The 57671-nt window shown below is 64.1% G+C and carries 46 protein-coding genes and 1 pseudogene (1 of these 47 running past the window's edge); 24 read left to right on the top strand and 23 right to left on the bottom strand.

Going from position 1 to position 57671, the window contains the following annotated elements; genetic code table 11:
- The 10 genes from WA950_RS14710 to WA950_RS14665 all read left to right on the top strand — a co-directional run.
- Positions 1-31, top strand: partial view of a sugar phosphate isomerase/epimerase family protein gene (locus WA950_RS14710; protein WP_424552459.1) — the final stretch only. 884 nt of this gene lie to the left of the window's left edge; 31 of the gene's 915 nt are visible here — the last part of the coding sequence; the start codon falls outside the window, past its left edge; its stop codon occupies positions 29-31.
- 85 nt (positions 32-116) lie between these two features.
- A complete protein-coding gene (locus tag WA950_RS14705; RefSeq protein ID WP_424552458.1) occupies positions 117-1295 on the top strand; it encodes an aldose 1-epimerase family protein in 1179 nt (392 codons plus the stop codon).
- Positions 1296-1300: 5 nt separating this feature from the next.
- Complete coding sequence (locus WA950_RS14700; protein ID WP_424552457.1) at positions 1301-2089, top strand: SDR family NAD(P)-dependent oxidoreductase; 789 nt, start codon at positions 1301-1303, stop codon at positions 2087-2089.
- Positions 2090-2117: 28 nt separating this feature from the next.
- A complete protein-coding gene (locus tag WA950_RS14695) occupies positions 2118-3311 on the top strand; it encodes a CaiB/BaiF CoA transferase family protein (protein ID WP_424552456.1) in 1194 nt (397 codons plus the stop codon).
- Between the two features lie 2 nt (positions 3312-3313).
- On the top strand, positions 3314-4465 hold the full coding sequence (locus WA950_RS14690) for an extracellular solute-binding protein (protein ID WP_424552455.1): 1152 nt from the start codon (positions 3314-3316) through the stop codon (positions 4463-4465).
- 7 nt (positions 4466-4472) lie between these two features.
- Positions 4473-5243, top strand: a complete 771-nt coding sequence (locus WA950_RS14685) for an enoyl-CoA hydratase/isomerase family protein (protein WP_424552454.1) — start codon at positions 4473-4475, stop codon at positions 5241-5243.
- A 5-nt stretch (positions 5244-5248) separates the two neighbouring features.
- Entirely contained in the window at positions 5249-6205 is a 957-nt protein-coding gene (locus WA950_RS14680) for an ABC transporter permease (protein ID WP_424552453.1), read from the top strand.
- Between the two features lie 25 nt (positions 6206-6230).
- On the top strand, positions 6231-7205 hold the full coding sequence (locus tag WA950_RS14675; protein ID WP_424552452.1) for a sugar ABC transporter substrate-binding protein: 975 nt from the start codon (positions 6231-6233) through the stop codon (positions 7203-7205).
- Positions 7195-8733, top strand: a complete 1539-nt coding sequence (locus WA950_RS14670; protein ID WP_424552451.1) for a sugar ABC transporter ATP-binding protein — start codon at positions 7195-7197, stop codon at positions 8731-8733. The genes WA950_RS14675 and WA950_RS14670 overlap by 11 nt, the downstream gene beginning before the upstream one ends.
- A gap of 3 nt (positions 8734-8736) precedes the next feature.
- On the top strand, positions 8737-9891 hold the full coding sequence (locus WA950_RS14665) for a fumarylacetoacetate hydrolase family protein (RefSeq protein ID WP_424552450.1): 1155 nt from the start codon (positions 8737-8739) through the stop codon (positions 9889-9891).
- A gap of 73 nt (positions 9892-9964) precedes the next feature.
- Here the strand turns inward: WA950_RS14665 and WA950_RS14660 are convergent, their stop codons facing one another.
- Together WA950_RS14660 and oiaX are read right to left on the bottom strand one after the other, a co-directional pair.
- Positions 9965-11266 carry a four-carbon acid sugar kinase family protein gene (locus WA950_RS14660; protein ID WP_424552449.1) on the bottom strand — a complete coding sequence of 434 codons (1302 nt, stop codon included), beginning with the start codon at positions 11264-11266 and terminating at the stop codon, positions 9965-9967.
- A 3-nt stretch (positions 11267-11269) separates the two neighbouring features.
- Positions 11270-12526 carry a 3-oxo-isoapionate-4-phosphate decarboxylase OiaX gene (gene oiaX, locus WA950_RS14655; protein WP_424552448.1) on the bottom strand — a complete coding sequence of 419 codons (1257 nt, stop codon included), beginning with the start codon at positions 12524-12526 and terminating at the stop codon, positions 11270-11272.
- A 146-nt stretch (positions 12527-12672) separates the two neighbouring features.
- On the opposite strand from oiaX, the gene WA950_RS14650 reads away from it, so the two are divergent.
- Entirely contained in the window at positions 12673-13389 is a 717-nt protein-coding gene (locus WA950_RS14650; RefSeq protein WP_424552447.1) for a transcriptional regulator NanR, read from the top strand.
- A 4-nt stretch (positions 13390-13393) separates the two neighbouring features.
- On the opposite strand, the gene apnL is transcribed toward WA950_RS14650, so the two are convergent.
- The 15 genes and pseudogenes from apnL to WA950_RS14575 form a co-directional block, all read right to left on the bottom strand.
- Entirely contained in the window at positions 13394-15262 is a 1869-nt protein-coding gene (gene apnL, locus WA950_RS14645; protein ID WP_424552446.1) for a D-apionate lactonase, read from the bottom strand.
- Positions 15259-16293, bottom strand: a complete 1035-nt coding sequence (locus WA950_RS14640; RefSeq protein WP_424552445.1) for a Gfo/Idh/MocA family protein — start codon at positions 16291-16293, stop codon at positions 15259-15261. Before WA950_RS14640 ends, apnL begins: the two co-directional genes overlap by 4 nt.
- Before the next feature lie 2 nt (positions 16294-16295).
- The gene (locus WA950_RS14635) at positions 16296-17363 is read right to left on the bottom strand and encodes an ABC transporter permease (protein WP_424552681.1); all 1068 of its coding nucleotides are present in this window, start codon (positions 17361-17363) and stop codon (positions 16296-16298) included.
- The gene (locus WA950_RS14630; RefSeq protein ID WP_424552444.1) at positions 17363-18907 is read right to left on the bottom strand and encodes a sugar ABC transporter ATP-binding protein; all 1545 of its coding nucleotides are present in this window, start codon (positions 18905-18907) and stop codon (positions 17363-17365) included. The genes WA950_RS14635 and WA950_RS14630 overlap by 1 nt, the downstream gene beginning before the upstream one ends.
- Before the next feature lie 2 nt (positions 18908-18909).
- Positions 18910-19545, bottom strand: a complete 636-nt coding sequence (locus WA950_RS14625) for a DUF2291 family protein (protein ID WP_424552443.1) — start codon at positions 19543-19545, stop codon at positions 18910-18912.
- A gap of 68 nt (positions 19546-19613) precedes the next feature.
- On the bottom strand, positions 19614-20555 hold the full coding sequence (locus WA950_RS14620; protein ID WP_424552442.1) for a D-ribose ABC transporter substrate-binding protein: 942 nt from the start codon (positions 20553-20555) through the stop codon (positions 19614-19616).
- 120 nt (positions 20556-20675) lie between these two features.
- Complete coding sequence (locus tag WA950_RS14615; protein WP_424552441.1) at positions 20676-21503, bottom strand: phosphogluconate dehydrogenase C-terminal domain-containing protein; 828 nt, start codon at positions 21501-21503, stop codon at positions 20676-20678.
- A gap of 305 nt (positions 21504-21808) precedes the next feature.
- A pseudogene (locus WA950_RS14610) lies at positions 21809-23510 on the bottom strand (dihydroxyacetone kinase family protein).
- An 87-nt stretch (positions 23511-23597) separates the two neighbouring features.
- On the bottom strand, positions 23598-25271 hold the full coding sequence (locus tag WA950_RS14605; RefSeq protein ID WP_424552440.1) for a glycerol-3-phosphate dehydrogenase/oxidase: 1674 nt from the start codon (positions 25269-25271) through the stop codon (positions 23598-23600).
- A gap of 14 nt (positions 25272-25285) precedes the next feature.
- A complete protein-coding gene (locus tag WA950_RS14600) occupies positions 25286-26809 on the bottom strand; it encodes an FGGY-family carbohydrate kinase (protein ID WP_424552439.1) in 1524 nt (507 codons plus the stop codon).
- 70 nt (positions 26810-26879) lie between these two features.
- Positions 26880-27734: a DeoR/GlpR family DNA-binding transcription regulator gene (locus WA950_RS14595; RefSeq protein WP_424552438.1), complete on the bottom strand. Its 855-nt coding sequence runs from the start codon at positions 27732-27734 to the stop codon at positions 26880-26882.
- 117 nt (positions 27735-27851) lie between these two features.
- Positions 27852-28799, bottom strand: coding sequence for a D-ribose ABC transporter substrate-binding protein (locus WA950_RS14590; protein ID WP_424552437.1), 948 nt, complete (start codon positions 28797-28799; stop codon positions 27852-27854).
- A gap of 115 nt (positions 28800-28914) precedes the next feature.
- Entirely contained in the window at positions 28915-29955 is a 1041-nt protein-coding gene (locus tag WA950_RS14585; protein WP_424552436.1) for an ABC transporter permease, read from the bottom strand.
- A 13-nt stretch (positions 29956-29968) separates the two neighbouring features.
- Entirely contained in the window at positions 29969-31510 is a 1542-nt protein-coding gene (locus WA950_RS14580; protein ID WP_424552435.1) for a sugar ABC transporter ATP-binding protein, read from the bottom strand.
- Positions 31507-32154 carry a DUF2291 family protein gene (locus tag WA950_RS14575; protein ID WP_424552434.1) on the bottom strand — a complete coding sequence of 216 codons (648 nt, stop codon included), beginning with the start codon at positions 32152-32154 and terminating at the stop codon, positions 31507-31509. The genes WA950_RS14580 and WA950_RS14575 overlap by 4 nt, the downstream gene beginning before the upstream one ends.
- 771 nt (positions 32155-32925) lie before the next feature.
- Here WA950_RS14575 and WA950_RS14570 point away from each other — a divergent pair.
- The 9 genes from WA950_RS14570 to WA950_RS14530 all read left to right on the top strand — a co-directional run bounded on the left by WA950_RS14570 (position 32926) and on the right by WA950_RS14530 (position 44231).
- Positions 32926-34476, top strand: a complete 1551-nt coding sequence (locus WA950_RS14570; RefSeq protein WP_424552433.1) for an FGGY-family carbohydrate kinase — start codon at positions 32926-32928, stop codon at positions 34474-34476.
- Positions 34477-34522: 46 nt separating this feature from the next.
- Positions 34523-36034 carry a glycerol-3-phosphate dehydrogenase gene (locus WA950_RS14565; RefSeq protein WP_424552432.1) on the top strand — a complete coding sequence of 504 codons (1512 nt, stop codon included), beginning with the start codon at positions 34523-34525 and terminating at the stop codon, positions 36032-36034.
- 7 nt (positions 36035-36041) lie between these two features.
- A complete protein-coding gene (locus tag WA950_RS14560) occupies positions 36042-36977 on the top strand; it encodes a sugar phosphate isomerase/epimerase family protein (protein ID WP_424552431.1) in 936 nt (311 codons plus the stop codon).
- A gap of 72 nt (positions 36978-37049) precedes the next feature.
- Complete coding sequence (locus tag WA950_RS14555) at positions 37050-37994, top strand: sugar-binding transcriptional regulator (protein ID WP_424552430.1); 945 nt, start codon at positions 37050-37052, stop codon at positions 37992-37994.
- 84 nt (positions 37995-38078) lie between these two features.
- On the top strand, positions 38079-38855 hold the full coding sequence (locus tag WA950_RS14550; RefSeq protein WP_424552429.1) for a DeoR/GlpR family DNA-binding transcription regulator: 777 nt from the start codon (positions 38079-38081) through the stop codon (positions 38853-38855).
- Positions 38852-39622, top strand: coding sequence for a triose-phosphate isomerase (locus tag WA950_RS14545; RefSeq protein WP_424552428.1), 771 nt, complete (start codon positions 38852-38854; stop codon positions 39620-39622). Before WA950_RS14550 ends, WA950_RS14545 begins: the two co-directional genes overlap by 4 nt.
- A gap of 13 nt (positions 39623-39635) precedes the next feature.
- Complete coding sequence (locus WA950_RS14540) at positions 39636-40097, top strand: RpiB/LacA/LacB family sugar-phosphate isomerase (RefSeq protein ID WP_424552427.1); 462 nt, start codon at positions 39636-39638, stop codon at positions 40095-40097.
- Positions 40098-40320: 223 nt separating this feature from the next.
- Entirely contained in the window at positions 40321-42864 is a 2544-nt protein-coding gene (gene mprF / locus WA950_RS14535) for a bifunctional lysylphosphatidylglycerol flippase/synthetase MprF (RefSeq protein WP_424552426.1), read from the top strand.
- The gene (locus WA950_RS14530) at positions 42861-44231 is read left to right on the top strand and encodes a virulence factor family protein (protein ID WP_424552425.1); all 1371 of its coding nucleotides are present in this window, start codon (positions 42861-42863) and stop codon (positions 44229-44231) included. Before mprF ends, WA950_RS14530 begins: the two co-directional genes overlap by 4 nt.
- Positions 44232-44265: 34 nt before the next feature.
- Here WA950_RS14530 and WA950_RS14525 read toward each other — a convergent pair whose 3' ends face one another.
- The 4 genes from WA950_RS14525 to WA950_RS14510 form a co-directional block, all read right to left on the bottom strand.
- Complete coding sequence (locus WA950_RS14525) at positions 44266-47961, bottom strand: PAS domain S-box protein (RefSeq protein WP_424552424.1); 3696 nt, start codon at positions 47959-47961, stop codon at positions 44266-44268.
- Between the two features lie 217 nt (positions 47962-48178).
- Entirely contained in the window at positions 48179-49522 is a 1344-nt protein-coding gene (locus tag WA950_RS14520; protein WP_424552423.1) for a sensor histidine kinase, read from the bottom strand.
- The gene (locus WA950_RS14515) at positions 49519-50178 is read right to left on the bottom strand and encodes a response regulator transcription factor (RefSeq protein WP_424552422.1); all 660 of its coding nucleotides are present in this window, start codon (positions 50176-50178) and stop codon (positions 49519-49521) included. Before WA950_RS14515 ends, WA950_RS14520 begins: the two co-directional genes overlap by 4 nt.
- A gap of 5 nt (positions 50179-50183) precedes the next feature.
- A complete protein-coding gene (locus WA950_RS14510; protein WP_424552421.1) occupies positions 50184-50537 on the bottom strand; it encodes a PepSY domain-containing protein in 354 nt (117 codons plus the stop codon).
- A gap of 89 nt (positions 50538-50626) precedes the next feature.
- Here WA950_RS14510 and WA950_RS14505 point away from each other — a divergent pair, with 89 nt between their 5' ends.
- Positions 50627-50905, top strand: coding sequence for a PepSY domain-containing protein (locus tag WA950_RS14505; RefSeq protein ID WP_424552420.1), 279 nt, complete (start codon positions 50627-50629; stop codon positions 50903-50905).
- A gap of 137 nt (positions 50906-51042) precedes the next feature.
- Positions 51043-51600 (top strand): recombination regulator RecX, encoded by a 558-nt coding sequence (recX, locus tag WA950_RS14500; protein WP_424552419.1) that lies wholly within the window; start codon positions 51043-51045, stop codon positions 51598-51600.
- An 18-nt stretch (positions 51601-51618) separates the two neighbouring features.
- On the opposite strand, the gene ggt is transcribed toward recX, so the two are convergent.
- Complete coding sequence (ggt, locus tag WA950_RS14495) at positions 51619-53211, bottom strand: gamma-glutamyltransferase (protein ID WP_424552418.1); 1593 nt, start codon at positions 53209-53211, stop codon at positions 51619-51621.
- 58 nt (positions 53212-53269) lie between these two features.
- Positions 53270-54139: a LysR family transcriptional regulator gene (locus WA950_RS14490; protein ID WP_424552417.1), complete on the bottom strand. Its 870-nt coding sequence runs from the start codon at positions 54137-54139 to the stop codon at positions 53270-53272.
- A 90-nt stretch (positions 54140-54229) separates the two neighbouring features.
- Here WA950_RS14490 and WA950_RS14485 point away from each other — a divergent pair, with 90 nt between their 5' ends.
- Both WA950_RS14485 and WA950_RS14480 read left to right on the top strand, forming a co-directional pair.
- A complete protein-coding gene (locus tag WA950_RS14485; protein ID WP_424552416.1) occupies positions 54230-55219 on the top strand; it encodes a bile acid:sodium symporter family protein in 990 nt (329 codons plus the stop codon).
- Between the two features lie 300 nt (positions 55220-55519).
- The coding region (locus WA950_RS14480; RefSeq protein WP_424552415.1) for an IPT/TIG domain-containing protein at positions 55520-57671 on the top strand (2152 nt) is incomplete at its 3' end.

Below are 57671 nucleotides of genomic sequence, written 5' to 3'. Positions count from 1 at the left end.
CGACGGCAAGCTGCGCGCGCTGGGTATCTGATCACCGAACCGGATGGCCGGGCATCGCCCGGCCGCCGACTGCATGAAAGCCCGCGCCAAGCCGGGCACATCACAGGAAGAAGAATATGGTAGACCTCTATGGAAAAGCCATGTCGCGCCGCGACATCGCCGCCAGCGCCGGATCCTTTGCGCAATTTGCCGGCGTGCGCCTGATGACGCTCGGTGACGGCGTCGAGCGCGGCATCCGCATGCTGCAGTTCCGCAGCGGCACCGGCCTGCGCTTCACCGTCCTGATCGACCGCGCCTTCGACATCGCCGATTGCGACTATCGCGGCATGGCGATCGGCTGGAATTCCCCGGCGGGCTTCAAGCATCCGGGCCTTGCCGAATACGAGGGCGAAGGCGGGCTTGCCTGGCTGCGGTCCTTCTCCGGCCTCATGGTGACCTGCGGTCTCGACCATATCCTCTTCATGAACGACGAGCCGGGCGACACCTATGTCTATGGCCCGCGCAAGACCATCAGCCATTCCCTGCACGGCCGCATCGGCACGATCCCCGGCAAGCTCACCGGCTACGGCGAGGAATGGCAGGGCGACGACTGTATCCTGTGGTGCGAGGGCGTCGTGACCCAGGGCACCGTGTTCGGCGAGCATCTCGAGCTTGTCCGCCGCATCGAGATCAAGGCCGGCACCAACGAGATCAGACTGGCGGACCGCGTGATCAATCGCGGCTTCTACAAGACGCCGCACATGTATTGCTACCACATCAATGTCGGCCATCCGGTGCTGGCGGAAAATTCCCGCTATCTCGCGCCGCTGAAGGACGTGGTCTGGGCCGCCCATGCCGGCGACGACTATCGCAAGCAGGGTGTCGGCTATCGCACCATGCCTGCGCCGCAGATGAATTTCCACGAACAGGTCTGGCAGCACGAACTGGTCGCGGACAACGATGGCGAAGTGCCCGTGGCGCTCGTCAACGATGCGCTCGGCATCGGCTTCGAAGTCACCACGCGCAAGGACCAGTTCCCCTGCATGTACGAATGGCAAAACCTCCAGGCCGGACAATATGCCGTCGGCATCGAGCCTTCGACCAACCATGTGCTCGGCCACACGGCAGCGCGCGAGCGCGGCGAACTCATCTGGCTCGAGCATGGCGACGAACGTCGCTACGACACGACCTTCCGCATCCTGACGGACGCCCGGGCGATTGCGGCAAGCGAAGGACGCATTCGCGCCCTGTCAGGCCAGCCGGACGAGGAATTCCCGCAGCCATCCGGCAATCACGTGGCGATCAAGGGTCGATAACGAACATGCAGCATGCGCCAACCAACGCGGCAACCCCGGCAACATCCATCGCTGGCAAGGTCATTCTCTATACCGGTGCGGCCGGTGGACTGGGTACGCAGACGACGCTGAGCTTCCTGCGCGCCGGCGCCAGGGTCGTCGCCATCGACAACAACCCTGAGAAGATCGAGGCGCTGACGGCCGCGGCCGCACGCGAAAATCTCGCCGGCCTCACCGTGCGCTCGCTCGACCTCTCGGACCTTGGAGCGCTGCGCGCGGAACTCGAGCGGGTGGCCGCGGATGTCGGCGGCTTCGATATCGTGATCAACAATGCCGCGATCTATCCCTCCAAGCCGTTCGAGGACTATTCGATCGAGGAATTCCAGGCGGTGCAGCGGGTGAATGTCGATGCCGGCATCGTCTGCGTGCAGGTGGCGCTGCCGCATATGCGCCGCAACGACTGGGGCCGCATCGTCAACATCGCCAGCGTAACCCTGAGCGGCGGCTGGGCGCAGCTCGCCCCCTATGTCCAATCGAAAGGCGCACTCGTCGGCCTCACGCGCGCATGGGCACGCGAGTTCGGCGCCTATGGTGTGACGGTCAATGCGATCTCGCCAGGCGCCTTCCCGACGGATGCGGAAAAGATCCACCCGGACCCCGAAGGCTATACCCGCTTCGTGCTCGACCACCAGGCCGTCAAGCGCCGGGGCAGCCCCGACGATATCGCCAATGCACTGACATTCCTGATCTCCGATGCCGCAGGCTTCATCACCGGCCAGACGCTCAACGTCGATGGCGGCTGGGTCATGCATTGACCCTCAACACTACAAGGATCTGAAAGAAATGAGTATTCTCAGCGGCGTCCGCGTCCTCGACTGCTCCATCGCCATGGCTGGTCCCTTCGCCGCGCAGCGGCTGGGCGACCTTGGCGCTGACGTGATCAAGGTGGAACCCGTGACAGGGGAATGGCAGCGACACGTCTCCGCCGGCGGCGCCAGCGGCAACAAGGTGAACGTCTCCTTCCTCTCGCTCAACCGCAACAAGCGCTCGCTCGCCGTCGACCTGAAATCGGCTGACGGCAAGCAGGTGCTGCTCGATCTCGTCAAGACGGCAGACGTCTTCCTGCAGAACTATCGTCCCGGCGTCGCAAAACGGCTCGGCGTCGACTACGAGACGCTGTCGAAGATCAATCCGCGCATCATCTATGTCTCCATGTCCGGCTACGGCGAGGACGGGCCCTATCTCGACCGCCCCGGCCAGGACCTGGTCCTGCAGGGCATGTCCGGCGCGATGCTGTCGACCGGCCGGGAGGGCGAGCCCCCCACCGCCGCAGGCCAGTATCTCGTCGATGCCGTTACCGCCTATACCGCATTCGAGGGCGCACTCGCTGCATTGTTCCACCGCGAGCGCACCGGCGAAGGCCAGCTGGTCCAGGTCAACATGCTGGATGCGATCACCACGATCCAGATGCAGGAACTCTCCGTCTTCACCGTCGGCAACAAGCCGCAGGTGCGCTCGGCCGAGCCCCATGCCCACGTCTATATCCGCGCGCCTTACGGCGCCTTTGCCACCAGCGACGGCTATATCATCGTCGCCTTCCCCAAGCTCAGAACGCTGGGCGAGGTCATCGGCGAGGAGAGCTTCCTCAGCATGGACGACGAAGTGGACACCTGGACGCAGCGCGACGACATCTTCGCCAGGACCCGCGAGAAGTTGAAGACCCGAACCTCGGCCGAGTGGCTGGAACGGATGCGCGCGGCCGATATCTGGTGCGGCCCGGTCTATGGCTATGCCGATCTGGTCGAGGATGCGCAGATCAAGCACAACGGCACATTCGTCGAATATGATCATCCGACCGAAGGTCCCGTGAAGACCCCGGGCTTCCCGATCAAGTTCTCGAAGACACCGTCCACCATCGAGCGCGGCGCTCCGCTGGTCGGCGAGCATACGCGCGAGGTTCTGAAAGACATCGGCTATGACGACGCCCGTATCGCAGCCCTTGAACAGGCAGGCGCCGTCGCCGCCGGAGAGAGTTGAGCATGCAACGCCTCAAAGCGCTGACATGGGACCATCCGCGCGGCTTTGACGCCCTTGCCGCCGCCGCGCGGCGACCCGAGCTTGCCGAGAGCGGCCTTGCCATCGATTGGGACAAGCAGCCGCTGGAAGGCTTCGAGTCCCATCCCATCGCCGATCTCTGCGCCCGCTACGATCTGGTTGTGCTCGACCATCCGCATGTCGGCGAGGCGCTGGAGGGCGGCTGCCTGCAACCGCTCGAAGACGTGTTCGACGCAGCAACGATCGAGCGGCTGCGCAGCGAAAGCATCGGCCCGTCGCTGGGCAGCTATAACTTCGCGGGCCTGCACTGGGCGCTGCCGCTGGACGCCGCGACGCAGGTCATGGCCTTGCGGGCGGATCTCCTTCAGGCCCCCGCCCCCGTTCTGTGGAGCGAGGTTCAGGCGCTTTCCGAGAAGACCGGCAAGGTGGCGCTGTCGCTGGCAGGCCCACATGCCGCGCTATCCTTCCTGTCGATCGCCGCCGCTTTCGGCGAACCGCCCGCCATGCAGGACCCGGACCTTCTGGTCTCGCGCGAGACCGGCATGGCCGTCTACGAGCTGATGGCGGAGCTTGCCGCGCGCAGCCCGCTTTCCGTTCGCGACCGCAACCCCATCGGCATTCTCGGCCATATGGCAGAGCATGACGATGTGATGCTCTGCCCGCTGGTCTATGGCTATGTGAACTATGCCGCCCCCGAAAGCGGCAAGTCGATCGCCTTTCACAATGCGCCGCGCCGCGCGCCCGGCGGACGGCCCGGCTCCACGCTCGGCGGCACGGGCATCGGCATTTCCCGCCGCTGCGAGGTAACGCAGGCACTGAGGGAGCACCTGCTCTGGCTGATGAGCGCCGATGCGCAGATTGGTTTCATTCCCGGTCATGCGGGCCAGCCGTCCCGGCGCGAAGCCTGGCACGACGCCGGGGTCAACGCCCGCTGGGGCGCATTTTACGAAAACACCGCCGATACGCTGGAACAGGCCTATATACGCCCGCGCCATAACGGCTACATCGCCTTCCAGGGCAAGGCATCCGCCTTGTTGCGCGAGGCCTTCCTGGAGAAGGCCGGTGCGGCCGGCGTGATCGACAGACTTCAAACGCTTTATGCAAGCCATCGCAGCGTCAAGAGCGGCGAAAGGTAGGAACAAGATGACGGAAGATATTCTTTTTGCTGTGGATGGGGCGATCGCCACCATCACGCTCAACCGGCCGCAGAAGCTCAATGCGGTGACGCCCGACATGGCCGACGCCATTGTCGCTGCCGTAAGGGAATGCAACGACAGCGACACCATCCGCTGCGTGATCCTGACGGGCGCTGGCGAGCGCGCCTTCTGCGCCGGTTCCGACATCAAGGAACTCGACACCTACGAAACGCCCTGGCAGTTCCGCAACCGGCCGGACTATTGCGATGCGTTCCGCGCACTGCTGAAGCCGACGATCTGCGCCGTCAATGGCTACGCCTTCGGCGGCGGGCTGGAAACGGCCATGTCCTGCGATATCCGCATCGCGTCCGACAATGCCCAGTTCGCCGCACCCGAGATCAAGCTCGGCTGGATCGGCGGCGGCGGCATGGCGGCTCACCTGATGCACTCCGTCGGCGCATCGAACGCCGCGCTGATGCTGCTTACCGGCGATGCCATCCCGGCGGAACGGGCGCTGGCCTGGGGCCTCGTCAGCGAGGTCGTACCGCAGACCGAATTGATGGCGCGCGCCCGCGCCATTGCCGAGGTCATCGCTTCGCGCGCACCAATCGCCGCCGAAACGGCCAAGGCCAACCTGAAGGCCGCCGTCTCGATGCCGCTCGACAAGGCCATCGAATACGAACGCGACCTGCAGACGATCTGCTTTGCCACGGCGGACGCGGCCGAAGGCCGTGCGGCCTTCAAGGAAAAGCGCGCTCCAATCTTCAAGCGCCGGTGAAACACATGGAATCAAGCCTCTCCTTCATCCGCGGATTGGGTCGGCACCGCGAAGCTTCGGTTTTCGCGATGCTGGCGGCTGTCGCGATCTACCTCTCCTTTGCCAGCGACTACTTCCTGGAACCGCGCAACCTTCTCAATGTCGGGCGGCAGGCCTCCGTCGTCGCCATCGTGGCGCTCGGCCAGGCGCTCGTCATCATCGCCCGCGGAATCGATCTGTCGGTCGGCTCGATCATCGGGCTCTCCGCGGTGGTGGCCGCCGTGTTGCTGCGCGACACCGGCAGCGAGACCATCGGCATCGCCGGCGGCCTTGCGACCGGCCTTGCCTGTGGCGTCTTCAACGGCGTGCTCTACACCCGGTTCCGGATCAATCCGTTCATCGCCACGCTCGGCACGCTCTCGATCGCCCGCGGCATCGCCCTGCTAATGACCGGCGGCATCCCCGTGCCGTTCGGCGGCATTGCCGAATTCATCGGCGCCGGACGCATCTACAACATTCCGGTCTCGTTCCTGCTGATGATCGTGCTTGCCGTCATCGTCCACATCTTCGCCAACCGCACGGTAACGGGGCGCGAGATCTACGCGATCGGCGACAATCCCAAGGCGGCGCGGCTTGCGGGCGTGAACATCCGCTATATCCGGCTGTTCGTCTTCGCATTCTGCGGCCTGCTCGCCGGGCTCGGCGGCCTGATCCTTGCCGGCAACCTTGCCAGCGCCGATCCCAATCTCGGCATGGGCTACGAACTCGACGTGATCGCCGCCGTCATTCTCGGCGGCACCGCCCTCAGCGGCGGCCGCGGCTCGATCATCGGCGTCATCATCGGCGCGCTGCTGATGGCGCTGCTCAACAACGCATTCGTGCTTCTCGGCATCTCCGCCTACTGGCAGGTGGTGACCAAGGGCCTCGTAATCATCTTCGCCGTGGGCCTGGACGGGCTGCAACGTGGCGGCGACGACGACTGAACCAACTTTTGGAGGAAATACTGACATGCTTTTGAAAAACCTGAAGTCCATGGCATTTGCGGCCGCCGCCGCAATCGCCTTCACCGTGCCTGCCGTCGCCAGCGAGCCGCCGCAGGGCGGCACCGTCGCCGCTGTCGAGAACACCAAGGGCGCCCTCAAGATCGCGTTCCTGTCCTTCCAGAACAATCCGTTCTGGACCCCGGTGACCGATGGGGCGAAGGCCGCGAACGAATACCTCTCCAAGCACAACGCGACGGTGGATTTCGTCGATCTCGGCGATGAACTGTCGGCGGAAGCCGTCGTTGCCGGCATCGAAGGCGCCCTTGCCAAGAAGTATGACGGCATCGTCGTCGTGCCGATCTTCGACGGCACCGCACGCATCATCAACGAGGCGACGGACGAGGGCGTCCCGGTATTCACCATCGTTGCCGAGGGCGCGACGGAATCCAAGCGCCTCGCCTTCATCGGGCAGGATGCCACCTCCGCCGGCAAGCAGATCGGCGAGTTCATCGCCAAGAAGATGGAAGGCAAGGGCAAGCTGGGCGTCCTCACCGGCTACTTCGGCGCGACCCAGCACACCCAGCGCATGAACGGCGCGCTCGACCACCTGAAGGCCAACTTCCCCGACATCCAGATCGTCGGTCCGTTCGAGAACAAGGACAAGGCCGAATCCGCCTATTCGCTGGTGCAGGACATGGCGACCGCCAATCCCGATCTCGCCATGGTCTATGTGACCGCCGGCGGTCCCTTCGGCGCGGCAAAGGCCGTGAAGGACCTCGGCCTGACCGGCAAGGTCGGCGTTGTCGGCTTCGACCATACGCCTGACAACATGCAGTATCTGAAGACCGGCGAGATGGCCGGCCTGCTCGACCAGGCGCCTTACCAGCAGGCCCTCGATTCCAGCGTGATGCTCTACAACTACCTCGTCGCCGGCACCGAGCCGCCCTCGAAGGTCATTCCCGTTGTCGGCAACCTCCTGACGCCTGACGATGCAAAGTAACGTTCATCCTGTCATGGCCGGCGGCGATCCCGCCGCCGGCACCCCGCTCCTGCGGGCACGCGGCCTCGCCAAAAGCTTTGCCGGCAACAAGGTCCTGCATTCGGTCGATCTCGACCTGCGCGCGGGCGAGATCGTCGGCCTGCTCGGCGAAAACGGCGCCGGCAAGTCGACGCTGATGCATATCCTGTCCGGCGGCCTCACCGCCGATGCCGGCACGATCGACATGGACGGCAAGCCGACCCAATTTGCGACGGTTTCCGAAGGCATCGAGGCGGGCGTGAGCTTCGTGCACCAGGAACTCTCCGTCGTCGGCGCGCTGAGCGTTGCCGAAAACCTGCATCTCGGCCGCATGCCGAAGACCAGACAGGGCTTCGTCGACTTCACGCTGATGCGCGCTGCCTCGGGCGCCATTCTGGAGCGCGTCGGGGCCGGCAATATCGATCCGCGCCGGGAAGCCGGCAGCCTGCGCGCCGGCGAGCAACAGCTTGTCGAGATCGCCAAGGCGGCGGCGCGCAAGCCCCGCCTGCTCATTCTCGACGAACCGACATCCTCGCTGACACCGCACGAGGTGGAGGGGTTCTCCTCCTATGTGCGCGAGGCACGTGCGGCGGGCGCTGCAATCATCTTCATCACCCATCGCCTCGAGGAAGCCCTATCGCTTTGCGACCGGCTGGTCGTTCTGCGAAACGGCGCGATCGTCAGCGAGCGCAAGCCCTCCGAGACCAGCCGCGAGCAGTTGATCACGGATATGACCGGCAAGCCGGCGATCTACGAGCATCGCTCGCGCGACCTGACCGGCCGCACCGTTGCGCTTTCGCTGCGCAAGGTTTCCGATCGCGGGCACATCAGGAATATCAGCCTCGACGTGCGCCAGGGCGAGATCATGGGTCTCTTCGGCCTCGTCGGTGCGGGGCGGACAGAACTTCTCGAACTGATCCATGGCGCACGCCCGCTCGCCTCCGGTGAAATATCGCTGTTCGGCGCGTCGGTGAAGCATTCCGACCCAAGCGAAGCCGTGAAAAACGGGGTAGCGCTCGTGCCGGAAGGCCGCAAGACTGCCGGCATCCTGCCGCAGCACTCGGTGCGCGACAACGCCGCCATCAGCAGCCTGAGACGCTTCGGCGGACGGCTGTTCTCCGATCGCAAGGGCGACGTCACCCGCACGGAGGACTTCCGCCAGCGCCTCGGCATCCGCATGGCGCGCGATACACAGCCGATTTCGACCCTGTCCGGCGGCAACCAGCAAAAGGTGATCTTCGCCCGGGCGCTGATGGTGGACCCGCGGCTGCTGCTTCTCGACGAGCCGACCCACGGCGTCGATGTCGGGGCGAAATCCGACCTCTACGATATCGTCGCACGGGAAGCGGAAAACGGCCTGACGGTGATCATGGCTTCCTCGGAAGTGCCGGAAATCCTTGCACTTTGCGACCGGGTCGCCATCTTGTCGAAAGGGCAGCTGGCTGGCATCCTCGAACGCGAGGACATGTCCGAGGACCGGATACTCACCATGGCATTCAAGGAACACTGAACAATGGTCAATGCGACAGACATTTTTTCGACGGGGACTTTCGTGGGACGCGTCTTTGATCCGAAGGTCGAGGGGCCGGCATTGGTGGTGGTGCGCGGCGAAGATGTCGTCGACATCACCTCAAAGGCCGTGCCGACGATGCGCGACCTGCTCGAACTCGACGATCCCGCAGCCTATGTCGCCAAGGCGACCGGTCCCGTTGTCGCAAGACTGGCCGATCTACTGGCGGCGTCAGCCGGCTCGCTGGATACCGGAAAACTTCACCTCCTGGCACCCAACGACCTGCAGTCGGTCAAGGCCTGCGGCGTGACCTTCGCCCGGTCGATGATCGAACGGGTCATCGAGGAGCGCGCAGCGGGCAACCCCGATCTCGCCGTGAAGATCCGCGAAAAAGTCACCGCGATCATCGGCGACAGCCTGCGCGACCTGAAAGCCGGCTCTCCTGCCGCCGCCAAGGTCAAGGAAGCCCTGATCGAGGAAGGCATCTGGTCGCAATATCTCGAGGTCGGCATCGGTCCGGACGCCGAGGTCTTCTCCAAGGCGCAGGTCCTGTCCTCCGTCGGCCACGCCGCGGATGTCGGGTTGCACCCGATCTCCAAGTGGAACAATCCCGAGCCGGAGGTCGTGCTCGCCGTGAATTCCAAGGGCGTAGTTCAGGGCGCCACGCTCGGCAACGACGTCAACCTTCGCGACATCGAGGGACGCTCGGCGCTGCTGCTCGGCAAGGCCAAGGACAACAACGCCTCCTGCTCGATCGGCCCGTTCATCCGGTTGTTCGATGCCACCTATTCGATCGACGACGTGCGCAACGCCGAACTCGGCCTGACGGTCGAGGGCGAGGACGGTTTCGTCCTGCACGGCAAAAGCTCGATGAAGGAAATCAGCCGCGATCCGCTCGATCTCGTCTCCCAGACGATCGGCCGCCATCATCAGTACCCTGACGGCTTCATGCTGTTCATGGGCACGCTGTTCGCGCCGACGGAAGACCGGGGCGCGCCGGGTCAGGGCTTCACGCACAAGATCGGCGATATCGTCACGATTTCGAATGATCGCCTGGGTTCGCTCACCAACCGCGTGCGCCTTTCCACGGAATGCGCTCCCTGGACGTTCGGCGCATCGCATCTGATGCGCAACCTGGCTGCCCGCCAGCTTCTTTAACCGTCATCGAGCTGCGCCCCGCCGCTTGCAGGCAGGCGGGGCGCAGCAAAAGGTGCCGCATGTCCGGCCCCTTCTATGCCTTGCCCGACCGGATCATCGAAAAATAATCGTCGCCGCCGACCTGGCCTCCCTTGAGGGCGATCTGCAGGCCGTCTGCCGGGCCGCCATGGGCGATGCAGAGCGGCGAGCCGGGCGTCTGCGGCAGCGGCATCTTCAGCGTGAGGGCAGAAATGCCCATTTCGCCGAGTGCGTGGCTGGATGTGTCCCCCCCCGCCACCACCGCACGGGAAAGCCCGGCGCGCGCTACCAGCTCCGACTGGATACGGCCAAGTGCCCGCCCGAGGCGGTGGCGAGCGCCGGCGGATGAATCGAGTTCACCGCCACGGTCCGCCGATGGACCGAGCGCCGTGTAGAGCACGACGCTGCGGCCCTGCGCCAGCACCTTGAGACCCGCATCCGCCGCCGCCACGATGCTCGCATCGGCGCCATCGCCTGACAGCGCGAGCGGATCGAGCGTGACACCATCGAACCCGTTGGCAAGCGCATGGCGGATCTGGCGTTCGGTGGTCGGCGACACGCTCCCCGAAACGACGGCGATGCGGTCCACGGACCCGGCATTCTCGAAGGCCGGCTTTTCGCCGATCAGGCCCTCGTTCCGCCAGGCGGGGATGAGGGCGTATTCGACCCCGGAGGACCCGCAGACGAAGCGGTTCACCTGACGCAGCCTGTTCCAGAGCAGAGTGCCCGCCGCCGCCTGTGTCGATGCATCAAGCACGTCGAGCAGCAGGATGTCGGCGGCTTCCGGCTGGGGCCGCTCCAGCAGGGCGACATTGTCAATGAGGGCGCTGGACAATGAGGTCTGGCGCGAAAGATGCAGGAGCAGGTTGGCCTCGTCCATCGGCGTGACGGGATGGCGCGACATGACCGGGTGGCGGTCGATGCGATAATTGCAGCCCTGATAGGCGGCGAAAAGCTCACCAAAGGCCGTATAGCGGCGGATCTGCGGGGCGCCGACGATGAGGGGCACGGTCCCCTTGCCGAAAACCGCCCGGCCGATTTCGATGGCCCGGCCGATATTGCCGACATGCGGCGCGGAATCGAAGGTCGAGCAGACCTTGTAGTGGCAGAGGTCGGCATCGAGCGTCTTCAGCCAGCCGAAGGCGTCGCGCAGATGAACCTCCATCCAGTCCGGCGTCTCGCTGCGGCTGGTGCCGGCAAGACCGATGGCGCGTGCGCCCGAAAACCGCGACAGCAAGTCCGGATCCGGCACCTTCAGGAAAAGCACGGTTTCGACGCCGTTGGAGGACAGCGCCTCCATGACGTCCGTCGAGCCCGTGAAATCGTCGCCGTAGTAGCTGATCAACGGTCGCGTCATAGCTCAGGACGCCTTGCCATCGGCAAATTTGTCAATGGATTGCGCAAGTTCCGGATGATCCTTCGCGTAGGTTTCAAGCGGCACGCCCGCGACCGCCGCCTCCCAGGCCTGCCTCACCGCCTTCACGCCCGCTCCTGGTCCACCCGGATGGCTGACGATGCCGCCGCCGCAGAGATAGAGCAATTCGGTTGAGCCGCCGGTCGCCGCGATCGTATCGGGCGCCTGCCCACCCCACTGGCCGGAGCCGATGACCGGAAGCGCCACATCCTTCGGCGAAAACAGCGGCGTCGTGACAGCCTTGTAGGAGCGCACGAAACTCTCGTCCGGTTCCCAGTATTTCACGCGGATGCCGTTGATCTGGAACTGGTCGACACCGAGCAGGCGCCAGAACTGCTGCCAGACGGAGAATTCGAAGCCGAGGCCGGCATGGCGCGTGAGAATATCCCAGCCGTTGCGATGGGCGTGCAGCACCAGGCCGGAACGCTTGCGCAGGAAGGACAGGCCGCTGAAGCCGATGGAGTTGATGTTGACGACCGCGCAATTGCCGCCGGCTTCCAGCACCATATCGTGGTTGCGCATCATCTCGTCGGGATCGGTGTGGCTGATGCCAAAGGCATACATCACCTTCTTGCCAGTCTTCTGCTCGTGAGCGAGGATTTTCGGCATGATCGCCGCGACACGATCCTTCAGCGACGAGTAGGCCGGGCTCATCAGTTTTTCATCGTCCTTGACGAAATCGACGCCGGCCTCGATCAGTTCGCCCACCATTTCCGCGGTTTCATGCGGCCTGAGGCCGAGCGCCGGCTTGACGATGGTACCGATGATGGGACGATCCTTGACGCCCGTCAGCGCGAAACTACCCGCAATGCCGAACTGCGGCCCCGGATGGGCGGCGGCAAATTCCTGCGGCAACTGCATGTCGACGATGCGAATGCCCGTCATGCCCTTGATGGAGAAGACGCCGCCGATCGCGATGGTCATCAGCGCCGAAAGATCGGTGCCGATCGCATCGAACGGAAAATCGATATCGACATCCGCGCGGTTGAACAGCGTCGCAGTGCCTGCCTCGTCGGGAAAGGAAGCCCGGTCCGCCGGCGGCAGGGGACGGATCGCGACGACACGGGCGGCCACCCGCGCCTTCAGCTCCTCCGTCTCCCCCGGCAACGCCACGAAGGTGCCCGTCGACTGGTCGCTGGCGATCTTGATTGCCATGGCTTCTACCGAACCGGGTGTCTCTATCCGATAGGTCAGACGGATCACGTTCTCTCCTCCCGCCAGGGCGGCGCACTTGTTCAATCTCTCCAACTGGTATAATGAGTATTTATGTTATTGCAAGCCAATTACGGCAAAGCTGTTGCGCCAAGGGAACTTGGTGCATATTCAAACCTGTCGAAATCAGGTGAATCATGAACGTCGTTTCCGAACCCATCGTCCGCAAGAAACTCTCCGACGAAGTCTTCGCTCGCCTGAAGCACATGATTGAAACGGGCGAACTGAAGGCCGGCGACGAGATGCCCTCCGAACGCGAACTCATGGAACGCTACGGCGTCGGCCGTCCCGCCATCCGCGAGGCGATGCAGGCGCTTGCCGGCAAGGGCCTCGTGGAGATTTCGCAGGGCGAGCGCGCCAAGGTGCTGCGCATCACCGCCGAATCCATCATCCGGCAGGTCGACCTGCCAGCCAAGATGATGCTCTCCGGCTCCTCCGCCTCGCTGGAATACCTGAAGAGCGCCCGCATCTTCTTCGAACGCGGCATGATCCGCGAGGCCGCCGCCAGGGCGACCCCCGCCCATATCGCCGAACTTCGCGCCCTGCTCGACAAGCAGAAGGAAAGCCTCGGCGATGCCGATGCCTTCATCGATGCCGACATGGAATTCCATCAGTGCATCGCCGCGATCTCCGGCAACCCGATCTTCGCTGCGGTCAGCGGCGCGATGCTGGGATGGCTGAAGTCCTATCATACGGAAATGCTCATCTGGACGGGCCGCGAGACTTTCACGCTCGCCGAACACGAGGAAATCATCCGCGCCATCGAGAACGGTGACGCCGACATTGCCGAAAAGGCGATGATCAAGCACCTCGAACGCTCCCGCGCGCTCTATGCACTCAAGGAACGGACGTGATCGTTCAGAGCACGATCTCGACGCAGCCATAGGGCGGCAGGCTGACCGGTTCGCCTGAAGCCAGCTCCGTACGTTCGGCATCGATCGCCAGAATTTTGCGCGGCCTTGCGGCCAGGGCGACCGCCTGCGTTTCCGGCGTTATGTTTGCAAGCAGAAGCCGCTCGCCCGAAGCCAGCCCGAGCACCGCGTCAGGCCGCGAGGTTTCGACCGAGACCACCGCTTCGCCAGCCAGCGCACCAAGACGCGCCAGCACATGCGCCGGAGGCCTAAGCTCTCCCCTGGCCGTCGCCTCGCCCTCCCCGGCAACAAGCCCGAAGGGGCCGGCCAGCGTCGAAAGCGTCAGGACCTCTAGCCCGGCCGAAGCGACCGTTGCGGCATAGGCCAGTGTCCAGGCCGCACCGAACGCGCCGTTGTGCCGCGGATCGACATTGGCCATGGGAATGCGGGCACCGGCGGGGTTCTCCTTGGTCGCACGGCCATAGGGGTTCTGCCGCATGGCGATCGTCGAGGGGCCGATGCGATAGGGCTTGCCGGCGTAGATCGCGCGGGCCGAACCGACGACAAAGCGCAGCGCCTCGAAGGTCTGCATGACGGAAAGATCGTCCGCCGCATGCACGGTCGGGCTGGTGCAATGGCTGATGTAGTCGAGTTGGCCGGCAGGCACGCGCTTGCGGTTGAGCTCCGTGAAATAGCTCATCATGCCGCCGCCGAGCCGCAGGCCGGGGAAAGCCGCACGCGCCGCGGCATAGACATCCTCCAGCGGCGGGCACGCCGGCCATGGGCTGCCTGGCGGTGTCGACTGGCGATCCACCGAAGGGCAGACGAACAGCGTATCGAGCGGCAGGCCGGCCTTCCTGACAAGCGTGGCGAGCTCGGCCATTTCCGATCCCGGTGGATGCTTGCAGGGCACGGCAAATTCCAGCGTCACCTTAAGGCCGGATCGCGCGGCGATCTCCGCATATCCCTCCAGCGCCTCGATGCCGTGGCTGGCGTCCGGGTCGAAATGGGCAATCAGATGCCGCGCGCCGATCGTCTTCAGGCTATCGAGCGCCGCACGCTCCTGCGCAAGGCATTCAGGCCGCAGACCGGCACCGATTTCGGGGAATGCTTGCTGCGTCTTCGTCAGTCGCAGTGTAATGGCCTCGGATGTCCGCGCGGCTGGACGTGCATCGTCTTGCGCCCGGATTTCGACGGATACCTGCTGGGTGAAGGGCTCGCCCTTCGGCACGCGATAGGGCCATGGCAGCGCGAGCGGCCGCACATAGGTCTTATAGGAGCCATCCGTCCAGTTGCGCTGGTCCTCCATCTCGAAGACGTCGCCGACGAACTCGGTCGTCGCCTCGATGCCGGGTGCCACGCGGTGGGTGATCGCGGCGATGTCCTTGAAGGGTTGCCACGGCTCGATCCGGTCCGGCCAGCGGGCTCGCTCGATGCCGCCATCGCCATGGCGGATCGTGACAGGCTCGCCCGCCACGCCGACGACCGGATGCAGCACGACAAAGCCGGCCCGGGCCGTCTCGAAATCGGCGTCGCTGACGCAATCGGCCGAAAAGGTCACGGCCCGCCCGGTGCCGGAGATCGCCATCGTGCAATCGAGACTGGCGCCGGACGGCGCACGGAAGCGGGCGCTATACCTGATGGAAAAGCCCCGCCTCGTTTCCTCGGTGGCAAGGTCCGTTATTGCCGCATTGCAGGTTCCCCAATCCCTGTCGCGGACGAGGAACGCGATGGCGCGCAGCACCTCATGCCCACGGTATTTCAGGCTGCGAAGATTACCATCCTGAAGCGTCACGCTCAGATCGCCGGCAATGAGCGTTCGGCTTTCCGGCTCGCGCTCGCGCGTCCCATAGAGCCGCAGCAGGTCCGCGCTCATCCCGGAAGCTCCCCCAGTCTGACGGTCTCGCCGCGTTCGGCACTGAGATAGGCCGCCTCGACGAGGGCGAAGGTCTTGAGGTTGTCGCGGCCTGACGTGTCCGGTTCCCGGCCGGCGACCAGTCGCTCGATCCAGTGCTTCTGGATGAGCGCGACGCTCTCCTGAATGTTGTGCCAGGGGCGCGAGGCCCAGGGCAACAGGTTCGGCGCAACGATGCTTTCCGTCGTACCGTCCGGGCCGTGGACGGTGAGCCTGTAGTCCTTGCCGAGACGCAGCGTGCCCTTACTGCCATCGATCTCGACAAGGGTTTGCGGGAAGGGTTCTTCCGGCAGTTTCGTCGCGTAGCTGACATCGACGATCGAGGTGATACCGTTGTCGTGGTCGAGCAGCATGGTCGCCACATCCTCGCCGGCGATCTCCGGGTTGATGCGCGTCGTGCGGGCCGTCAAGCGGCTTGCATCGCCGAAGAGGAAGCGGGCAATGTCCAGCGAATGGATGCCGAGATCCTCGATGATGAAGCGCTTGCCTTTCGCGAGATAGGGCTGGCCGGAGAAGACGTCGAAACCGGAGCGGAAGGAAACGCGGCCCCAGAAGGGCGTGCCGATCGCGCCGCTGTCCAGAACGTCCTTCACCGCGAGAATGGGCGTCTGCCAGCGGAAATTCTCATGGATCATCAGCGGAATGCCGGCCTTGTCGGCTGCGGCGACCATGGCGCTCGCATCGGCCAGCGTCGGCGCGAAGGGCTTCTGGCAGATTGCCGGAACCCTGTGGGCCGCCGCAAGCTCGACCAACGCCCGATGACTGCCGACCGTCGTCGCGATATCGACGAAATCGAAACCGCCATCGGTGAACATCTCGTCCGCCGAATGGTAGCGCCGCGCCACGCCGAACTGATCGCCGACGATTTTCAATCGCTCCGGATCGCGGTCGCAGATCGCGACGATCTCGACATCCGGCAGATCCCGCCAGCCATGCATCTGGTTGACGGCGAAGAACCCGCAGCCGATCAGCGCCCCCTTGATCTTCGCCATGTTCAACCTGCCTTTGCCATCTGCATGAGGGTGACGCGCTGCTGCAGGCGGCGCTGCGCCTGATCGACCACCACGGCCACGATGATCACCAGCCCCTTGATCACCATCTGCCAGAACGAACTGACCCCCATCATCACCAACCCGTCGGAAAGAATGCCGATCACGAAGGCGCCGATGATCGTGCCGCCGATCGTGCCGCGCCCGCCCGACATGGATGTACCACCAAGAACGGCCGCCGCAATGGCGTTGAGTTCGAGATTGGTTCCCGTCGCCGGATGCGAGGCCATCAGTTCTGACGAGACGATCATGCCGACGATGGCCGCGCAGAAGCCGGAGAACATGTAGACGAACATCTTGACCCGGTTGACGCGGATGCCCGACATGCGCGAGGCACGCTCATTGCCGCCGACCGCAAAGATATGCCGGCCGAGCGGCACGAAGCGGGCGAAATAGGCCGCTCCCAGCGCCACGACGATGAGGATCCAGACGGAAACGGGAAGGCCGAGGATCGAACCGGAGCCGAGATAGCTGAAGCCCTGGTTGCCGAGATCTTCGCGTCCCGTGAGATTGGGCAGCGTCTGGCCGTCGGAATAGAGCAGCGCCATGCCGCGCGCGACATAGAGCGTGCCGAGCGTCGCGATGAAGGGCGCGACGTTGAGCCGGGTGATCAGCAGGCCGTTGACCGCGCCGATCAGGATGCCGACCACCATGACGATGACCGCAACCTCGACGACGTTGAAATAGACCGTGTAGCCGAGCGGCAGCGCCACGCCATACATGATGAGACCGCCGGCGATCATGCCGCACAGGCCGACGATCGATCCCACGGACAGGTCGATGCCGCCGGTGATGATCACGAAGGTCATGCCGATCGCCAGAAACGCATTCTGCGTCGCGTGCTTCGACATCAGGATCATGTTGGCGGTCGACAGGAAATTCGGCGCGAATATCGAGAAGAAGATGATGACCGCAAAGAGTGCGATGAACGTCCTCAGCTTCATGAGCGTGAGCAGGGCGGCTCCGGTGGAGAGGCCGTTGCCGGTGGCGGCAGTTTGCGTTGCTGTCGTCATCACGCGTGCATCCTTTTGGTTTTATGTCCCTCTGCGGAGGCCGAGACGATCATTTCCTCGGTGGCGTCCTTGCGGTCGACCACCGTCACAAGACGGCCGTTGCTCATCACCGCGATACGGTCGGAAAGCGCCATGACCTCCTCGAGGTCAGACGTGGAGAACAGGATGGCGAGCCCCTCGCCCGCCAGCCGCCGCATGGTGCGGAAAACGTCGGCCTTGGCGCCGACATCGATGCCACGGCTCGGCTCGTCCATCAGCAGAACCTTCGGCCCGGTCATCAGCGCCTTGCCGATGACGACCTTCTGCTGGTTGCCGCCCGACATGGAGGTCACGTCGAAGTCCGGGTTCTTCGCCTTGATCGAAAGATTGCGGATCGCCTCGAGAACCGCCTTCTTCTCGAGCTTGAGATCGATGTGGAAGCCGCCCTTCAGAAAGCGGCCGAGGCTCGCCATGGAAAGATTGTCGGCGATCGACATGGATTGCACGAGCCCTTCGCGCTGGCGGTCTTCCGGGATCAACGCGAGGCCCTCGCGGATGCGCCGCGTCGTATCGCGCCCCTTCAGTTCTTCGCCCTCGATGAAGATCCTTCCCGTAGCGTGTTCGTGGCGGCCCATGATGCATTCGAAGAATTCGGAGCGCCCGGCGCCCATCAGGCCATAGATGCCGAGGATTTCGCCCTTGCGCACGCCGAGCGAGACGTGATCGACGGCATAGCCGCCCTGTGCGCGCGGCAGGCAGATGTCCTGCGTGCGAAAGACTTCCTCACCCGGCTCGTGATCGAGCTGCTTGGCGAAATCCTTGGCATCGGAGCCGATCATCGAGCGCACGATCCACTGCGTGTCGATATCCCTGACCATGGCATGGCCGGTGATCTGGCCGTCCTTCAGCACGGTGATGTAATCACCGATGCGCATAAGCTCTTCCAGCCGGTGCGAAATATAGACGATTGCGACGCCGCGCGCCTTGAGGTCCGCGATGACGCGGAAGAGCACATCGACCTCCGCCGCGCTCAACGCCGAGGTGGGCTCGTCCATGATGAGGATACGGGTGTCGAGCGAAACGGCACGGGCGATCTCGACGAGCTGCTGCTGGCCGATCGGCAGGTCTTCCGCCAGCGTATCGGCGGAAATGCCGGCCTCGAGGCGATCGAGAAACGCATTGGCCTTCTCGACCTGTGTCTTGTGGTCGATGCCGCGCAGTCCGCGCGTGATTTCGCGGGTGGCGAAGATGTTCTCGGCGACGGAGAGGTTGCCGAAGAGATTCAGTTCCTGAAAGACGATGCCGATGCCATGGCGTACCGCGTCCGCGGGGCTGTCCAGATGGATGCGCTCACCGTCCATCCAGATCTCGCCGAGCGTCGGCCGCTCGACGCCGGCGATGATGCGCATCATCGTCGATTTGCCGGCGCCGTTTTCACCGACCAGCACATTCACCGCGCCGCGCCGGAGTTTCAGGTCCGCCTTTTTCAGCGCCACGATGCCGGAATAGGCTTTGGTGATGTCTTTCAGTTCGAGAATGACGTCGCCGTCGTCGATGCCGTTCATCCTCAGCCTCCGACGGTAACGGTAGCGGGAACGAGCAGTGGCAACTGGCCCTTGGCCGGCAACGGATAGGCGCCGGTCGCCTTGAGCGTCTTGCCGGTCAGCCCCTCGCGCGGCAGCTTCTCCAGCAGCGCACCGTTCACATAGCTGTTGAACGACTTGCCGAACTGCGCCCATTCGATCTGGTTCTTGAAGGCGTTGAAGTCCATGAAATCCAGGCTGTCGCGCAGCGCCGTGCCGCGGATCGCCGGACCGATCGAGACCCGGACATCCGCCTTGGCGTCACCATCGACGTCGACATCGACATAGCCGGCGCGGGATTTCGTTTCTTCCGCGACGATCACCCCGTCGACGGTGGCGATGAAGGTCCAGGGTGCATTGCCCTGTCTGGCCTTGTAGCCGTATTTCTGGCCGGCCTCGTCGGGATTGGCGAGGGTCGCCGCCAGCACCTGCGGCAGTGGAGCGGCGCGCTTTTCGAGATAGGGCACAACCTTGGCCTCCCACATCTCGGCAACCAGCTTGTCGGGATCGAAGGCGCCAGCCTGATCCTCCCTGTCCTTGTCGGCGGTTTTTACGAATTTGCAGCCCGCAAGCCCGAGAGCGGATGCAAGCACGATGACGGCAGCGGCCTTGAAGCGCATGAATAGGGTACTCCGGCATAGGGCGAGGCGCGGAATGGCAATCATCCCGCGCCCGCGCGCTTCGAAGATCAGTCCTTCATCGCGAAGGTATCGAGCTTGTCGGCGTTGTCCGCATTGATCAGCACGCAGTCCATCAGCTGCTTTTCTTCAGCCGGCTTCTTGCCGCTCGTGATGAAGTCGTGCGCCTGTTGAACGGCAAGCTGGGCCTGCGCATATGCCGGCTGCAGCACGGTGGCCTTGATGCCGTTCGCCTTGATGGAGTCGCGCACGTCGTTCGAACCATCGAAACCGACGACGATCACGTCCTTCTTGCCGGCGGCCTGCAGGGCTGCGATGGCGCCCATGGCCATCGTGTCGTTGCCTGCGATGACGCCCTGGATATCCGGGTTGGCCTGGAGGATGGTCTCCATCTTCGAATAGGCTTCCGTCTGGCTCCAGTTGGCCGACTGCTGCGCGACCATCTTCAGGTCCGGATATTCGTCGATGACATCGTGGTAGCCCTTCGACCGGATGCCCGCATTGGTGTCGGATTCCTTGCCGACCAGTTCGACATAATTGCCCTTCTCGCCCATCAGCCTGACGAACTCCTCAGCGCCGAGCTGCGCGCCCTGATAGTTGTTCGAGACGATCTGCGAGACGGCAACGCCCGCGGCGTTGATTTCGCGGTCGATCAGGAAGGACGGAATGCCGGCGTCCTTGGCCTTCTGCACGGCGGCGACCGAAGCGTCGGCACCGGCATTGTCCAGGATGATCGCCTTCGCGCCGCGCCCGATGGCCGTATCGATCAGCTGGGACTGCTTGTTGGCGTCGTCATCGTGCACGAGGATCAGGGTTTCGTAGCCAAGCTCCTTAGCCTTGGCTTCCGCACCGACCGCTTCGGCCTTGAAGAACGGATTGTCATGGCTCGGAGTGATGACGGCGATAAGGTCGGCGGCGAAGGACGGCATGGCAACGCCAGCCGCCATCACGGCAGCGAAACCGACGGTGATCAGTCTGCGGGTAATGTTCATATTTTCCTCCCGGTTAGGCACCGGACTCCTTCGGCCATCCCTCCATTGAAAATGGCCGCCCCGGTGCAATCTTTCGACGGCGCCTGACGCCCGCCAGCGGCGGGCCAGGCACGCCGGAAATCAGGTGATGCGCTGGATGCTGGCGGCGATTTCCTCTGGCTCGAACACGCGCTTCCAGTCGTCCTTCATCAGCACAGGCTTGCCGAACTCGATCGCCTTGTTGCAGGCGTCGGAGAAGACGCCCGGCGTCTCTTCGAAAATCACCGCGCCGAGCACGTTCATATGGCCGAGCAGGAAGTCGCGGGCGGCTTCCCTGGCAACGCCGCGGCGCACGCACTCGTCCATCGCTTCGCGCATGACGACGAGCAGGGAAGCGCAGACCGTCTCGGACAGGCCCGGCTCGAGCAGCGCCATCTGCTCGACCGTGACACGGTGCGAGCGCATGACCGGCGCCCAGATGACCTTGGCGATCTCCTCACCCAGCACATAGGCGCTTTCCGGGCCCTGCATCAGGGCGGAAACGATATGCTGCTTGGCGGCGACACCGCCGAAGAAGTCGCGCTTGGCGGCCGGATCCGTCTCGTCGTTGAAGATCGGCGGGTGGCAGGGATGCGTGACGAAATAGGTGAGGTCCGCACGCTCCGGCAGATGGCCGGCAAAGGGCGCGGCCGCATCGAGCGCCACGACCATCGTGCCCGGCTTCAACTTGTCGACGATGCCGGCCGCGACCTTGCCGATCGCCGTATCCGGAACGGCAAGAATGACGACGTCTGCGCCATCGAGGCCTTCATCGGGCGAAACGCAGGCGATGCCGAGATCGCCGGAGAGACGCGCCCTGCCGGCCTCGCTCACCTCGACATGACGAACATCGAAGCGGGAACCCTGCAGGTTCTTGGCCAGCCGATAGCCCATTTTGCCACCAGCACCGAACAGCGCGATCGATGTCATCGAAGATCTCCTGAATGAGAGCGGCCGAAACGAAAACGCTGTCCAGCCGAAATTTCCTCCACCGGTTGCCCGGGTGAGCTTATATTTCCAAACTGGTATGACATGTCAATAACTACCTATTGAAATAAGCCATTTCGCCATGAGGGCGGCAGTCCCCAAACTTGACGGCCCACCGGAAAAACTCCGCACAAACATCTGATAAAATTCGACTTGCACCTTCGAGAAAAATGAAAAAGCCGAACGTCGCGCGACGTCCGGCTCAATTTGGAATAAGCATGCTGGCGCTCAGAGGCGCGAAAAACGGCTCAAAGCCGCGCGGCGATCGTCTTCGCAATCAGGGCAAGCGAAACGGCGCCAGCGTCGGGATGGCCGATGCTGCGCGCGGCAAGCGGGCGCGCGCGACCGAGGCGCGGCGAAAGCGGGGCGGTCGCCAGCGCAGCCTCCTCGCAGCCAAGGCTGGCCTTCTGCCATGCCTCCTTCAGCGAGAGACCATCCCTCATCGCTGTTTCCAGTAGGGCAACGAAAGGCACGAAGGCGTCGACCAGTGTCTTGTCTCCCGGCTTTGCGCCGCCAAGCCGCATGACATCGTCGAGCGCCTGCCGCGCGCCGCGCACCACCGCAGCATCCTCGACGGCCGTTTCGTCGGAGAAGGCGGAACTCCACGAGCGCAGCAACAGCCCCCAGATCGCGCCTGACGTTCCGCCTGCACGGTCCGCCCAGGCATCGCCCGCCATGGCGAGCGCGCTCCTTGCGCCGGCGCCACTTGCGACGGCCTGATGGATCGCGTCGCGCGCGGCGGTCGCCCCGCGCCGCATGCCCTGGCCGTGGTCGCCGTCACCGGCAAAGGCGTCCATACGCCCGAGTTCGGCTTCCGCCTCGCCCAGGGTCGAAACCATCGCATCGAGAATGCCGGCAAGGCAGCGGGCGCTCTCGCGCGACACGGTTGAAGCGGGGCCGAAAGTCGGGATTTCATCCTCCGCACCGGGCTTGATCAGGGCAGGCTCGGTCCGGAACGTCTCGCCGCGCCGAAAGACCGGCGTATCGCAGGGCGCCAGCCAGTAGCGTTCCAGCTCCTCGTCCAGCCACAGGACCGTCAGCGAGCAGCCCTGCATGTCGAGGCTCGTGACATATTCCCCGGCTTCCGGCGCGACGAGGTCGACGCCAGCGGCCTGAAGCGCGCCTTCGACCGCGCCCCAGAGCACGAACAGTTCCTCATACTTGGTGGCGCCGAGACCGTTGAGCAGCACCGCCGCGCGGCGCGCGCCGGCCGGGCGCTCGGCCAGCACCGTATCGACCAGCAATCTTGCCAGTTCGCCTGCCGGCACGATTTGCGCATCGCGGATGCCGGGCTCGCCGTGAATGCCAAGGCCCAGCGCCATCATGCCTTTCGGTACGGTGAAGAGCGGCTCGCTTGCGCCCGGCAGGGTGCAGCCGCCGAAGGCGACGCCAAAGGAGAAAGTGCGGCTGTTGGCAAGCCGCGTGATCCGCTCGACCTCATCGATCGAAAGGCCCACCTCGGCAGCGGCGCCCGCAACCTTGAAGACGACGAAATCGCCCGCGATGCCGCGGCGCTGCAAGTGGTTTTCCGCCGGTGCGCTCGCCACGTCGTCGGTCACCGTGACGATGCGCACATCGATGCCTTCGGCGCGCAGGCGTTCGGCGGCAACGCCGAAATTGAGGACGTCGCCGGCATAATTGCCGAAGCCGAGGATGATGCCGCCGCCATGATCGGCATTGCGGCAGACGCGGGCAACCGCCGCCGTCGAGGGCGAGGCGAAGATTTCACCCGCCACGGCTGCATCCGCCATGCCCGGCCCGACATAGCCGGCAAAGGCGGGATAGTGCCCGGACCCGCCGCCGACGATCACCGACACCTTGCCGCGCGGCACCGCCGTGGATCGGACGACGCCCCCCTTCACCAGCCGGACATAGCGCCCGTAGATGCGGGAAAAAACCCGCCAGCGCAGACGAGGCGAAGGTTTCCGGGTCATCGACGATCTTGGTCATTGGTTCCTCCCGCAGGCAATCGAGCTGCGAAGATGCAATATGGATCGGGCCGAGAAAAGGGCAAAGACGCGCATCAGGCGCGCGTCCCTAAAGGACCACGCGGTTGAAGGCTGTCAGCTGTCGCGTGACGGATGCAAGCTCCTGCATTCTCCGGCCATCGTCCCAGCCGAGGACCGCCGCAGCCACCGCCGAGATTTCCTCAAGGCCGGCGGCCGTCAGCCTGCCTTCGATGGCAAGCGTCGTGCGACGCATGACGATATCGGCCAGATGCTCGATCATCTCGTTGCGGACGATCCAGTCGATCTCGGCGCGGCCGTAACCCTCCACATCGGCGAGCGGGGCATCGCCAGACTCGTGGATGTGAGCGAGGACCGCATCGGCCGTCGTGCCGTAGCGGGCAAGCAGCGCCTCGATGCGTGCGGCCGGCAGGCCGCTCTTCGTTGAGCGTTCTGCAATCCAGGCGCGCCGGGCTGCCTCATCCGTCGGGAAGCCGCGCCCGCCGCCGATCGGCAGCATCTCGGTGCTGGTCGTCCGGCTACGGCCCATGCGCGAGAGGATCGTGTCGGCCACCTCCTGGGCAAAGCCACGGAAGGTCGTCCACTTGCCGCCGACCAGCGAAATGACAGGGAACGGCCGGTCGCCTGCCGGCTCCGCCACGGGTGCCGAGTGATCGCGGCTGATCAGGCCGGGCTGGCTGGCGTCGGATGCCGGCAGCGGGCGGATGCCGCTATAGGCATAGACGATCTGGTCGCGATCGAACGGCAGGGCCGGCAGGAGCGAGCGAAGGCTGGCGAGGAAATACTCGATCTCGTCTTCCTCGCAGCGCACGGTTTCCGGATTGTCCGCCTTGATGTCCGTCGAGCCGACGAGCGCAAGGCCGAGGAAATCGTAGACCAGGCAGATACGCCCGTCGTCCGCCTCGAAATAGATCATGCGGCCCTTGAGGCTTTTGACGAGATCGGGATGGCGAAGCAGGATATGCGAGCCCTTCGTGCCGCCGATCAGCTTACCCGGAACGCCCAGCGTCGCATTGACGTGATCGATCCAGGGACCGGCGCCGTTCACCACGGTTCCGGCGCGCACCAACCGCTCGCCACCGCACGGGTCGCTGAGGCGCAGCACGCCGGCTTCCTGCCCGAGAAGGGTCGTGACATTCATCGCCCGGGAATGCGGGCTGGCATCGAGCCCGTCGCGCACCAGTTCCCAGACCAGCCGTTCAGGCCGGCTGATCTTGGCGTCGTAGTAGATGCCGCCCGCAACGATGCGCGGCGTGATCGCCGGCATTTCCTCAAGCGCCTTGCGGCGGAAGAAGAACTGGTGCCTGGGCATCACGCGATGGCGCGCGCCGTAGAGATCGTAGAGCGCAAGCCCGATCTTGATCAGCACAGCGCCCCGGCTGCGTGGCGCCGTCGTAGAGCCGAGCAACGTGCGCATCGCCGCAAAAGCACCCTTCATCAGCGAGAATGAGGGAATGAAGGTCGGCAGCGGCTCCACGCAATGCGGCGCGTTGCGCAGGAGCAGATTGCGCTCCAGCGTCGATTGCGCGACCAGCCCCAGTTCGCCGGTTTCCAGATATTTGATCCCGCCATGGATGAGGCGGGAGGGCGCGGCACTGGTGCCGGAGCCAAAATCGGCCTTGTCGACGATCAGGCACTTCAGGCCCTGAAGGCAAAGGTCGCGGAAAAGCCCGGCTCCATTGATGCCTGCGCCAAGGACGATGACGTCGAAGGTCTCGACCGTGCCGGCTGTCGTATCCGTCATGATAGGAATTCCTGTTACTGCGCCGCGCCGCCGAGACGCCGGAGCGTCGGCCAGAGCGGCTTCATGGCCTCGGCGAGATCGAGGAAGACCCGGTATTTCTCGTCATAGGCGCGCTGCCGGTCTGGGTCCGGCTGGTAGGTGGTTTCGATCGACGCCATATCGCGTGGATCATCGGTCGGCGATGCGAAGAGCCCGGCACCCGCGCCGGCGCACAGCGCCGCCCCCCAGGCAGCGGATTCTTCCGTGCGCGTCGCGGTGACCGGCAGGCCGAGAATGTCGGCGAAAAGAGCAGCCATGGCAGGATTGCGCGATATACCGCCCGTCAGACGCGCGGTTGTCGGGACAAAGCCGTCGCGCAGCGCATCGACATGGACGCGGTGATTGAAGGCGATGCCCTCGAGCACCGCGCGCACCAGATCGCCCCGGTCATGCCAGGCGTTGAGGCCATAGAAACCGGCGCTCGAAGCCCCGGCGAACGGCGAGCCGAAGAGATAGGGGTGGAAGAAGACGCTCGACGGACGCTCGCGCGCAACTTCGAACTCCTTGCCGACGATCGCATGGATGCTCTCGCCGGAGGCCTCCGCCTGGCGCGCGTCGCCCGCGCAGAACTGATCGATGAACCAATCGTAATTGGCGGTCGAGGCGGGAGAAATGGACATGCTGTTCCATTCCCCCGGCAGGATGCCATTGCGGCAGAACCAGCGGCCATCGACCTTTGGCGCGTCGGAGACCGTCTCGTTGATCGAATAGGTGCCGGCAATGACCGCGACCACGCCTTCGCCATAGCCGCCCATGCCGAGCGCAGAGGCCGTGACGTCGTGCAGGCCGGCCATCACGGGCGTGCCCTCGACGAGGCCGGTCAGGCGCGCGGTCTCGGCCGTCACGCCGCCGACGACATCGGTCGAGGCGACCATTGCCGGCTGGCGGCCGGCAAGCCGGTCCAGCCCGAACAGCGGAAAGGCCTTGTCGGCATAGTCCTGCGTGAGCACATCGGTAAACGAGGTGCTCGCCTCCGTGCGGTCCGTGCCGATCGTGCCGCAGAGGCAGAAGCGCAGCCAATCCTTTGCCGCAATGAAATGGGCGATGCGCTCATAGCGCTCGGGCTGGTGCTCCCGGATCCAGCGCAGGATGGCTGACGGTGCGGAGGCGTGCGGTCGTTGACCGGTCAGTTCCAGCGAGCGCGCGCCGACCTCGCCCTCATTCCAGGCATCGGCAATCGCGCCTGCCCTCGTATCGAGCGAGACGATGGCCGGGCCGAGCGGCCTCCTGTCGTCACCCAGCAGATAGATGCCGTCGCCATGCGCCGTCGCAGCGATCGCCACGATATCGGATGCCGGCCGCCCGCAGGCTTCCACCGCTTCGCGAATGGCGTCCGCGGTGGCGGCCCAGAGCGCATCCATGTCGCGCTCGACATGCTGCGGCGCTGGTATGAGCTGGGGAACACGCCGGCGGGCGATGGCGAGCACCGTTCCGTCCGCGTCGAAAATGACGGCCTTGGTCACCGTCAGGCCGCTGTCTATACCCATGATGCAGGGCATCCATGCCTCCATTCTCAAGCGAATGGCGGAACGGAATCCGGCAATCAGGGTAACCGCAGCAGCGGAACCCTCAGCCGGCCCGTTCCCCCTCCGCCACTATGACGTTGATCCCCTTCGAGCGCATGCGCGACAGGTGGGAGATCGGGATATCTTCATCGACGATCACGGCGTCGAATTCCTGCAGCGTCGCGAAGTGGTGCAACGCGCGCCGCTCGAATTTAGTGTGGTCCGCCAGGAGCACGCGCTTGGCCGAGCTTTCGAACATCGCCCGCTTGGTCTCCACCGTCTCCGGCGACTGGTGATAGACCACGTCGTCGACGATGGCCGACAGCGACATGAACACGGTGTCGGCGCGCAGCCGGCGGATTTCGTTGGTGGTGATGTGCCCCATGAAGGCATTACACCAATTGTAGAACTGCCCCCCGAGACAGATGAGGTTGAGGTCGCTCACCTCGTTCAGCTCGTTGATAAGGACGAGCGAATTGGTGATGACCGTCAGCGGCACCTTGGCCGGTAGGAAGCGGGTCATCTCGTGCACGGTGGTGGCGTCGTCCATGAAGATCGCCTGCCCCGGCTCGACGAACTGCATCGCCGCCCTGGCGATCGCCTTCTTCTCCTTCGCCTGCCGGGTCGCGCGATAGACGTCGGAGGATTCGATGAGGCTGGTCGGCGCGGCGGAAACGATGCCGCGCGTCTTGCGAAAGAGCCCGCGGCTGACGAGTTCGTCGACATCGCGGTGCGCCGTCATCAGGCTGATGCCGAAACGTTCGGTCAGGTCCTCGATGCGGATCGAGCCTTCGGCGATCACCGTTTCGGCGATCATCTGGCGCCGCACAAGCTGGCGCGCATGCCGGCTGTCGCTCGGCATCTCTTCCGAAAGCAAATCCTTGACGTCGACTTTCTTGTTCACCGGAGACCCTGCCATGCTTCGAGGATAGAGGTTTGGTATCTCGTATCGGGCGGCAAGGAAAATGCCAAGCTAACCCGGGCGTACCCGGGGAGACGGAGTGGGAGCGCCCGCAACGGGCGCTCCCGGGATCGATTACTCGCTCAGAACGAACGGAGCGGTGTACTTGTCGACATTGTCCTTGGTGATCAGCAGGCAATCGAAGAGCTGCTTTTCGGTGTCGACACCGGTGCTGCCGGTCTTGATGACGTTGTCGGCCTGCTTGACGGCTGCTTCCGAGAAGACGGCAACCGGCTGGAGAACCGTGTACTGCAGCTCACCGGCCTTGATGGCGGCAACCGCGTCCGGCGAACCGTCGAAACCGCCGACCTTCACCTGGTCGAGCTTGCCGGCTTCCTTGAGCGCTGCAATCGCGCCGAGGGCCATTTCGTCGTTGCCGCTGATCACGCCGATGATGTCCGGGTTTGCCTGAAGCAGGGACTGCATCTTGGCGTGGCCCTTCGTGCGGTCCCAGTCAGCCACTTCGCGGCCGGACTTCTCAAGGTCCGGGTACTGCGTCAGGACGGTTTCGTAGCCGTTCGAACGCGTTGCGGCGTTGTTGTCAGCCGGGGCGCCGAAAAGCTCGACATACTTGCCCTTGTCGCCGACTGCCTCGACCCACTGCTGCGCACCGAGAGCGGCACCCTGGGCGTTGTTCGAAACGAGCTGCGCCTTGGCGAGGCCTTCCTGGTTGATCTCGGCATTGACGAGAATGACCGGGATACCTGCTGCAACGGCCTTCTTGACCGCGCCGACAGAACCGTCAGCATTCGCCGGATCGAGAATGATCGCGACCGACTTGTTGGTGATCGCGGTGTCGATCAGGTTGCTTTCCGCGTTGGTATCGCCCTTGTGCGCGCCGACATTCGCCGTGTAGCCGAGCTTTTCGGCGGTCGCCTTGGCGACTTCGCCTTCGGTATACCAGTACGGGTTGGACGGGTCGTTGACGATGACGGTGATCAGGCCTTCGGCCCAGGCCGTGCTGAACAGCAGCGGCATGACGGCAGTTGCCGCGAAGAGTACACGCATACCTTTTTTGAACATGATCTCACTCCCTTGTTGAGTTCGCTTGTGCCGGTTATCGGCAATACTTTCTGCTGCCGGGCCACTCGATGATCCGCCTCGCCCGGCCGCAGTCAGTTCCAGTCGGTCGCGCCGGTCAGCGGCGGCCGTATTTCATGCTGTTCAGGAGAACAGCGGTCACGATCACGGCGCCGGTAAAGACCGTCTGCCAGTAGGCCGAGACACCGATGATCACGAGACCATCCGACAGGAAGCCGATCACGAAGGCCCCGAGCATGGTGCCGATGACCGTACCGCGCCCGCCCGTCAGCGCCGCGCCGCCGATGACGACAGCGGCAATCGCCGTCAGTTCATAGGTCGTGCCGGCCGTCGGGCCCGCGGAGGTCAGCTGCGAGGAAAGCACCAGGCCAGCGACGGCCGCGCAAACGCCGGAGAGAACATAGACCGTGATCTTCACCCGCTTGACCGGCACGCCCGAAAGCTCGGCCGCGCGCTCGTTGCCGCCCGATGCATAGAGCCAGCGGCCGAAAGCCGTGCGCGCAAGCAGGATGTGGCAGGCGACTGCAAAGAGAAGGAGCACGATGACGCCGATCGGCACGCCGGCCAGACGGTTGAAGCCGAGCCAGTCGAAGCCGGTATTGCCGAGTTCGGGGCGACCACCGAGATTGTTGTAGGTCAGGCCGTTGGTCATCAGCAGGGCGACGCCGCGGGCGACATAGAGCACGCCGAGCGTCGCGACGAAGGCCGGCACGCGCAGATAGGCAATCAGCACGCCATTGACCGCGCCGACGATCCCGCCGAGCAGGCAGGTCAGGATGACCACGACCCAGACCGACGGATAGAGGATCACGCCGAGATAGGGCAGCGTGACACCTTGCATGAGAAAGCCCGCGACGACGCCGGCAAGCCCGAGCGTCGAACCGACGGAAAGATCGATACCGCCATTGAGGATGACCAGCAGCATGCCGATGGCGAGCAGGCCAAAGATCGCGACATGCGAGGCCATGATCAGGAAGTTGTTGACCGTGAAATAGTTCGGCGACATCAGGGAGAAGACGACGATGATCGCGATCAGCGCGAAGAAGGCGCGCCCTTCGAACAGCAGCTCGACGAAGCTCTTCTTGCGCTTGCCGCCGTTCGCCGCTGCTTTGGTGTCGATTGCAGGTGTGACTGACATTTGCTCAGCGCTCCTAATGGGCATGCACGGCTTCGCCCGAGGCGGCCATGATCTGTTCCTTGGTCGCGTCCGGACCGAATTCTGCGGAAATGCGGCCACGCCGCATGACGATGATGCGATGGGCGATGCTCAGGCACTCGCCGACCTCGGACGTGGTGTAGACAACGGCAAGCCCGTGCCTGGCGCGTTCGGCGAGCAGCTTGAAGACTTCGGCCTTCGCGCCGATGTCGATGCCGCGGCTCGGCTCGTCGAGCAGGATGACTTCCGGATCGGTCGCCAGCATCTTGCCGATGACCACCTTCTGCTGGTTGCCGCCCGAGAGCGAGCCGATCAGCGCGCCGCCGCCATCGGTCTTGATATGCACCTTGCGGATCGCATCCCCGACCAGGTCCGCCTCGCGGGACGTGGAGGTGAAAAGGCCGCGCGTGAAAGCGCCGAGGCTGGCGAGCGAAAGATTGCGGCCGACGGTCATGGTCTGCACCAGGCCATCGCGCTGCCGATCTTCCGGCACCAGAACGAGCCCATCGCGAATGCAGGCGGAAATCGACTGGCCGGTAACGTCCCTGCCCTTCAGGACGACCCTGCCGGCCTTCGGCTTGAGGCGGCCGGCGGCCGTCTCGAGAAGTTCCGTGCGCCCTGCACCCATCAGCCCGTAGATGCAGACGATCTCGCCGGCACGGACCGCCAGGGAAAGCTCGTCGACCACCGAATAGCCGGCACCGCCCGGATCCGTCACGGTCAGCCCCTCGATCGACAGCGCGACATCGCCCTTTTCGTAGCCGGTCGGCGGCGAACCGAGATCGAAATTGTCGCCGACCATGTGGCGGACGATCCATTCGAGATCGATTTCCTTGCGTTCGGCATAGGCTGTCATGGCGCCATCGCGCAGGACCACCGCATGGTTGGTGATCTGCAGGGCCTCTTCGAGATGGTGCGAGATGTAGACGATGGACACACCCCGGCTGGTAAGGTCGCCAATGACCTTGAACAGCACATCGACCTCGGACGCGCTCAGCGCGGAGGTCGGCTCATCCATGATAAGGATGCGCGAATTGACCGAAAGCGCACGCGCGATCTCAACGATCTGCTGCTGGCCGAGGCGCAGTTCCTCGACCGGGGTGAGAGGATCGATATCCTCTTCGAGTTCAGCCATCAGGAGGCGCGTCTGGCGCTCCTCTTCCGCGAAGTCAACGCCCGTCGCCGTCATGATCTCGCGACCCATGAAGATGTTGTCGCGAACGTTCATGTTCGGCGCGAGGCTCAGCTCCTGATGGATGATGGAGATACCGCGATCGCGTGCTTGGGAGGATGACGCGAAAACGATAGGCTCTCCATCGAGAATGATCTCGCCGGAGGTGGGCGGCACCACGCCGGAGAGGATTTTCATCAGCGTCGACTTGCCGGCGCCGTTCTCTCCGAACAGCGTCGTCACCTGACCGCGATGAATGTCGAAATTGACGCCCTTGAGGGCATGGATGTTGCCGTAGGACTTCGCCACGTTGCGCGCGGCGAGAACGACTTCACCCTTCGGACCCGTGTCGGCGAGTGCGCTCATTGGACGTCGAGCCTCACGGGCATGACGATCCAGTTCTTCGGATTGACCAGCTTGAAGACGCCGAACACCGTCACGGTCTTGCCGGAGAGGACCGCCGGATCGAGCCCCTCGAGCACGACCTTCTTGACCTCGTTGTTGATGGCGGAACCCGCGTCCTGATACTCGATCTGGTTCTTGAACTGTCCGAACTCGATCTGGCCGGTCGCATCGCGAAGATCCGTGCCGTTGAGCGCGGGACCGGTCTGCACGCGCACCGTCAGCTCAGCCGGGAGCCCTCCGACGGCCACGACATTGTAGTTCGCCTTGCGCTCGCCGACGACGCCGGTGAACTTGACCGGAAAGACCGGGCCGGTAGAGGTCGCAACGCCGTACTTTTCGCCGGCCGCCTTCTTGTCGGCGGCGATCGCCTGCGACAGCTCGACCGCATCCACGGCGCGCGTCTCCACGCTCTGCTTGATAAGGGGGAACTGCTCGGCACCGAACGTCGCCGGCGAGAATTTCTGCACCTGGACGTCGTCCTGCGAGCCGATGCGCACGATTTTCGTGTCGAAAGCCATGGCGCCGACCAGCACGACGATAGCGATTCCGATCCATCGGTAGCTTCGCGCGGACTGGGACGATTTCGATAGCGTGGCGTCAGTCATGTCTGTTGGCCTTGCGGTTGAACGGTGGAAACTTCAGCGGGCGCGCCAGCAAGAGGCCGACGGCAAACATGCCGGGAGACCGGCCGCGACACACAGGCCGGGCATCGATATCTGCCAATCGGAACATGTCATGATGTCCTCCTCATGAACGGCGCCAGCCCGGTCTCCCCACCTGCGCTGCATTGCACACATTTTCGCAGTTGCGATATAACCATGTTATATGTCGCAGTATATATGTTAAATTAACACAGGCTGTCAATTGACCTTTTCAGGTGCCGCCGCCCCGGCGTCATACTTTTCCACCGCTACATTCCTGCCCTTCAGGAAGATGGAGCGCAAGCACCCCTGCGGACTTCTACATATATGAAAGAGCAATAGCACATCTCATAAACATATGATTTATATTAATAATTTTTGGATTTTCGACCTCCATGGAAGACATAAAGGCCGCCGGTGCGAGCCGGGCGACACCCCCATGAAAGGGAAGCAGCGTCGAAAATAATCCCCCAGACCACTTCCTATACTCTGCCATCATATCTGGAAAAAAATACACTAACCGAAAAATTTTACGCGACAGGCGATAACTTTGTGGTATGTTCTCCGCGGGTCCGGGAGACCTATGTTAAATTCCTTCAAGGGTCGACATGACCATGGCCAGTGCGGCCGGAAGGATCTCGCGCGCTTCCGCGATCGGCTATCAGGAGGATCGAATGCTCTGTTTCGGACCAGGCGAAGCGGCACGGGCTGTCGCTGTATCTGCGGATGCGCACCATGGCTGAGGCGGCAGATCTGATCATCGGCATCGACGCCGGCACGTCGGTCATGAAGGCCGTCGCCTTCACCCTTTCCGGCCGCCAGGTCGCCAGCGCCTCCGTGCGCAACACCTACAAGACCGGCGAGGACGGCTCCGCCACCCAATCCCTCGACCAGACCTGGCTCGATTGCACGCGCGCGCTGCGCGGCCTTGCCGAAAAGGTCACCCGTCTCGCCGATCGCACCGCCGCCATTTCCGTCACAGGACAGGGCGACGGCACCTGGCTCGTCGGCGCCGGAAACCGCCCGGCGGGCGACGCCTGGCTGTGGCTCGATGCCCGCGCGGCACCGACCGTCGAACGACTGGCCGCCGGCAAGGACGACCGCGCGCGCTTCGAAGCGACCGGCACGGGCCTCAACACCTGCCAGCAAGGCACGCAGCTTGCCCATATGGACCGGTTCTTTCCCGAACTGCTCGCCGCCGCTGAAACCGCGATGCACTGCAAGGACTGGCTCTATCTGAACCTCACCGGCATCCGCGCCACCGACCCTTCCGAGGTGAGCTTCACCTTCGGCAACTTCCGCACCCGGCGCTACGACAGCGACGTGCTTGCCGCGCTCGGCCTGACGCATCGCCGCGCCCTGCTGCCCGACGTGATCGAAGGCACGGAAACGGTTCATCCGCTGTCGATGGAAGCGGCAGCGGCCTCCGGCCTCAAGGCCGGCACGCCGGTCTGCCTCGGCTATGTCGACATGTGCATGACGGCGCTCGGCGCAGGCGTACGCAGCGAGGGGCGCAACGCCGCCTGCTCCGCCATCGGCTCGACCGGCGTGCATCTGCTCGCCAAGTCCGTCGACGAGGTGGTGCTCAATCCCGAAGGCACCGGCTATGTCATCGCCCTGCCGCTGCCGGGCATCGTCACCCAGGTGCAGACCAATATGGGCGCGACGATCAATCTCGACTGGCTGCTCCAGCTCGGCGCTGACCTCGTCGGCGAATTCGGCGTCACCGTCAGCCTCAACGACATGATCGCCCGCGTCGACCAGTGGTTTGCCGCCAGCAAGCCCGGAAACATCGTCTACCACCCCTACATTTCCGAGGCGGGCGAGCGCGGCCCCTTCGTCAATGCGCGGACGCGCGCGAATTTCACCGGCCTTGCCAGCCGCCACCGCTATCCGGACCTCGTGCGCGCCGTCGTCGAAGGTCTCGGCATGGCGACGCGCGATTGCTATGCCGCCATGGGCGCACTTCCGACGGAACTGCGCGTCAGTGGCGGCGCGGCCCGCTCGGCCTCGCTGCGCGGTACGCTGGGCGCAGCGCTCGGCGCGCCGGTGCGTGTCAGCACCCGCGAGGAGGCCGGCGCTGCCGGTGCCTCCATGATGGCGGCGGTTGCCATCGGCGCCTACCGCACGATGGACGATTGCATCGCCGACTGGGTCACGCCCGAACTTGGCGAGGCCGAACAGCCGAAGCCGGATGAGACCGAACGTATGACCCGCCTCTTTGCCGCCTATGCGGATGTGCGCCGGAGCATCGCGCCCGCCTGGGACATCCTCGCCGCGCGCTGAAGCAAATGATTGCGTCGCCCACCGGGTGACGCCGAAGGAGACTGAGATGAACGAGCCCGAACTTATCGACCTCTTCGTGATCGGCGGCGGCATCAATGGCGCGGGTATCGCGCGCGATGCGGCAGGCCGCGGGCTGAAGGTCGTGCTGTGCGAAAAGGACGACCTTGCCGAGGGAACGTCCTCACGCTCCGGCAAGCTGGTGCATGGCGGCCTGCGCTATCTCGAATATTACGAATTCCGGCTGGTGCGCGAGGCGCTGATCGAGCGCGAGGTCCTGCTCAACGCCGCGCCGCACATCATCTGGCCGATGCGCTTCGTCCTGCCGCACAGCCCGCAGGACCGTCCTGCCTGGCTCGTCCGGCTCGGTCTCTTCCTCTACGACCATCTCGGCGGCCGCAAGAAGCTGCCCGGCACGCGCACGCTGGATCTGAACCGCGACCCCGAAGGCACGCCGATCCTCGATCAATACACCCGCGGCTTCGAGTATTCCGACTGCTGGGTGGACGATGCTCGCCTCGTCACGCTCAATGCTATCAGCGCCGCAGAAAAGGGCGCGCTGGTGCTGACCCGCTCGCCGGCCATCTCCGCTCGCCGCGAAAACGGCGCCTGGACCGTGACGACGAAGAACAGCGTGACGGGCGAAACCCGCACCTTCCGCGCCACGTGCCTCGTCAATTGCGCCGGACCGTGGGTCTCGGATGTCATCAACCGCGTCGCCGGATCCAACTCCACGCGCAATGTGCGCCTCGTCAAGGGCAGCCACATCATCGTGCCGAAGTTCTGGACGGGCGCGAACGCCTATCTGGTGCAGAACCACGACAAGCGCGTCATCTTCATCAACCCCTACGAGGGCGACAAGGCGCTGATCGGCACCACGGACATCGGCTATGAGGGCCGCGCCGAGGATGTTTCTGCCGACGAGAGCGAAATCGATTACCTGCTGAAGGCGGTGAACCGCTACTTCAAGGAGAAACTGCGCCGCGAGGACGTGCTGCATTCCTTCTCCGGCGTGCGCCCGCTCTTCGACGACGGCAAGGGCAACCCCTCCGCCGTCACGCGCGACTATGTCTTCGATCTCGACGAGACCGACGGCGCGCCGCTGCTCAATGTCTTCGGCGGCAAGATCACCACCTTCCGCGAGCTTGCCGAGCGCGGCATGCACCGTCTCCAGTCGGTTTTCCCGAACATGGGCGGCGACTGGACCGAGAAAGCGCCGCTTCCCGGCGGCGACATGCCGAATGCCGACTACGAGACCTTCGCCAACAGCCTGCGCGACACGTATCCCTGGATGCCCCGCAAGCTGGTCCAGCACTATGGCCGGCTCTACGGCACGCGCACCAAAACGGTGGTCGGCAGCGCCACCAGCCTCGAAAATCTCGGCCGGCATTTCGGCGGCCAGTTCTATGAGGCCGAAGCCCTCTATCTCATTGCCAGCGAGTGGGCGCAGACGGCCGAGGACATTCTCTACCGCCGCACCAAGCACTACCTGCACCTGACGCAAGCCGAGCGGGCGGCCTTCGCCGACTGGTTCGCTTCCGCCCGCCTTGCCGCCGCCTGAGGACGCCATGTCGCTGACCCTGTCACTGAACACCAATCCGCTGGTCAACCGTTTTGCGGATCCCGACGACCTGATCGAGACGGTCGCACGGGACCTGCGCCTGCGCGATCTCCAGCTCACCCACGAATTCATCAATCCGAGCTGGAACGCCGCCACGATCCGCCGCCTGACGCGCCAGATGGACAAGGCGCTCCAGCGCACCGGCGTGCGCGTCACCTCGGGCATGACCGGCCCCTATGGCCGCCTCAACCATTTCGGCCATCCCGATGCGGATGTGCGCCGCTACTATGTCGACTGGTTCAAGACCTTCGCCGACATTACCGGCGATCTCGGCGGCACCTCCGTCGGCACGCAATTCGCCATTTTCACCTACAAGGACTATGACGATCCGGTCCGCCGCGAAGAGCTGATCCGGATCGCCATCGACTGCTGGGCAGAGGTTGCCGAGCACGCGAAGGGCGCGGGTCTTTCCTATGTCTTCTGGGAACCGATGAGCATCGGGCGCGAATTCGGCGAGACAATTGCAGCCAGCATCGCGCTTCAGGACCGGATCACCGCCGCCGGCATGGCCGTCCCCATGTGGATGATGGCAGACATCGACCACGGCGACGTCACCTCCAGCAATCCGGACGATTTCGATCCCTATGCCTGGGCGCGCGCCGTTCCGAAAGTCTCGCCCATCATCCACATCAAGCAAAGCCTGATGGACAAGGGCGGCCATCGGCCGTTCACTGCCGAGTTCAACGCCAGGGGGCGCATCCAGCCGGAGCCGCTTCTCAAGGCCTTTGCCGAAGGCGGTGCGGTTGACAACGAGATCTGCCTGGAACTCTCCTTCAAGGAGCGCGAGCCGAACGACCGGCAGGTCATTGCACAGATCGCCGAAAGCATCGCCTTCTGGGCACCGCATATCGATACCGGTGCATCCGATCTCAAGCTGGGCTGACCGGCGCTCGGCCAGTTGCTAAGACTTTGCCGAAAACCACCTCCGGCTGCAGCGCATGACAGGACATCGCCGATGACCGACAATGAAGATTCCCTCGCCGTGCGCGCCGCCTGGCTGCACTATGTCGGTGGGTTCACCCAGTCCGCCGTCGCCAAACGGCTGGGCATTCCCTCGGTGAAAGCCCACCGGCTGATCGCACGCGCGGTCGCCGAAGGCGTGGTGAAAGTCAGCATCGACGGCGATATCGCGGAATGCGCCAACCTGGAGGTCGAACTTTCCACACGCTACGGGCTCGACTATTGCGAGGTCGCGCCCGATATCGACGACGACCCGCTGGCGCTGACGACGCTGGGCCATGCGGGTGCGAACTTCCTGCGGCGCGAGATCGAGCGGGGCGACGCGGCCGTCATCGGCCTTGGCCACGGGCGCACGCTTTCGGCCGCCGTCCGGCATCTGCCGAGGATCAGCGCGAGCGGCACGCGCTTCGTGTCCCTGCTTGGCGGCCTCACGCGCAACTATGCCGCCAACCCCTACGACGTCATGCACCGGCTTGCGGAAAAGACCGGCACGCAGGCCTATGTGATGCCCGTGCCCTTCTTCGCCAATACGGAGGAAGACCGCGAGGTCCTGCTCTCCCAGCGTGGCGTCAGCGAGGTGTTCGACCTGGCGCGCAGCGCCGATCTCAAGATCGTCGGTATCGGCACAGTCGACAATCAGGCGCATCTGGTGAAATCCGGCATGCTGCAGCCGAACGAGCTGGAGGAGATCGCCGCGCTCGGCGGCGTCGGTGAACTGCTCGGCCATTTCTTCGACGGCAAGGGGCGCATCCTGCAGACATCGGTGACCGCGCGCACCCTCGCCGCCTCCTTCTCCGAGGACGGCAATGACCGGATCGTCGCGATTGCCGGCGGCCCGGTGAAGACCGAGGCGATCCGCGCCGTCCTGCACAGCCACAAGCTCCACGGGCTGATCACGGACGAACGGACGGCCCGATCGCTGCTGCAAAGTTCGACATGACAAAATCACAAAATCACATTTTTTGTGTTATATTCTGCAAAGCAATGTTGTAGGATTGTCCGCGGGCTAAGGATGGAGAACGCGGTGAAACGGGAAGAGCGCAGGCAGGAGATCATCAATCTTCTGGTCGAAAGCCGGGCTGTCGAACTGGACGACATCGCGGCCCGCTTCGGCGTCTCCAAGATGACGATCCATCGCGACCTCGACGATCTCGAAAAGGCCGGCGTGCTGCGCAAGGTACGCGGCGGCGCGACGATCGATGCCGGCACCCAGTTCGAGAGCGACTTCCGTTTCCGCGAATTGCAAGAATCCGACGTCAAGCGCGCGCTCGCCGAGACCGCTGCCGACCTCGTCGAACCCGGCATGACGGTGATGATCAACGACGGATCGATGGCCTCCGTGCTTGGCGACGTGCTCTGCGAAAAGAAGCCTATCACCATCGTGACCAACAATGCCGCCATCATGGAGCGCACCAAGGGCATTTCCGGCGTCACGCTGATTGCCCTCGGCGGCGTCTATTCCGCCAAGTTCAACGCCTATTTCGGCATCGTGACCGAGGAAGCCCTGTCGCGTCTTCGCGCCGACATCGCCTTCATTTCCGCCCCGGCGGCATCGGGACGCCTCGCCTATCACATGGACGAGGCGGTGGTGCGCACCAAGCGGGCGATGATCGCCGCGAGCCGCCAGACGTGCCTGCTCGTCAACAGCCGACGCTTCGGCCACGCGGCGCTGCATGTGCTCGCCGATCTTGCCGAATTCGACACCGTCATATCCGACAAACCTCTGCCCCACGACACGTCGGCCGAACTCGGCGACGGCAAGACCGTGGTGCGCATCGCCCACAAGGAGACAACGACATGAGCCAAGACCGGCAGTTCTGGGTCGGCACGAGCTGGAAGATGAACAAGACGCTGGCCGAAGCAAGGGTCTTCGCCGAGGGTCTCAAGGCAGCCGATGGCGACCGCAATGCCCGCATCCAGCGCTTCGTCATCCCGCCCTTCACCGCCGTGCGCGAGGTCAAGACGCTGCTTGCCGACACCTCCGTCAAGGTCGGCGCGCAGAACATGCACTGGGCCGACGAAGGCGCATGGACCGGCGAAGTCTCGCCGGTCATGCTGAAGGACTGCAATCTCGACCTCGTCGAGCTCGGCCATTCCGAACGGCGCGAACATTTCGGCGAGACCGATGAGACGGTCGGCCTCAAGACTGAGGCCGCCGTGCGCCACGGCCTCGTTCCGCTGATCTGCATCGGCGAGACGCTGGCCGACCGCGAAAGCGGCGATGCCCCCGAAGTGCTGGCCCAGCAGGTGCGCGGCGCGCTGTCCCGCCTCAGCGACGCCCAGAAGCACGCCGAAATCCTCCTCGCCTACGAGCCCGTCTGGGCGATCGGCGAGAAGGGCATTCCGGCGACCGCCGACTATGCGGACGCCCGCCATGGCGAAATCGCCAGGGTCGCGGAAGACATTCTCGGCCGGCGCATTCCCTGCCTCTACGGCGGCTCGGTGAACCCGCAGAACTGCGAGGAACTGATCGCCTGCCCGAATATCGACGGGCTCTTCATCGGCCGCTCAGCCTGGAAGGTTGAAGGCTATCTCGACATCCTGGCGCGTGCAGCCGCCACGATCTGAAAGGAGTACACCCATGAAACTCGCTATTGCCGGTGACAGCGCAGGCGAAGGCCTCGCAAAGGTCCTCGCCGATCACCTGAAGGACCGCCACGACGTGCACGAAATCTCGCGCACCGATGCGGGCGCCGAAGCCTTCTATGCCAACCTCTCCGACCGCGTCGCTTCTGCCGTCGTCTCCGGCGAATACGACCGCGCCATCCTCGTCTGCGGCACCGGCATCGGTGTCTGCATCGCGGCCAACAAGGTGCCCGGCATCCGCGCCGCGCTGACGCACGACACCTATTCGGCCGAGCGCGCCGCCCTTTCCAACAACGCCCAGATCATCACCATGGGCGCGCGCGTCATCGGCTCGGAACTGGCCAAGGCCATTGCCGACGCCTACCTCGCCCAGACCTTCGACGAAAACGGTCGCTCGGCCGGCAACGTCAAGGCGATCGACGAGGTCGATGCGAAGTACAACGCCGCCGGCAAGTAATACCGGCCATCCCGGCGCGCCTTGCCTGCGGCACAGGCGCGCCGACCCTATCCGCGGCCAGCCGCCTGCGGATGCCGGCCTCAGCCTGGTTTTCAAGCGCCCGAGACTGATCAACAATTCGCCATATATGGGGCTATCGTACGACGACCGCCTCAACGCGAGCCATGACATGTCGGATGAGAATAGTGTGGTTTCCGAAGATCGGGCGTCACGATTTTTCCGGATGCTCCTGACATACAGGCACTATCTCCTCGGGGCGGCAAGTCTCCTGATCTTCGCCCTTGTCGGTTACGGGGTCTACCGGCTGACAGCGGAAGTACGCTACGAAGACGTCCTTGCGGCCCTTTCGGACACGTCGTGGCGCGCCATCGCCCTTGCCGTATTATTCACCGGCCTCAGCTTCTGCGCCCTGATCCTCTACGAGGCCAATGCCGTCGATTATATCGGCCGCAAGACACCGTTTCCCGCCATCGCAGTGACCGCGTTCATCGCCTACGCCGTCGGAAACACGGTGGGGTTCGGACCGCTCAGCGGCGGGGCGATCCGGTTTCGCGCCTATTCCCGCCTCGGCTTCCTGCCGGGCGAGATCGCACGCATTATTGCTTTCGTCACACTGGCCTTCGGCCTTGGCCTCCTGTCCGTCAGCGCCCTTGCCGTCCTTGCCGTCGCGCCACGGGTTGCCGGCAGCCTCGGCGTCGATGCCTTCTGGCTGCGCGCCCTGGCGCTCCTCGTTCTGGCCGCCCTGCTCGGCGCATTCCATGCCGGCCGGAACAGTCGCCTGATCAATGTCAGGGGCTTTTCCCTGCGCTTGCCCGACAGCCGCACCGCATCCCGGCAGTTCCTCGTCTCTGCCCTCGACATCGCCGCAGCGGCATCCGTGCTCTATGTCCTGCTGCCCGAAACCCATATGGGCTGGCCGACCTTCCTCGCCGTCTACGCGGTGGCGGTCGGCTTCGGCGTGCTCAGCCACGTACCTGCCGGGCTCGGCGTCTTCGAAGCCGTCATCATGGCGGGGCTTTCGCACGCCATCAGCATCGACCAGTTGCTCGGCAGCCTCGTGCTCTACCGGTTGATCTACTATGTCCTGCCGCTGTTGCTGGCGACCGTCCTGCTGCTGATCACCGAAATGCGCCAATTGACGCTGAAACCCGGCGTCGCGGAGGCGGCGCTCCTCGTCGGCAGGCTCGCGCCGGCACTGATCGCGACGCTATCGCTGGTGCTCGGCACCATGCTGATCTTCTCGAGCGTGGTCCCGACGCCCGGTCCGGATCTCGATGTCCTGTCCGCCTATCTTCCCCTTCCCATCGTCGAGGGCGCGCATTTCCTGTCGAGCCTGCTGGGACTCCTGCTTCTCATCGCCGCCCGGGGCCTCGGCCAAAGGCTCGATGGCGCATGGTGGGTGGCGCTCGCGGGCGCCAGCGTGGCCTTCGCCTTCTCCTTCCTCAAGGCGATCGCAGTGTTCGAGGCCGCCTTGCTTGCCCTGTTCATCCTCGCCCTGCTCGTCAACGCACGCGCCTTCGATCGCCACAGCTCGTTGCTCAGGCAGCCCTTGGGGCCGTCCTGGCTGGCAGCAATCGTGGTCGTTCTCGCCACAGCCTTCCTGATCCTGCTCTTCGTCTACCGCGACACCCGGTATGCGCACGAACTCTGGTGGCAGTTCGAGTTTTCCGAGGAAGCGCCGCGCGGCCTTCGCGCCCTGCTCGGCCTCGCAATCGCTGCTTCCGCCGTCTCCCTGTTCAGCCTGCTACGGCCGGCGCATCTGCGCACGCAGGGTCCGGCGACAACGGATATCGCGCGCGCCATCGCCGTCACGATGGGACAGGACCTCGCCGATGCCAATCTCGTGCGCATGGGCGACAAGCATCTGCTGTTCTCGTCCTCCGGCAAGTCCTACATCATGTACGGCATCCATGGGCGCTCGTGGATCGCGCTTGCCGATCCGGTCGGCCTTGAGGAAGAAACCCCCGAACTCGTCTGGCAGTTTGTCAGCCTGGCGCGCGCGGCGGGCGGCCGCCCGGCCTTCTACCAGATATCGCCCGCCCTGCTCTCGGCCTGCGCGGATGTGGGCCTGCGCGCGTTCAAGCTCGGCGAGATGGCAATCGTCGAACTGAACCAGTTCGAGCTGAAGGGCAGCCGCTTCGCCAATCTGCGGCAGGCCTCCAGCCGAGGCCTCAGGGACGGTCTCACATTCACCGTCCTGCCGCCACCGGACGTGGAGGCCGCCCTTGCCGAGCTGCGGGCCGTGTCGGATGGCTGGCTCGCCGACCACAACACGAGAGAAAAGACCTTTTCCCTCGGAGCGTTCGAGGATACCTACGTCCGCTCGCAGCCAGTCGCCGTCGTGCGCCTGCGCGATCGTATCGTCGCCTTCGCCACGCTGATGGTCACCGATACAACGGCTGAGGCGACGGTGGACCTCATGCGCTTCGCACCCGAGGCGCCGAAGGGAACGATGGATTTCCTCTTCGCCAGCATTCTCGAATATGCGCGGCAAGCGGGATACCGGCAGTTCAATCTCGGCATGGCGCCCTTGTCCGGCATGGCGCGGCGCGAGGCGGCACCGGTCTGGGACCGCGTCGGCAGCACGCTGTTCGAGCACGGCGAACGCTTCTACAATTTCAAGGGCTTGCGCGCTTTCAAGTCAAAGTTCCATCCGCGCTGGGAGCCCCGGTATCTGGCCGTATCGAACGGCGCGGGCGCTGCCCTCGCCCTGATGGACGTGACCTTTCTCATCGGCGGCGGCGTCAAGGGAGTGATTGCGAAATGAGACTGTTTCACCTTCTGGCGACAGCCGGCCTCATGACATGCCTTATTCCCCTTGCCGGAATGGCGCAGGAAAAGCCGCCGGCCTTCACGACCGGCATGGTTCCGGCCGATCACATTGCCTTGCCGGACGGCGCACCCGGCGAGAGCATCTTCCTGATCTCGGATGCCGCGGGCTGGGGAGCGGACGAGGAGAAGGAGGCGTCCAGCCTCGTTGAAAAGGGCGCCGCCGTCATCGGCATCGATTTCCCGCACTACCTGAAATCCCTGCAGGCGGATCCGGGAGACTGCGTCTACATGGTGTCGGATATCGAGTCGCTTGCCCATCAGGTGCAGCGAGCGGGCGGCGCGGCAAGCTACAGCCCGCCCATCATCGCCGGTATCGGTGAAGGCGGGGCGCTGGCGCTCGCCATGATGGCGCAGAGCCCGGCCGCCACGCTGGGCGAAGCGATCGCGGTCGACCCCGTTGCCGGCATCCCGCTCGACAAGGTGCTGTGTACACCAGCCGCCAAATCCCGCGCCGGCGGCCGCACGATCTATGGCCTGACCGAAGGTCCGCTGCCGGCGCCCGTGACCGTGCTCCTCACGGACACAGTACCAAAGACGGGGCGCGACCATGCTGCCGCGCTGAAGCAGGCCCACCCGGATATCGACGTTCGGGAGGTGTCATCCTCGGCAACGGATGCCCTCTCTCAGGCACTGGCAGACCGCGTGGATGCTGCCGGCAATGCGGACATGCCGCTCAGCCTGCCGCTCACCGTCCTCAAGGCGACGCCGGCATTCGACACGATGGCGGTGGTCTATTCGGGAGACGGCGGCTGGCGGGACATCGACAAGCAGGTGGCGGGCGTCTTGCAGGCGCGCGGCATTCCCGTCGTCGGCGTCGATTCGCTCCGTTATTTCTGGTCCGAGCGAAAGCCGCAGGAGACGGCCGACGACCTTGCACGCATCATCGACGCCTTCCGCAAAGAGTGGAACGTCAAGCATGTGCTGCTCATCGGCTATTCCTTCGGCGCGGATATCCTGCCGGCAAGTTACAACCTCCTTTCCTCAGAGGACAGGAACCGTGTCGCGCAGGTCACGCTCATGGCGCTGTCGCGTTCCGTCGACTACGAGATTTCGGTGACAGGCTGGCTGGGTGTCGCCGGCGCAGGCGGGGGAGGCGATACGGCAAACGACATCAGAAAGATCGATCCGCAACGCGTCCAGTGCATCTACGGCACGGAAGAAGACGACGACCCCTGCCCCTCGCTGAAGCAGACCGGCGTGGAGGCAATCGGCATCAAGGGCGGCCATCATTTCGACGACGACTACAAGGCGCTTGCCGGCCGCATCATCGACAGCCTCATGCGGCGTTTGCCAAAGCAATAGGAAGAGCCGTCATTGCCCGCCCTCCCGGGGATAGTCACCCGCCTGCTGCCGCCAGAGCTGCGGCTACCTCAGCCCCGCTATAGGGTTTTTGCAGCAGAATGGCCGGTTGATCGCCGGGAATGGCGGGCAGATCGTTGTGGCCGGTGGCAAAGACGACACCGATTGCCGGATTATCCGTGCGGGCGCGGATCGCCAGTTCCATTCCGGACAGGCCGGGCAGACCGATATCCGTCAAGAGCACGTCAAAGGGCTGACCTTTGAGGAGGGGTAAGGCTTGTTCCGCCGTCGCCACGTCAACCACCTCATGGCCGAGTTCTTCCACGAGATCGACAGCGTTGAGGCGGATCAGGAAATCGTCCTCGACCAGCAACACCTTGAGCACCAATGCCTTTTGCGTGCCATTCTCGGCTGCCGGCCTGCGTCCGGCAAGGCTCGCGCGAACCTTCCGGGCCAGTTCCTCCCTGCTATAGGGCTTGGAAAGCAACTCAACGCCGGCATCGAGCCGGCCTTCGTGCACGATCGAATCCTCGGTGTAGCCGGACGTGAAAAGCACCGCTATGCCCGGCAGGTGCTCCCGCGCCTTCAGGGCCAGGTCAGGGCTACGCAATGACCCCGGCATGATGACATCCGTGAAGAGTAGGTCGATGGGAACGCCGCTCTCGACGATCGCCAGCGCGCCTGCCGCATCGCGCGTCTCCAGCACCGAATAGCCGAGATCCTGCAGCATCTCGACGACGGTCTCGCGCACCTCGTTGTCGTCCTCGGCGACCAGGATCGTCTCCGTGCCGCCGGAGACCGGACCGGGATCGGCCGTGGTGAAAGCGTCCTCCGCTTCCATCGAGCGCGGCAGGTAGAGGCGCACGGTCGTGCCTTGACCCGGCTCGCTGTGGATATCGATGTGTCCGCCTGACTGCTTGACGAAACCGTAAACCATGGGAAGCCCCAGGCCTCTCCCGTTGCCCACTGGCTCGGTAGAAAAAAACGGTTCGAACACGCGTTCCCTGACGTAAGCGGTCATGCCATGCCCCGTGTCCGTCACGGCAATGAAGACGTATTGGCCGGGTTCGGCATCAGAATGCTGGCGCACATAATCGTCATCGACGAACGCATTGCCGACCTCCACGGTCAGCTTGCCTTGGCCGTTCATCGCATCGCGCGCATTGACCGCGAGGTTAAGCACGGCATTTTCGATCTGCGAAAGATCGACAAGGGTGTTCCACAAGCCTTTCGAGCGGATCGTCTCGATCTCGATCGCCTCGCCGACCGTTCGGCGCAGCAGATCTTCAAGGCCGCCAACCAGCCGTCCGATATTGATGACCTTCGGCTCCAGTGCCTGGCGGCGACCGAAGGCGAGCAGCTGATTGGCAAGCGTGGAGCCGCGGCCAACGCCGGCAAGGGCGTTGGCAATCCGCTGCTCCGCCCGGGCATTGCCGGAAACGTCCTTGCCGAGCAGCTGGAGATTGCCCGATATGGCCTGGAGGAGATTGTTGAAATCATGCGCGACGCCACCCGTGAGCTGGCCTATCGCTTCCATCTTCTGCGCCTGGCGAAGCTGCTCCTCCGCTTCGGCAAGCGCGCGGGCCTGTTCGCGCTCTGCGGTGACATCACGGCCATAGGCGAAGGTGAGACCCTCTTCCGCAAAAATACGCCAGGAGATGCTGCGCACCGATCCGTCGGCATGGCGAAAGCGAATGTCCCGGTCCGGCCCTGCCGACCGCCCGTCGCCTGCCAGGACGATATGCGTATCCTCCGGCCAGACAAAGCTGCCAAGATGCCGGCCGATGGTCTCGCGTGCAGCAAAGCCCAGTACCGCCGACCAGGCGGGGTTCACGGAGCGGATCGCACCGTCCTCCCCCGACACCACGAGAAGATCGCGCGAGTTGCGCCAGAGGCGGTTGACCTCCGCCGTGCGCTCGCTGACCTGTCGCTCCAGAGAATTCGCCAGTTGCTCCAGTTTCTGTTCGGCCTGCCGGCGTTGCACGGCGATGCGGGTGCGCACAGCAACGTCCCGCACGAAAGCCAGCTCGCCCGGCGACCATTCACGCGCCTCGTCGTGGCTGAGGTACAACATCGCGACGAGGCCGCCGGCCTCGGTGATCGGTATGGCGATGAAGGCCCTCGCCTTGATCGCCCTCAGGGCTTCGGCGGTCATTTTCGTGCGCGGGTCATGCTCCACATCGGCAACGACGACGGTCTCGCCGCGCTTCATATCCTCGATATAGGTGCCGAACTCCCGCAATTTCAGCACGCCGGCTATTGTCGCCACGCCCGGCGCGTTCCAATCGCGTGCAATGGTGATCGTCTCGGCGGCGGGATCGATGGTGCCATAACCCGCACGGCTGACATTGTGCATCTTCGCCAGCATCTCCGCTGCCGCGAAGGCGATCTCGATCGGGTCGGTGCGCTGGCTGAAAAGGTCGGCAAGCGCGATCAGCGCGTCGCGGCGGGTTTCTTCCGCCCGCGCCTCCGTCACATCGACATTGACGCCGATCATGCCCAAGAATTCGCCACCGGCGCCGAAGCGCGGCTGCGCCTGCGTGTGCAGCCGCCGGTAGCAGCCGAGTTTGCGGCGATAGCGCGCCTCGACGGAGAACGGCACCTGCCGTCGCATGGCATCCCCCACTTCGGCGGCCAGCACCTCCCAATCCTCCGGATGCACCCGGTCCTTCCAGTGGAAACGGTCAATCTCCTCTGGCGTTATGCCCCAGAAATCCCGTTGTGCCGCATTCAGGTAGAGGCACTTGCTGTTCTCGTCGCCCATCCAGAGCATGACAGGCGCCGTTTCCGCCGCCAGGCGGAACCGCGCCTCGCTTTCGCGCAACGCATCCGTCGCCATCCTCTGTTCGGTAATGTCCTGTCCCTGAACCAGGATGCCGCTCGCTTCTCCGTCCTCGCCGAAAATCGGCTGGTAGATGAAATCGAGGTAACGCTCGTCCGGCGCCGCACCTTCCCGGCGATGCAACAGGACGCGTACCCCCTTTCCGACATAGGGCATACGTGTCGAGATCACCTGATCCAGGAGATCGACGAACCCCTGTTCCACGAGTTCCGGCAAGACTTCCCGCACCGTTTTTCCGACAATGTCGCGACGATTGACGAGCTGGAGATATGCGTTGTTGACGATTTCGAAAATGTGCTCCGGCCCGGTAAGGATCGCGACGAAACCGGGCGCCTGTTCGAACATCTGGCGAAGCCGCTCGCCCCCTGCCTTGAATCGCTCCTGCGTCGTCACCTTGGCGGTGGTCTCCACGACAATAGCGAGGACGCCTGCCGGGCGACCGTCTTCGCCGAGCACCGGCGAACAATCGAGGTTCACCCAGACCTTCTCGGCCTCGCCCCGATGGCGACAGAGCGTGAACTCCTGATCCTTGCAGGCGAGCGTTCCCCCGGCAAGACCGACCTTCAGAACGTTGTCGTTGAAGTCGGCGATCTCCGCCCACCCTTCCTTGGCCTTGCTGCCGAAAAGGGCGGGATGACGGTCTCCGGCGAAGGCGGAATAGGCATCGTTGTAGATCATGATGCCGTCTGCGCCCCAGAACAGTACAATCGGCACAGGCGAGCGCAACAGGAGGCTGACCGTCGTCTTGAGAGACTGCGGCCACCCCTCAAGCGAGCCGATCGGCGTCGTCGTCCAGTCGAAGCCAGCGATCAGGCCTGCATTGCGGCCACCCCCGCTCAGGAACGGATAGTGGTCGTTGACCTCGCCTTCCACGCCGCCCTCCGATCGCATTCACACATCCCTTCGCGTTTCAGATACCATCGGCTTCCCTGCAGAACGGCGCAATCTATCCCGCGCATTCAAAGTTGTCCCGCCCTCCGCAAGACAACTGACCGCGATAGAAAATAGGGCACGGTGGCACTGCGTCAAACGCCCTCGGCAAGGTTTTGCTTTTATCGACAAGGAGCATGGTGACAGGCTCTACGCCCATTCCCGGGACAGGACGCGGTTAGAAGCCGATACGGACCCTGAGGCCGGGATCGGACCTGTTCTCGATGGTTAGCGCCAGCCCGTAGACACTGCATATCTCCCGAACGATCGAAAGGCCCAGCCCTGTTCCCTCGACACTCGTGTCCAGCCTGACGCCGCGTTCGGTCATGCGGTTGATCTGTTCCGGATCGACGCCCGGGCCATCATCGGTCACGACGAGCTGCCGGTCCTGCCAGCTTACGACGACCCGGCTCCTCGCCCATTTGACGGCGTTCTCGACGATATTGCCCACCAGCTCGCGCAGATCATGCGGATCGACCGGTACGTCGTGCGGCTCGCCGACATCGACACGCCAGTCCAGCCGCTCGCCGTCCGGTGTGCGCTGGAGTGTACGCACTACCTGATCGACGATCTTTCCCATGACGGCATCGGATTGCCGCATCTCCGGGTTCGTGACGATGCGGCTGCGGGTAAGCTCGGCGTCCACATGGCCGCGCATGAGCTGCACCAGCCGGTCGATCTCGTCGGCAATCTCGCTTTCGCCCTTGCTGCGCAGCGTCACCGCATCGTTGGACAGAACGGTGAGCGGCGTTTTCAAGCCATGGGCGAGGTCGCCTGCCCGCGCCCGTGCCTTTGCAAGCGACTGCGCCTGGGCATCGAGAAGCCGGTTGACCGCCACTTCGACCGGGACGAATTCCGCCGGCAGCACACCGTCAAGCCGCCCGCCGCGCCGCTCGCGGATCCGGTCGAGGCCATTCGTCAAGGCGACGAGCGGCCGCAAGCCGACGACGACCTGGATCACGGAAGCCCCGATCAGGAACACCGCGAGCCCCGCAAGATAGGGAAAGATGTCACGCGCGAACCCCAGGCTGGCTTCCTCCAGCGGCTTGCGGTCCATCGCCACCACGATCTGCAACTTCTGTAATCCGGCGGGCGTCATGACCTCGATACGGCGCTGCTGCGCCATCAGGTTTGTGCCATTGGGACCGGGCAGGTCGAAGCGGTGGAGATCGCCGTCGGCCGGCAGGTCGGCCGGCACCGGCAGGGTGTAGTCCCAGAGCGATTGCGAACGGAACCGGGCGGTGGAGGTCTCGTCGCCGATCTGCCAGTAGAGGCCACCATAGGCATCGGTCGAGCGCTTGTCGAGGAAACCGGCGGGACGCTCGAACCGGCCATCCGACGCAAAATTCAACGACGCAGCGATCGTGTTGATATGCCCCGTCATTTCAAGATCCAGCCGCCTTTCCAGGCTCGCCGAAAACACCGAGATCATGAACAATGCAGCCAGTGTCAGCGCCGAGGGCACCGTGACAAGCGACACGAGGAGGAAACGGGTGCGGATCGACAGCGGGCGTCTCTTCATGCCACGCCGATCCGGTAGCCGTAGCCTCGCCGGGTGGCGATGATATCCTTGCCGAATTTCTTGCGCAGCCGGCCGACCAGAACTTCCACGGAATTGCTCTCCCGTTCGAAATCCTGCGCATAGAGTTGCTCGGTCAATTCCATCTGCGAGATGTGCCGGTCGGCATTGGCCATGAGATAGTGAAGGCAGCGATACTCGAGCGGCGTCAGATCCATGAGCAGGCCATCGACCGTCGCGCTGCGGGCGCGGGGGTCGAGCTTCAGCCGGCCCGCCGACATGACAGGCGCGGCCTTGCCCTGCGAGCGGCGGATGATCGCGCGAAGACGCGCCAGAAGTTCCGGCATCTGGAAGGGCTTTGCCAGGTAGTCGTCCGCGCCGGCATCGATCCCTTCGACACGTTCCTCCCAGTTGCCGCGTGCCGTGAGGATCAGCACGGGCAGCTCCCGCTCGGCGGCGCGCCAGCGCTTCAGCACTGTCAGCCCATCGAGTTTGGCGAGCCCGAGATCGAGGATGACGGCAGCGAAATCCTCGCTGTCGCCGCGAAACCAGCCGCTCTCGCCGTCGCGCTCATGCTCGACGACGTAACCGGCCCGTTCCAGATGGTGGCGGACGTCACGGGCAATGAGCGGGTCGTCTTCAACAAGCAGGATACGCATGCAGATCAATCGTCATCGTCAACATCGAGAACCTTGCCGTCGCGCGCGTCCATCTCGATTTCGAGAAGGCGGCCGCTGGCCTGCAGCACCTTGAATTCATAGATGAAGATGCCGTCGTCCTCATCGAGCTTTACGCCGATGATCTCGCCGGGGAAAGCACGGCGAACGTTTTGCTGCAAGGCGGAAAGCGGCATCACATCGCCACGGCTGACGGCGTCACGCAGGCGATCGAGGTCATCATCGCCGGCGCTCGCAAGTGGTGCAGCCAGCAAGACCGCGGAAAAAAGGATCGTTGCACAAAAGTCTCTGATGGTCATCCCACACCATGTAGCACGGTTTTGCTGAAATTTAGCTGACACGCCGCGTCAGCTATCGCTCAGTAGAGGTCTCGTAGGGTGTCCTCATCGACCGGGCAATCGTGCTTCGGCCGCATCGAAAGGAACCCGTCATGAAAAGCCTCCTCCTGATCCCCTTTGCGTCGCTCGCCTTCATCTCCACGGCCCATGCCGGGGACGATCACCGCCAATGCGGTAACGTGGCGATCGCGGACTGGATGAGCGAAAACGACCTGCGCACCAAGGTCGGCGCGATGGGTATCGAGGTGCGGAAAATCGAGATCGACGACGGATGCTACGAGGTCGAGGGACGCAATCGCGATGGCCGCTGGCTGGAGATCGGCTTCCACCCCCAGACGGGTGAGCAGGTATGGATCGACGGCGACGACTGAACGAGCGAAAGAGGGCGGTCGTCACGCAGCACGCAATTCGACCGCCCCCTCAAGCGCCGAATCGGGATAATATCCGGTCGAGCTGCGGGCCGCGCCGGCCGCGAAGGCGATGACAAGGGCAGGAAACGGAACCGGACTTGCAGGACGAGACGACGCCAACCGACATCATTCCGACCCCGCGCATGTTTTCCTGGGCGCGCAACTCGACGATCTACCGCATCGAGCGGCGCATGCACACGGAGAAGCAGCTCTTCGATGCAATCTCCCGCAAGGCGCGCGAAAAATTCGAGGATATCACCGACACGCAGGTCAAGGCGCTCGCCGATTCCGCCGTGAAATTTGCCTATGACAACAAGGCTCTGGACGACAAGGCCTTTGCCGAAATCAGCAGCCGGTCGGGCATGCGAAGCGGTAGATCCAGACGCGCGGTCGCGCAGAAACTCTCCCAGAAGGGTGTCGCCAGGGAAACCGCCGCCACCGCGGTCGCCGAGATGGACGACCTCTATGCCGCGGTGGTCCTTGCCCGCAAGCGCGCCTTCGGGCCATTCCGCAAAGTGGAGCTGGACGACAAGCGAAAAGCCAAGGAGCTTTCCGCCTTCGCCAGGGCCGGTTTTGGTTTCGAACTCGGCAAGACCGTATTCACAATGACCCGCGAAGAAGCGGAAGACATACTGGATGCCGGCCGGCATCTCTAGGTGAGCCTTTCACTGTGCTCAGAAGCCGAGCGCAATGCCGTCCTTGCGCGATTCCGAACCGCCGATCAGCGTTCCGTTCTCCCAATCGATGCGGATGGCCTGCGCACCGCCGATGGGGCGTTCGGCCGGAACGATCGCAAAGCCGCGGCGCTCCAGCTCCTGCGCGGTTGCAGCCGGCAAGGTGCATTCGGCCTCGATGCCCAAGCCATCCCGGCGCGGGACCAGACGTGGCAGGTCGATCGCCTCCTGCAGGTCCATGCCGTAGTCGAACACTTTCGAGACAAGGTGCGCATGGCCCATCGCCTGATAGTAGCCGCCCATCACGCCGAACGGCATCTCGACCCGGCCGCCGCGCGTCACCATGCCCGGAATGATCGTGTGCAGCGGACGCTTGAGCGGCGCCAGCACGTTGGGATGGCCGGCCACCAGCGAAAAGCTCTCGCCACGATTGTGCAGGACCACGCCGGATCGCGGCGCGACCAGTCCGGTGCCGAAGCTGTCAAAGACCGAATTGATGAAGCTGACGGCGTTGCGGTCGCGGTCCACCACGGAAATATAGACCGTGTCGCGGTGCTGCGGCATCTGGAAAGGCGGCAGGTCGGTGAGCGCATGGCGAAGGTCGATCATCGCCGCCAGCCGGTCAGCCAGGTCGTCCGACAGCAGTTCCTCCACAGGCACGTCCGCCTTGTCGGGATCGGCGATCCAGGCGTCTCGCGCCGCATAGGCAAGCCGCGTCGCCTCGATCTCGACATGCAGCCGGTCCGGTGATTGCGGATCGCCCTTGGCTTCGAAACGGCTGAGAATGTTGAGAATGAGCAGCGCGATGATGCCCTGACCGTTTGGCGGGCATTCATGGATCGTGTAGCCGCGAAAATTCGTGACGACGGGCGTGACATAGTCGCCGCGCGCGGTGGCGAAATCCTCCATCGTGTGCAGCCCGCCGAGCGAACGGAGGTACGAGACCATGTCCTGCGCAACCGGGCCCGTATAGAAACCGTCGCGCCCTTCGGCCGCGATGCGCGTCAGCGTCCCGGCAAGTTCCGGCTGGCGGTGAACCTCGCCGATCCGCGGCGCCCGGCCGGCCGGCAGGAAGATGCGCGCGGCCGTCGGGTCGGCGGCCAGAAGCGCCTCTTCCAGCCGCCAGTCGCGATGAACGCGCGGGCTGATCGCATAGCCCTCTTCCGCAAAGCGGATGGCCGGCGCGAGCACGTCGGCGAAGGCCAGTCGGCCGTGATCGGCATGCAGCCTCGTCCAGGCGTCGATCGCGCCGGGGATCGTGACCGCCGATGGCGACTGGCGCGGCACTTCCGCAAGGCCCCGTTCGATAAACCAGTCGAGGGTGAGGGCCGCGGGCGTGCGGCCCGACCCATTGTAGGCGATGACATTGTCGGAGCCGTTCGGTGCAAAAAGCACGAAGCAGTCGCCGCCGATGCCGGTCGAGCCCGGTTCGACGGCGCATTGCACGGCAGAGGCGGCGATGGCCGCATCCATCGCATTGCCGCCCGCGTCCATGATCTGGAGCGCAGCAAGCGTGGCGGACGGATGCGAGGTCGCCGCCATGGCGTGGCGGGACACGGCAACGGACCGCGTCGGCTTTTCGAAATTGCGCATTCTATTCGTCCTCCTCGAATGTCAGGCGTCGGCTTTCAGGCAGTTTTCGCAGTCGGCTTCAGGCGGCTCCCGTCGTCAGGGCGAAGCCCTTGCCGAAACGCTCGCGCGCCTTGCGGGAAAAGGCGGAGATGGTGGCATGGTCCGCCGAACGCGCGGTGACGAGAACGAACTCGACATCCTCCAACGCCGGCAACAGAGGCGGCGCGATCTCGCGCAGGCCGGCGGGCGCCAGACTGCGCGGCTGGACGAGCACGCCCATGCCGGCCCGCGCCGCCGCCGTCAGTCCGCTGAGGCTCTGGCACGAGCAGACGATGCGCCAGGGCGTACCGCTGCGCTCCAGCGCTTCCAGCAAAAGCTGGCGCGTGAGGCTTGGCGGCGGAAACACGATGAGTGGAAGTTCCCGTTTTGCCAGCACGGCATCCGGATCGCTCGCAAGCCAGACGAGCGGCTCGCGCAGGATGGCATCCCCGCGCTGCTCGCCGATCCTCCGCTTGGCCATGACGAGATCGAGTTCGCCCCGATCCTGCATCTCGGCCAGCGTCTTGGAAAGTGCAACGGAGAGCTGGAGGTCGACGGAGGGGTAATCCGCAATGAAATCCTCCAGAAGGCCCGGCAATTGCCCGCTCACCAGATCTTCCGAGATTCCCAGCCGGAAAGGGCCGCGCGGACCCTCGGCATTGAACTGAGCGGCCGCCTGCCGTTCGAGCGCGAGAAGCTGCCGCGCATGCGGCAACAGGGCCTCGCCGTCCGCCGTCAGCCGCACCGCATGGGTATCGCGGTCGATGAGCCGCCGGCCGAGGCCACGTTCCAGCCGTTGAAGATGCTGGCTGACCGTCGACTGGCCGAGGTTGAGCCTTTCGGCGGAGAGCGTGAAGCTCTTCATCTGGGCCACCATCACGAAACTGCGCAACTGGACAAGATCTAGCATATCACGAACCTGGATAAGCCTTATCGTTTGCATCGTGAAACAGGATATCTAAACTTGCAGACCTGTCGAGACCCAACCGATCGAAAAATGATGAAAAGACTTCTTCCCGATACTTTCACCTGGCTGCTCATCGGCGCCGTCATCCTTGCCTCGCTCCTGCCGATATCCGGTGAGCCGGCGGAATGGTTCGGCGTCGCCACCAGTATCGCAATTGCCCTGCTGTTCTTCCTGCATGGCGCGCGGCTTTCCACCGACGTGGTGATTGCGGGCTTCCTGCACTGGCGCCTCCAGCTTTTCATCCTGGTCACGACCTTCGTCGTGTTCCCGCTGCTCGGCCTCGGGCTTGGCGTCTTCTCGCCCTGGCTGATCGACCAGCCGATCTATCTCGGTCTCTTGTTCCTGTGCGTCCTTCCCTCGACGGTACAGTCGTCCATCGCCTTCACGTCGATTGCCGGCGGCAATGTGCCCGCCGCGATCTGCGCCGCCTCGACCTCGAACATTCTCGGGATTTTCCTGACGCCTGTCCTCGTCGCCCTGCTCTTTTCGACCGGTGGCGAGGTCGGCATTTCGTTCGACATGATCTGGAAGATCATGTTGCAGCTTTTCCTGACCTTCGTCGCCGGCCAGTTGCTGCAACCTTTCATCGGCAACTGGATACGCTCGAAAAAGACCCTGCTCACACCCTTCGACCGTGGTTCCATCCTCATGGTCGTCTATCTCGCCTTTTCCGAAGCGGTGACGGAGGGCATCTGGGGCAGGCTTGCGGTGGAGGATCTGGCGCTGCTCGTTCTCGTCGACATCCTGCTGCTTGCCGCGGTTCTCGTTGTCACCAGTGTCGGCGGCAAGATGCTCGGCTTCAACCGCGAGGACCGCATCACCGCCGTCTTCTGCGGCTCCAAGAAGAGCCTTGCCAGCGGCGTGCCGATGGCCAGCGTGATTTTCGCCGGCCAGTCCATCGGCGCGATCGTCCTGCCGCTCATGCTGTTCCACCAGATCCAGCTGATGGTCTGCGCCTGGCTCGCCCGCGTCTACGCGGACCGGCAGAAGGCCGAAACCGCCGCCGTGACATCGCCCCGATAGTTTGCGCCATTCGGCGCCGGCGTTCTCCACACGCTATCGCTCTTATGGGACGAGGGGAACGCCGGACTGAAGCGGGCCTTCGCCACCTATCTTTCATGCAACTTAATAATGCAAATCTAATGATGCACTGCGGGAGTTCCGCGCGCCCTGTTTTTTTGAGAACTGCCACGATTTCCGGTGGTTATGACTTGGCGAAGCGGCAATTTCTGATGTAGCAAAAGAGCGGCTGTGCTTCACGCATATTCGCGACAAAGGTGCAGCCTCGGGGGGGCTCCTTTTCAAGGAGCAAGTGGGGTTGGCATGCTTTCCTGTTTGAAGGGCGCAATTTTCTGCGCGGCAAAACTTGTGCGCTCAGCGGCCTGGATTACGGCGGCACTGTTCGTCTTTTTCATCAATGTCAGCAGTGCGGGCGCGGCCCCTTCGATCTCCTCCCATCCAAGTGACAGATCGGTCGGGCTTGGAGGGCAAGTCACTTTCAGCGTGACGGCCTCGAATGCAACCACATACCAGTGGCAGCTCAACAACGGATCTGGCTTCCGCGATGTCATCGAGGGTGGGGTCTATTCCGGCGCGACCACGGCGACATTGACCATCACTGGGGCCGGGAACGACCTGCATATTTCTTCATACCGCGTTGTCGTCGGTGACGGCGTGGCGCCGCCGATAACGTCCAGACCAGCGATGCTGATCATTTACGACCCGCGGCCCTCCATTTCAGTTCATCCTCAACCAAGCACGGTTTGCGAGGGAAGCAATGCGACTTTCAACGTCATCGCGAACTACACCACCGGTTATCAATGGCAAACGCAGGAGGGCGGAGACGTTGTGGATGTCATCGATGACACGAGGCATTCAGGCGCGACAACGTCAACTCTGACGATTACCGGCGCGACCCTCGACATGAACGATAACCAGTACCACGTCTTCCTATCGGGCGCCGCCGCGCAAACAGATTGGTCGTTCCCGGCCCAGCTGTCGGTCATTCCTCGGACGGTCATCACAGGACATCCGGCAAACTCGACCGTTCTCGCCGGCGGAACGACGACACTCGCCGCCACAGGCAACGCGGAGCGCTATTCTTGGAGTGTAGACGACGGATCAGGCTATTTTACCGTCATCTATGACGACGCACAATATTCAGGCTCGAGTACTTCGGCCCTTACCATCACCGGCGCGACCGCTGCCATGAATGGCTATAAATATCGCGTTGCGGCCGGCGGCCCCTGCGGAACAGTACGCTCGGCTCCTGCCACGCTTGCCGTCTATAGTCCTCCGGCGATCAGCCACATGTCGCCCATGGCAGGCCCCACGGCCGGTGGTACTCAAGTCACCATCACCGGCACGGACTTCAGCAGAGTGAAATGGGTATTTTTCGGAACGACTAGCGCCGCCTTTACGCTGAGGAGCCCGACTTCGATCAGCGCGGTCGCCCCTGACGGCGACGAAGGCACGGTCAACGTGCGGCTTGAGACACCCGATCAGACGAGCGACACGCCCGCGGCAGCGCAGTTCACCTATGTCGCAGCTCCCACGGTTTCGAGTGTCTTTCCTTCAGCCGGACCGACCGCGGGCGGCACCTCGGTCACGATAACAGGTACGAGATTCACCGGCGCGACGTCGGTGACCGTCGATGGGACGCCGGTCAATGCCTTCACGCTCAACGATGCCGGCTCGATTACGTTTGCGATGCCAGCCCATGTTTCGGGCGCGGTGGCTATCGGCGTCACGACGGACGGTGGAACCGGCACCCTGACAAACGCCTACACCTTCGTCGCCCCCCCCATGGTGACGAGCGTTTCCCCATCCGTCGGCACGACGGCTGGCGGAACACCCGCCACCATTACCGGCACGAACTTCAGCGGCACGCTCCGCGTGACCATCGGCGGCTTCCCGGCGGGTTACGCCGTGCTGTCAAATACGCAGATCTATGTAGCCATGCCGGCGGGAACGGCAGGCGACGCCGATATCCTCGTCGAAACAGCGGGCGGCGCGGCGACACTGGCTGGCGCCTACCGCTACATGGAACCGGCCACCGCCAACCCCGTCTCCGCGACGGTCGCCGCGAACTCGTCCGCCAATCCGATCACGCTGAACATCACCGACGGGGCGCCCGACAGCGTCGCTATCGCCACACCGCCAAGCCACGGCGTGGCAAGCGCCACGGGAACGACCATCGCCTATACGCCCACGGCCGGCTATTCCGGAGCCGACAGCTTTACCTACACGGCCACGAATGCGGCCGGCACCTCCACGGCGGCGACGGTGACCATGACCGTCACCGCACCCACCCTCGTCTTCACGCCCGCTGCCGGCGCATTGGCCGGCGGCACCATACGCGCGGCATACAGCCAGACCATCTCCGCCTCGGGGGGAACGGCGCCCTACAGCTATGCCCTTGCAGCGGGCGCGCCACCCGACGGCTTGACGCTCGACCCCGCGACAGGAACGATCA

It is taken from the genome of Shinella sp. (genome assembly GCF_049651085.1).
In the GTDB taxonomy this organism is placed as follows: domain Bacteria; phylum Pseudomonadota; class Alphaproteobacteria; order Rhizobiales; family Rhizobiaceae; genus Shinella.
The sequence above is the reverse complement of the archived record's forward strand: the minus strand, read 5'-3'. Positions and strand labels throughout refer to the sequence as shown.

Coding starts and splice junctions, on each gene's coding strand:
- WA950_RS14620 (WP_424552442.1), bottom strand. CDS start 20,555: ATGAACATTACCCGCAGACTGATCACCGTCGGTTTCGCTGCCGTGATG.
- WA950_RS14580 (WP_424552435.1), bottom strand. CDS start 31,510: ATGAGCGCACTCGCCGACACGGGTCCGAAGGGTGAAGTCGTTCTCGCC.
- WA950_RS14545 (WP_424552428.1), top strand. CDS start 38,852: ATGAGCCAAGACCGGCAGTTCTGGGTCGGCACGAGCTGGAAGATGAAC.
- mprF (WP_424552426.1), top strand. CDS start 40,321: ATGCTCCTGACATACAGGCACTATCTCCTCGGGGCGGCAAGTCTCCTG.
- WA950_RS14605 (WP_424552440.1), bottom strand. CDS start 25,271: ATGACGGATACGACAGCCGGCACGGTCGAGACCTTCGACGTCATCGTC.
- WA950_RS14650 (WP_424552447.1), top strand. CDS start 12,673: ATGAACGTCGTTTCCGAACCCATCGTCCGCAAGAAACTCTCCGACGAA.
- WA950_RS14660 (WP_424552449.1), bottom strand. CDS start 11,266: ATGACGCGACCGTTGATCAGCTACTACGGCGACGATTTCACGGGCTCG.
- WA950_RS14490 (WP_424552417.1), bottom strand. CDS start 54,139: ATGCTAGATCTTGTCCAGTTGCGCAGTTTCGTGATGGTGGCCCAGATG.
- WA950_RS14630 (WP_424552444.1), bottom strand. CDS start 18,907: ATGAACGGCATCGACGACGGCGACGTCATTCTCGAACTGAAAGACATC.
- WA950_RS14705 (WP_424552458.1), top strand. CDS start 117: ATGGTAGACCTCTATGGAAAAGCCATGTCGCGCCGCGACATCGCCGCC.
- WA950_RS14485 (WP_424552416.1), top strand. CDS start 54,230: ATGAAAAGACTTCTTCCCGATACTTTCACCTGGCTGCTCATCGGCGCC.
- WA950_RS14515 (WP_424552422.1), bottom strand. CDS start 50,178: ATGCGTATCCTGCTTGTTGAAGACGACCCGCTCATTGCCCGTGACGTC.
- WA950_RS14540 (WP_424552427.1), top strand. CDS start 39,636: ATGAAACTCGCTATTGCCGGTGACAGCGCAGGCGAAGGCCTCGCAAAG.
- WA950_RS14695 (WP_424552456.1), top strand. CDS start 2,118: ATGAGTATTCTCAGCGGCGTCCGCGTCCTCGACTGCTCCATCGCCATG.
- WA950_RS14700 (WP_424552457.1), top strand. CDS start 1,301: ATGCAGCATGCGCCAACCAACGCGGCAACCCCGGCAACATCCATCGCT.
- WA950_RS14675 (WP_424552452.1), top strand. CDS start 6,231: ATGCTTTTGAAAAACCTGAAGTCCATGGCATTTGCGGCCGCCGCCGCA.
- WA950_RS14690 (WP_424552455.1), top strand. CDS start 3,314: ATGCAACGCCTCAAAGCGCTGACATGGGACCATCCGCGCGGCTTTGAC.
- WA950_RS14505 (WP_424552420.1), top strand. CDS start 50,627: ATGAAAAGCCTCCTCCTGATCCCCTTTGCGTCGCTCGCCTTCATCTCC.
- WA950_RS14680 (WP_424552453.1), top strand. CDS start 5,249: ATGGAATCAAGCCTCTCCTTCATCCGCGGATTGGGTCGGCACCGCGAA.
- WA950_RS14600 (WP_424552439.1), bottom strand. CDS start 26,809: ATGCCCTGCATCATGGGTATAGACAGCGGCCTGACGGTGACCAAGGCC.
- WA950_RS14635 (WP_424552681.1), bottom strand. CDS start 17,363: ATGACGACAGCAACGCAAACTGCCGCCACCGGCAACGGCCTCTCCACC.
- WA950_RS14560 (WP_424552431.1), top strand. CDS start 36,042: ATGTCGCTGACCCTGTCACTGAACACCAATCCGCTGGTCAACCGTTTT.
- WA950_RS14590 (WP_424552437.1), bottom strand. CDS start 28,799: ATGTTCAAAAAAGGTATGCGTGTACTCTTCGCGGCAACTGCCGTCATG.
- WA950_RS14685 (WP_424552454.1), top strand. CDS start 4,473: ATGACGGAAGATATTCTTTTTGCTGTGGATGGGGCGATCGCCACCATC.
- WA950_RS14525 (WP_424552424.1), bottom strand. CDS start 47,961: ATGCGATCGGAGGGCGGCGTGGAAGGCGAGGTCAACGACCACTATCCG.
- WA950_RS14570 (WP_424552433.1), top strand. CDS start 32,926: ATGGCTGAGGCGGCAGATCTGATCATCGGCATCGACGCCGGCACGTCG.
- WA950_RS14670 (WP_424552451.1), top strand. CDS start 7,195: ATGCAAAGTAACGTTCATCCTGTCATGGCCGGCGGCGATCCCGCCGCC.
- WA950_RS14565 (WP_424552432.1), top strand. CDS start 34,523: ATGAACGAGCCCGAACTTATCGACCTCTTCGTGATCGGCGGCGGCATC.
- WA950_RS14530 (WP_424552425.1), top strand. CDS start 42,861: ATGAGACTGTTTCACCTTCTGGCGACAGCCGGCCTCATGACATGCCTT.
- WA950_RS14555 (WP_424552430.1), top strand. CDS start 37,050: ATGACCGACAATGAAGATTCCCTCGCCGTGCGCGCCGCCTGGCTGCAC.
- WA950_RS14665 (WP_424552450.1), top strand. CDS start 8,737: ATGGTCAATGCGACAGACATTTTTTCGACGGGGACTTTCGTGGGACGC.
- WA950_RS14520 (WP_424552423.1), bottom strand. CDS start 49,522: ATGAAGAGACGCCCGCTGTCGATCCGCACCCGTTTCCTCCTCGTGTCG.
- WA950_RS14640 (WP_424552445.1), bottom strand. CDS start 16,293: ATGGCGAAGATCAAGGGGGCGCTGATCGGCTGCGGGTTCTTCGCCGTC.
- WA950_RS14615 (WP_424552441.1), bottom strand. CDS start 21,503: ATGACATCGATCGCGCTGTTCGGTGCTGGTGGCAAAATGGGCTATCGG.
- WA950_RS14595 (WP_424552438.1), bottom strand. CDS start 27,734: ATGGCAGGGTCTCCGGTGAACAAGAAAGTCGACGTCAAGGATTTGCTT.
- apnL (WP_424552446.1), bottom strand. CDS start 15,262: ATGAGCGCGGACCTGCTGCGGCTCTATGGGACGCGCGAGCGCGAGCCG.
- ggt (WP_424552418.1), bottom strand. CDS start 53,211: ATGCGCAATTTCGAAAAGCCGACGCGGTCCGTTGCCGTGTCCCGCCAC.
- WA950_RS14585 (WP_424552436.1), bottom strand. CDS start 29,955: ATGTCAGTCACACCTGCAATCGACACCAAAGCAGCGGCGAACGGCGGC.
- WA950_RS14625 (WP_424552443.1), bottom strand. CDS start 19,545: ATGCGCTTCAAGGCCGCTGCCGTCATCGTGCTTGCATCCGCTCTCGGG.
- WA950_RS14575 (WP_424552434.1), bottom strand. CDS start 32,154: ATGACTGACGCCACGCTATCGAAATCGTCCCAGTCCGCGCGAAGCTAC.